The organism is Microcystis sp. CS-574 (genome assembly GCF_028329095.1).
In the GTDB taxonomy this organism is placed as follows: domain Bacteria; phylum Cyanobacteriota; class Cyanobacteriia; order Cyanobacteriales; family Microcystaceae; genus Microcystis; species Microcystis ichthyoblabe_A.
In genome coordinates this window covers 1-57671 of record NZ_JAQMSY010000064.1, presented here as the reverse complement: position 1 = coordinate 57671, position 57671 = coordinate 1, and the positions used below count along the sequence as shown (strand labels likewise).

Annotated in this window: 13 protein-coding genes (1 of these 13 running past the window's edge); 10 read left to right on the top strand and 3 right to left on the bottom strand. The window is 39.3% G+C overall.

Annotation, left to right across the window (positions count from 1 at the left end; all coding sequences use genetic code 11):
- The 3 genes from PN470_RS04245 to PN470_RS04235 form a co-directional block, all read left to right on the top strand.
- Positions 1-23 carry part of the coding region annotated (locus tag PN470_RS04245) for a Uma2 family endonuclease (protein ID WP_272103797.1) on the top strand (this coding region is incomplete at its 5' end). Its footprint begins 118 nt before the window's first position, so 23 of the 141 annotated nt are shown.
- 27 nt (positions 24-50) lie between these two features.
- The gene (locus PN470_RS04240; protein ID WP_272103795.1) at positions 51-269 is read left to right on the top strand and encodes a hypothetical protein; all 219 of its coding nucleotides are present in this window, start codon (positions 51-53) and stop codon (positions 267-269) included.
- The gene (locus PN470_RS04235; protein WP_272103794.1) at positions 269-2320 is read left to right on the top strand and encodes an FAD-dependent oxidoreductase; all 2052 of its coding nucleotides are present in this window, start codon (positions 269-271) and stop codon (positions 2318-2320) included. The genes PN470_RS04240 and PN470_RS04235 overlap by 1 nt, the downstream gene beginning before the upstream one ends.
- A gap of 92 nt (positions 2321-2412) precedes the next feature.
- Here the strand turns inward: PN470_RS04235 and PN470_RS04230 are convergent, their stop codons facing one another.
- The 3 genes from PN470_RS04230 to PN470_RS04220 are packed head-to-tail and all read right to left on the bottom strand — an operon-like array spanning position 2413 to position 21041.
- Complete coding sequence (locus PN470_RS04230) at positions 2413-6285, bottom strand: non-ribosomal peptide synthetase (protein ID WP_272103791.1); 3873 nt, start codon at positions 6283-6285, stop codon at positions 2413-2415.
- Entirely contained in the window at positions 6282-12662 is a 6381-nt protein-coding gene (locus PN470_RS04225) for a non-ribosomal peptide synthetase (RefSeq protein WP_272103789.1), read from the bottom strand. Before PN470_RS04225 ends, PN470_RS04230 begins: the two co-directional genes overlap by 4 nt.
- A 15-nt stretch (positions 12663-12677) precedes the next feature.
- The gene (locus PN470_RS04220) at positions 12678-21041 is read right to left on the bottom strand and encodes a non-ribosomal peptide synthetase (protein WP_272103786.1); all 8364 of its coding nucleotides are present in this window, start codon (positions 21039-21041) and stop codon (positions 12678-12680) included.
- 920 nt (positions 21042-21961) lie between these two features.
- On the opposite strand from PN470_RS04220, the gene PN470_RS04215 reads away from it, so the two are divergent.
- The 7 genes from PN470_RS04215 (at position 21962) to PN470_RS04185 (ending at position 57036) form a co-directional block, all read left to right on the top strand.
- Positions 21962-33682, top strand: a complete 11721-nt coding sequence (locus tag PN470_RS04215; RefSeq protein WP_272103783.1) for a type I polyketide synthase — start codon at positions 21962-21964, stop codon at positions 33680-33682.
- Positions 33683-33848: 166 nt separating this feature from the next.
- Positions 33849-44312, top strand: coding sequence for a non-ribosomal peptide synthetase/type I polyketide synthase (locus PN470_RS04210; RefSeq protein WP_271938430.1), 10464 nt, complete (start codon positions 33849-33851; stop codon positions 44310-44312).
- A gap of 31 nt (positions 44313-44343) precedes the next feature.
- The gene (locus PN470_RS04205) at positions 44344-45099 is read left to right on the top strand and encodes an aspartate/glutamate racemase family protein (protein WP_271938434.1); all 756 of its coding nucleotides are present in this window, start codon (positions 44344-44346) and stop codon (positions 45097-45099) included.
- 131 nt (positions 45100-45230) lie between these two features.
- A complete protein-coding gene (locus PN470_RS04200; protein WP_272103780.1) occupies positions 45231-53129 on the top strand; it encodes a type I polyketide synthase in 7899 nt (2632 codons plus the stop codon).
- An 82-nt stretch (positions 53130-53211) separates the two neighbouring features.
- Positions 53212-54972, top strand: coding sequence for an ABC transporter ATP-binding protein/permease (locus PN470_RS04195; protein WP_103111558.1), 1761 nt, complete (start codon positions 53212-53214; stop codon positions 54970-54972).
- 38 nt (positions 54973-55010) lie between these two features.
- Positions 55011-56024 (top strand): hydroxyacid dehydrogenase, encoded by a 1014-nt coding sequence (locus tag PN470_RS04190; RefSeq protein WP_272103778.1) that lies wholly within the window; start codon positions 55011-55013, stop codon positions 56022-56024.
- A gap of 76 nt (positions 56025-56100) precedes the next feature.
- Positions 56101-57036, top strand: coding sequence for a methyltransferase domain-containing protein (locus PN470_RS04185; RefSeq protein WP_272103776.1), 936 nt, complete (start codon positions 56101-56103; stop codon positions 57034-57036).
- The last annotated feature ends 635 nt before the right edge of the window (positions 57037-57671 follow it).

Here is a 57671-nt window from a genome sequence, read left to right as displayed (position 1 = left end):
GGTTTGTTTTGAATTTAACTTAGCAAGGATGACAGGGAATAACAAAGGGAATGACACCGAATCAGGATATCTTTGTCAAAACATTTCCAGAAAAGCGATCGATTGTCAGATTGAAGGTGTATAATCTCTTAAAGGCCAGCATCAAGCTACAAAGTTCTCAATATATCCATATCCCAAAAAAAACAATCAGGATTTCAGGAACAGATGCTCTGGCTACTTCTTCAAAGAAAGAGGAAACTCTCAGCCACAACATTGATATTTGTCAATAATGTCCCCTAAAATTTTCAATCATCACTTTACTCCTCTTAAATCCCTCTCTCTGGGATTATTTCTCCTGCAAGCTTTCACTCCCCTCACCCTAGCAGCCCCCCCGCGAGAACCGGATCAAACCGTCGGCTGTGATATTCTGGTGGTGGGTGGTGGTTTAGCCGGTGCCGGTGCGGCCTACGAAGCGTTATTATTAGGAAAAACCGTCTGTTTAACCGAGATTACCGACTGGGTGGGGGGACAGATATCTTCTCAGGGAACCTCCGCATTAGATGAAAGACGGACACAAAGAGAAAAATTATTTTTCCCGAAAGGTTATCTAGAATTTAGGGAAAGAATTAGAAAGTATTACGGGAAACGCAACCCCGGAGAATGTTGGGTAAGCGGGTCTTGTTTTTTGCCTTTTGATGGACATAAATTATTATTTCAACAGTTAGAAGACGCTGCCAAAAAAGGTAAGGGAACCCTGAAATGGTTTCCCTCCACGGTAGTCAAAGAATTAAATATTGAAACTTTACCCAATCGCGGCACCGGTCAACAGATTACCAGTGTAATTGCCATTCAACATAGTCCCGCAAAAGGTACTCCTCCCCTAAATACCGAGTTTTTATCGCAAAAAATGGCGGATATCTATCGCTACGAAAATTCTCCCCGTTTTGATAAGAAAATCCTCCGTTTTGTCCCCAAATCCTCCCAACCGAATCAATTAGCAGATTGGTATGTGATTGAAGCGACCGAAACCGGGGAAATAATCGGATTATCAGATATTCCCTACCGTTTAGGTGTCGATAAGCGCAGTTATCTCGAACCTTCTTCCTCTAGCGTCACTGGCGACCCCTACTGTACCCAAGGCTTTACCTATACCTTCGCCATGGAGGAAACAGAAAAACCACAAACCCACGAGAAACCCGTTTATTATGAACGCTATGCCCCCTATTTTAGCTATGAATTGCCGCGATTAGCCGATTTTGACCTAGTTTTCACCTATCGTCGTATCTGGAGTCCACAACTGGGTAAAGAGAAAACCTTTGGGGGAATTACTTTTACCGAACCCGTCCCGGGGGATATTTCCATGCAGAATTGGACCTGGGGAAATGATTATCGTCCGGGGACTGCTAAGGATAACTTTATCTACACCCGTGAACAGTTGCAAGAGTTAGGACAGTTATCTCCGGGGGGATGGATGGGAGGATTACGCACCGAAACCCTCGCGAGGGGCGAAGAACACGCCATTTCCTACTATTATTGGTTAGTAGAAGGAACCACCGATTCCCAGTTAGGAGACGGGGTAAAAGTTCCCCATTTGAATAACCGTTATCTGTCCGGTTTTGATTCTCCCATGGGAACTGCCCACGGTTTGTCAAAATATCCCTATATTCGGGAAGCAAGACGGATTATCGGTCGTCCTTCCCTGACTTTCCCCGCTGGTTTTACCGTCACAGAAATCGATATTTCCCGACAAAATTTTCAAAGCGATTTCTATCGTCAAAATCTTTCCCCAGCAGAATATCGGCGCTTAATTGCCACCTTGGCAGGATTAGAGGGATTTTCCGTACTTGATGGCACATTATCCCCCGATCAGGCCGTTAAACGCAAGCGCTCTACCATTTACCCCGATTCCGTCGGTATCGGTCACTATGCGATTGATTTTCATCCCTGCATGACGGAACATCCCCCCGAAAAACCGGGTAATACAGAAAAAGCAGGAGAAAGACGGGGACAGGGTCAAGCTTACCCCTTCGAGATACCTTTAAGGGCTATAATTCCCCAAAAAATCGATAATTTATTGATAGCGGGTAAAAGTATCGCCCTTAGTCATATTGCCGCGGCCGCCTATCGTGTCCATTCCTTCGAGTGGTCCTCTGGGGTAGCTGCTGGCATCACGGCAGTGTATGCTTTAGATAATAATGTACTGCCCTATCAATTAGTAGAAAGTGATTTTCTCATCGGGAATAAACAACTGCGAGAATTACGGCAAAAAATCGACGCTAGTGGTAATCCAACTATGTTCCCCGATGCCTCAATTTTCCAGTCGATGGATAATTGGTATTAATTAGGGTTTGCTGAAAAAACTTTTTCAGCAGACCCTAGGTACTGCTCATCTATGTCTCTCAGATTGCCAGATTTCGTCCGCCACCTAAACGGTTACGACTGTTTTGGGTTGAGAATACTATTGATAATCAGAGCGTTTTTGGGAAGATAAGGAGGATCAATCATTTCACGATGAATACCAGTGGCATAATGATTGATTCTTTCCCCTTTTGTTGCTTGTGTCCAATCATCTTGAGCTTCATAGTTTCCCTCAGCACGAATCAAATGAATAGTCCCTTGAATTTGTACATTTTTTAAGTCAGAATTCCAAAGAAAATTAAAGTATTCCCACACTTGATGATAAGTGCGATCGCGGAGTTTTTGATTTTCTAAAAAGTAACCTCTTAATTCCTGACGTTTGGGATTTAATAAGAAAGCATCAACCCCTTCTTGAATCTCTGACATATCAGCTTTTTTAGCCTCACGTCCTCCTCTGTAAGTATCCAGTAAAATCACATCAGAAACAACTCTCCCTCGACTTTCTAATTGTTGCGCCATTAACATCGCTAAAAATCCGCCGGCGGAATGTCCCATTAATTTTATATCTTGATTCTGAGCCAAATCCTCAATTAATTCAGCGTATTTTTCTAACATTAATTCATCGCTAATATACCGGAAAGTATAAATAGCATAATTCGTTAGATACTCTGCTAAATTGGCATAAGCAGCAGCGAAACCAAGGGCGGGGGGAAATAAAAAGACGGCCTTTTCTTGCTCCTTATTAAACACCACATAAGGACGTTCTTTCGGTTGAATATTCATCTCTTGAGCATAGATAATATAATCGCTTAATTCGGCTACTGTTGGCTTTTCATAAATCATTGATAAAGGAATTTCTATGGCGATTTTTTCATAAATTAAAGCCATAAGATTCATAGCTTGTAAGGAATGACCCCCCAACTCAAAGAAGTTATCATTAACCCCTATCTTGCCAGCTTGTAGAAGCTGTTGCCAAAGGCTTACTAAGATAGTTTCCGTTTGATTGCGGGGTGCTAAATAGGGTGATTCAACTAAAGAAGTCTCATCCGGTATAGGCAATTTATGAAAGTCTATTTTACCATTAGGATTTAAGGGAAAATCCGACAACATCACAAAGGCAGAAGGGATCATATAAACGGGTAATTTCTGCTGCAAGAAACGGCGCAGATCCTGAGAAGTTAATAAGGGTTCTTTTCTCATTACATAAGCAACTAACCGTTGATTATATAAGGTATCTTCCCGCATAATCACAACAGTTTGTTCAACGTTGGGATGAGTTTCTAAAACTGTCTGAATTTCTCCTAATTCAATGCGGAAACCTCTCAGCTTAACTTGATTATCAATCCGCCCTAAATATTCAATATTTCCATCAGGAAGATAGCGAGCTAAATCCCCCGTTTTATATAATTTCCCCTGAGCAAAAGGATGAGGAATAAATTTTTCAGCCGTTAATTCAGGTTGGTTGAGGTATCCACGCGCTAAACCCATTCCACCAATATGTAATTCTCCAGCAACACCAATAGGAACCGGTTGGAGATAACTGTCGAGGATATAAACTTGGGCATTAGCAATGGGAGTTCCAATAGAAATTTGGGAATTTGGCTGACAGCACCAGATAGTAGTCTCAACCGCTACTTCTGTTGGTCCATAAGCGTTATATAATTCACAGTTTAACTGCTGAAAAAATCGTTGATTGAGTTCATAAGATAAGGCTTCTCCCCCGACAATTACTCGTTTTAAACAGTGGCAATCTTTGCTCTTGGAATGTTGCAGAAAAACTCGCAATATTGAGGGAACACAAGTGAAACAAGTTACTTGTTCTTGCACAATTAAATCTATTAAATAATCTATATCTTTATACCCGTCAGGTTTAGCCACGACTAGGGTAGCACCAGATGTTAAAGACAAGAAAATTTCCCAAACTGAAACATCAAAACTAAAGGGAGTAATTTGGAGAATGCGATCTTCAGAGTTAAGATTATAATTGTCAATATTGTATTTTAGAGTATTGCAAATTCCTTGATGAATATTCATCACACCTTTAGGTTTTCCCGTTGAACCCGAAGTGTATATAACATAAGCTAAATTTTCTGGTTTAACTGGAGAGGTCAAATTCTCTTGACTATAATTAGCTATCTTTAACCAATCTGTATCTAAACACAGTATTTCGGCTTGATTTTCTGGCAGAAATTGGACTAAAGATTGTTGAGTTAACAACAGAGAGATAGCTGAATCAGATATCATATAATCCAAGCGCTCAGGGGGATAATTAGGATCCAAAGGAACATAAGCTCCCCCGGCTTTAATAATTCCCAATATTCCGATGATCATCTCAAAAGAACGCTCAATAAAAATCCCCACTAAAACTTCTGAAGTTACGCCTTTTTCTTGTAAATAGTGGCCGACTTGATTAGCTCGACTATTTAACTCTCGATAGGTCAATTTTTCGCCGTCAAAAATAAGAGCTATTGCCTCGGGATTATCTCTAACTTTTTCTTCAAATAACTGGTGCAAACACTGTTGAGAATAAGCGACTTCGGTTTGATTCCACTCTATTAGTAATTGATGCTGTTCTTCAGGGGTTAATAAATTAATCTCAGATAATTTACAATCGGGATTCTGAATTACACTTTTAATAATTTGTAAAAAGTGACCGTTCATTCTGGCGATAGTTTCAGGCAAAAATAAATCTGGCTCATATTCGATCACTAATGTAAGATTATGACTATCTTCAAAGAAGCTCCAAGTCATATCAAATTGAGCCATGCGTGGTTTTAAGGGATAAGGTTGATGTTCCAAACCAGGAATTTTTAAGACAGTTTTGCTTTCTTTACCCAGTAGAGAAAACATGACATCAAATAAGGGATTTCTGGACAAATCACGTTCTAAATTGAGAGCAGATACTAATTTATCAAAAGGATAATCACGATATTCATAAGCATCAAGACAGGTGTTAGTTACTTCCCCTAAGACTTGCTTAAAAGTTACTCCCTCTGGTAATAAAGATCTCAAAGCCAAGGTGTTAACATAAAACCCGATCTGGTTTTCTAAATCAGGATGATTTCGTGCTGAAATAGGGATACCAACTACTAAATCCCGTTGGCCGGTGTGACGGTAGAGTAATATTTTAAAGAACGTCAGTAGGGTAATAAATAGAGTCGTATTATTTTGAGTGGCAAAGGTTTGTAATTGTTGGCTAAGACTCTGACTAAATTGATAAGTGTGGGAAGCTGCTTGAGAAGATTTTACTTGAGGTCGAGGGAAGTCTATCGGTAAGTTTAAGATAGGGGGATGTTCGGCAAAAACCTCGCACCAATACTCATGTTGTTCTCTAACTTCTTCACTTTCTAACCACTGATTTTGCCATGCCGCATAATCTTTATACTGTAGGGTAAGAGGGGGTAATTCAGCTTTTTTTTGTTGAGTATAAGCAGAGTATAATGTAAAGAACTCTTGAAAGATAATATCAAGTGATTGTGCATCTCCAATAATATGATGGACAGTCAAACCAAAGATAAATTCTTCTGACTTAATCTGCACCAATAAGACCCGAATAAGGGGCAACTTTTCTAAACTAAAAGGTAAATTTGCCGACTCTTGAATTAAATCATCTGCCAAGAGTTCAGCATCTTTTTCTGCTCTTAAATCTTTAAAAATGATTAACTGTTCTGTGGGGATTTGCTCATGAATAACTTGCTTAATATTGCCCCCAACACTGGTAAAAGTGGTTCTGAGAATTTCATGACGGTTCACCAGTTCTTGAAAGGCTGCTGTTAATATAGAAACATCTAACTTGCCATTAATTCTCATGGCAAGCCTAATATTATAAGCACTAGAAGATTCGCTGATATGCTGCAAAATCCAAAGCCTTCTTTGACCGTGAGAGACTTCGTAATATTTTTGTTTTTCCAGTGGGTTAATTGAGTCAGATTGTGGTAAGTTGATCATCGTTTTTGTCGGGATTGAATTAATACAGCTTGTTCTTTTAAAGTATTATGGGTAAAAATTTCCCGTAATCGGAGAGAAACTCCAAATTGATTACGGATTTGTGACACTAAGCGCATCGCCTTCAGACTGTTTCCTCCTAGTTCAAAAAATGACTGATTACTGTTACTAACTTCTGCTTCTAATAACTCACCCCAAAGGGAAGCTAATAAAGCTTCTTGTGGATTAAAATCTGGGACTTGGTTAGTTAAGTTAGTAATATTTTCTTCGGGTTTTGGCAAAGCTAGACGATGAATTTTTCCATTAGGTAACAAGGGAAAAGCTTCTAACCGCATTAAAAAGCTAGGCTGCATATAAATCGGTAAGAGTTGCTTTAATTTACCTCGAATATATTCCTGATGAACTGTATCCTCTGCTTGATAATAAGCAATTACGGTTACTAATTCCTCCTTTTTATTAGCCATAACTAAGGCTTTTTCTACTCCCTCAATCCCACTGAGGACATCTTCAATCTCTCCTAATTCAATCCGTACCCCATTTAATTTAATTTGGTTGTCACTGCGTCCTATTACTTCTAAAGTTAGATCAGGAAGCAGTCTGCCTAAGTCTCCAGTACGATAAACTATATCCCTCCCCCCATTCAAAGGATTAGGCACAAAAACTGAATGAGTTAAGCTTTCATCTTGATAATAACCTTTGGTTAAATAGGGGGATTTAACGAACACTTCTCCTACTTCTCCTATTGCCCTGGCGCGATTTCCATCAACCACTGCATAAGCGGCATCTGGCAAAGTTTGACCACCCGGAACCCGTTCATAGGGAATATTATTAGGGTTAGGAATTCGATAAAAATGCTTAACAAATGTAGTTTCACTTGCCCCATAAATATTCACAAATTCTGTCTGAGAGCCAAAAATTTGATGCCATTCAGCCAGTTCTTTCACAAATAAAGGCTCTCCTCCTAAGACAAAAATTCGCAAACTTTTCAGGAGATTATGTGCATTAACTAAACCACGCCCTATCTTTAAAAACAGACGCATTACCGAGGGGACAGTGTGTAGTAAATTGATTTCCCATTCTCCTATTCGCAGTAATAAAAGCTCTAAGTCTTCTCGCTCTGTACTCTCTGGAATATACAGAGTTCCCCCTGAGCATAAAGTCACACAGGTTTCCCTCAAATAAGCATCAAAATTAATTTGAGCAATTTGTAAACAGCGCCAACTTTCATTAATGCCAAATTCCCGTTTTTCCCAATCAATGAAATGACGTAAGCTGCCGTGACTGCCTAAAATTGCTTTAGGTTCACCGGTTGAGCCAGAAGTAAACATAATATAATTAGAATCATCAGCATCCGGCATAGCTAGAAGGGGTTGCAGTTTGCTTAATTGGCAAGGAAACTCTTGATAATCCATGCCATTCCACTGATGATATTGCTGAATTTTATGAGCCTTAACCACTAAGATATGAGGCGGTTTTTCTAATGCGGATAGTTGGGGTTTAATCCCCTCTAAATTCTCAGCCGCAACTAAGATAATTTCGGGGCTAGTTTTAATCATCATGCGTTGCCGGCGCTCCTCTGGTTCATCTAAACGTAGAGGTAAATAGATTCCTCCGGCTTTAAATACTGCCAGCATGGCGATTAACTGACGATAATCTCCTTCTAGGAGAACACCACAAACCTTATCTTTTTCCACGCCTAATTCTTTTAAGGCATAAGCCCAAAAGTTAGTTAGTTCATGTAATTCTTGATAGCTAAATTTACCCCCTGGATAAATAATCGATGTTTTCTCTGGTTTGGCTGCAACTTGGTCAATAAAATCGTGGATAATAGTACGGGTTTCTAAGCGAGGAATAGGATTGATAAAATTGGCAATGAAAGCGGTTTCTGCCTCCGATAACAAAGAAATGTCTTTGACGGGTTGGGCGGGGTTAGATAGCATTTCATTCAAGAGTTTATCGAAGTGAATGAGACATTTTTTCATCCTCTCCTCTTGGAATAAGTCGGTGTTATAAATTAGCTCTAATCTGAGTTTTTCCTGATCTTCACTAAACACAAAAGATAGATCAAACTTACTGGTCGGGGTCAGGGAATCTAGAGATTTTATTTGTATATTTTCCAAGCCTACAGGTTGATCAAAATTTTGCAGAAGGACTAATATATCAAACAAGGGAGTGCGGTTAATTTCTCTAGAAACAGCTAATTTTTCTACTAAAATATCAAAGGGATAATCGGAATGTTCTAAGGCTTCGGTAACGGTTTGACGAACCTTTGCGAGTAGATTTTTGTAGCCTTTTTCGGGTTCAATTTGGTCACGAATAACTAAGGTATTGAGAAATAAACCGATTAGAGATTGCAGTTGAGGATGGCTTCTGGTGGCGATTTCTGTACCAATAGTAATATCATGTTGACCACTGTAGCGATACAGTAATATTTTGACAGCCGCTACCAATGCCATGAATAGGGTGATTTCGTTTTCTTGACAAATTTTTCTTAATTTAGAAATCGTTTCTCGGTCAAATGTCCAGCTTAAATGAGAACCCTTAAACGTCTTTATTTGGGGACGTTTAAAGTCTGTCGGTAAGTGAACTCTGGTCAGTTGTCCATTGTCCAGTTTTTGCCGCCAGTAATCTAGGTTTTGGGGATTATCTTCGCTTCTTAAAAGATTATTTTGCCATCCTGCATAATCTTTATATTGTATCGGCAATGGCTCTATAATAGGCTGTAATCCTTTGGCTAAATCAGAGTAGTATTGTAAGCATTCTTTAGCTAACAAACTCATTGACCAACCATCACAGATAATATGATGAATTTCTAGCTCTAAAATATATTCATTCGGAGATAGTTTATAAATCTTAGAGCGCCCCAGGGGACTTTTCTCTAAGTCAAACGGTTTTCTCTCTTTTGCAATCGTTTCTAGGATTTCTTCATCAGGTTTATTTGTCCAGTCTTTAAATTCCCAATCAAAAGGACGATTTTGCAGGATTTTCTGTTGTGGTTCACCGTTAATTAAAATGAAAGATGTCCGCAGGGATTCATGACGGGAAATCAATAATTGTATGGCTTTTTCAAAGACATCTGGGCTAAAATCTCCTGCTATTTTGAGGGTGGAAACAATATGATAAGCTACATTATTGAGATCCATCTGTTGCAAGACATAGAAACGTCTCTGAGCATGGGATGTTTCGTAGGTTTCTTGTGCAGATACAAGGGGAATAGTGGCTACCGTCAGAGGGGTAACAGTGCTTAATAATGCTGCTTGTTCAGCAATGGTAGGATGAGCAAATACTTGTTTAATGGGCAAAGATTGCCCTAACTTTTCCTGAATTTTACTCACTAGAGAAATAGCTTTTAAGCTATGTCCTCCCAACTCAAAGAAGTTGTCACTAACCCCTATTTTGGATACCTGAAGAACATCTTGCCAAATCTGAGCTAAGAGGCTTTCTTTTTCATTTCTTGGGGCTATATAAGCAGATTCAATAATTGATGTCTCATCGGGGACGGGTAATTTTTTCCTGTCTATCTTGCCATTGTTATTTAAGGGAAAATCCGACAAGATGACAAAGGCAGAAGGCACCATATAAGCGGGCAGTTGCTGCTGTAAGAAACGGCGCAATTCTCCGATACCTAATGAGGGGTATTTCCTGACTATATAAGCGACTAACCGTTGATTGTCTGAGGTATCTTCTCGCAAAATAACTACGGCTTTTTCCACTTCAGAATGTGTCTCTAAAACTGCTTCTATTTCTCCTAATTCAATCCGTAATCCTCTCAGCTTCACCTGATTATCAATGCGCCCTAAAAATTCAATATTGCCCTCTGGAAGATAGCGAACTAAATCCCCCGTTTTATATAAAATACCCGAATTAAAAGGGTTAGAAATAAATTTTTCTTGAGTTAATTCCAGACGATTGAGATAACCCCGCGCTAACCCGACACTGCTAATATGTAACTCTCCAGGAACCCCAATCGGAAGCGGTTGTAAATTCTGATCTAAAATATAAATTTTTGTGTTAGAAATTGGCTTACCAATAGACGGGGATGAGGAGTTTCCTTCCTCATAATCGGGAACTAATCCTGAAGTGGTTACTACTGTATTCTCTGTTGGACCATAATTATTAATCAGCTTAAAAGGCATTGATACTGAAGGGTAATGATGGAGTTTATCCCCACCCGTTAATATAATTCTGAGGGCTATATTTTCATCCCATTTTAAAGATAAAATCTTCTCAACTAGGGGAGTTGGTAAAAAGCTGACGGTGATTTCTTGGGCAATTAACCAGTCTCGCAAGTCCGGGGGAGATTGCATGATTTCAGGTTTAACTAAGACAAGACTCGCACCTGCTGTTAAACAGGGCCATAACTCCCAAACCGCAGCGTCAAAAGCACTTCTTGCTAGTTGAGTAATTTTGTCTAAAGGCGTAATTTCAAAAGCGTCTTGATGCCAACAAATTAAATTCATTAACCCCCGATGGCTAATTAATACTCCTTTGGGTTTTCCCGTTGAACCTGATGTATAAATAACATAGGCTAAATTCTCAGGAGTCGTTAGATTGAAGGGATTTTCTGGACTATAGGTAGCTATCTTTTCCCAATCCCTATCTAAACACAGTAACTCGGCCCCAGTTTGGGGAAGAAAATCCCCTAAAGATTCCTGAGTTAACACCAAAGAAACCCCCGAATCTGAGAGGATATCCCCCAAGCGCTCGGTAGGATAATCCGGATCTAAAGGTACATAAGCTCCCCCGGCTTTTAATATCCCTAATAAACCGATGACCATCTCTAGGGAACGCTCCATAAAAATCCCGACCAAACTTTCTGGACCTACACCCTTATCTCGTAAACAGTGAGCTAACTGATTGCCCCGGTTATTTAACTGTTGATAGGTTAATTTTTGTCCTTCAAAAATAACCGCTATTCCCTGCGGATTCTGTGCAACTTGTTCCTCAAATAATTGATGTAAAGACTTATCTAAAGGATAATCTGCCTCGGTATTGTTCCACTCTACTAATAACTGATGTTGCTCTTGTGTTGTCAATATAGGTAATTGTGTTACCCGTTGCCGAGTATCAGTAACAATCCCTGTTAAAATAGTCTGTAAATGTGCTGCCATCCGTTCAATCGTATCCTGAGTAAAACGGCTAGTATCATAGACTAACTGAATCAGTAACTCCTGTTTAGGAATAGCAACCACCGTCAAAGGATAATTAGTTTCCTCAAAATTCTCCACATCCTTAACCCTTAAGGATTGACGAGAATCTCTCGATAACGCTTCTCTAGGATAATTCTCAAAAACGACCAAACTCTCAAACAGGGGAACCCCCGGTGGAATATCACTTAATCTCTGTATTTCAGCCAGAGAAACATAAGCATAATCCTGAATTTCTGCTTGCTTTTGCTGTAATTCCTGTAACCAAGATAGCAATAAATCTGATTCTCTGATGGAGACTCGCAGCGGCAATGTATTAATAAATAATCCTACCCTATGTTCTACCCCTGATAAATCATGAGGGCGACCAGAAACCGTAACCCCAAATAAAACTTCTGACTCCCCACTATAGCGACTGAGAAGAATCGCCCAAGCGGCCTGTACTAGAGTAGATAAGGTCAGATTATGCTTTTGCGCCAAAGATTGCAGGTCTTTGGAGTGAGAAGCCGATAAATGACAGTTATACTCTTTATAAGTTGGCTTACCTTCAGATTTCATTAACTGGAGTCTGTCCACCCTCAGGGGGGTGGGAGTCATAAACCCTTCAAGAGTTCGCTGCCAAAAACTCTCAGCAATAGATGGGTTTTGCTCCTGTAACCAAACAATATAATCTTGATAGGGACGCGGTGAAGGAAGATGATAACTTTTCCCTTGAATACCTGCCTCATAAAACCCTAAAACTTCTTGATAAATAATAGGCATACTCCAACCATCCAGAATAATATGATGATGATTGCAGAGGAATTTATAAGTTTGGTCCGATAGTTGAATCATCAAGCAGCGCATCAAAGGAGCAACTTTGAATTCAAACCCTTGTTGACGCTCTGTTTGTAACAATAAATCTAAACGCTGTTGTTGTTCTGTGGGGGAAAGATTGCGCCAATCCTGATAATCCCAAGGCAAATCAACCTTTTTTCGCACAATTTGCAGAGGTTTTTCCCGTTTTTCCCAAAGAAATAGAGTCCTTAATACCGAGTGACGCTCTACAACTTTTTCCCACGCTTGCCTAAAAACTGCAAGGTTAATTTCTCCCTCCAGAGTAATTAGAGTTTGACTACAATAAATCCCTGAATCAGGAGTATAAAGACTATGAAAGAGCATCCCTTCCTGCATGGGGGAAAGAGGATAAATAGACTCCACATTTTTGGCGGGTTGATTTTTTGTGTCTGCCATGAAAGATTCTCCTTATTAGTCAATTTCTGCCAGAATATCGTCTAATTCCTGTTGATTCAAGTGCGCTACTGGAAAATCTGAGGGAGTGTAACCCCCAGCATCAGGAGATAAACAATGCTCAATCAATTTCAGCAAAGCTTCTTTATAGCTGCGCCCTAAATATTCTACCGTCGAACGTTCATAGATGAGATCGCTATAAGTCCAGTTTACTTGTAACTGTCCCTCGATAACTCTGGCCGTAATCTCTAATAAATGACTACGATGTCCCTTAAGACTGTGATTAGGCCCCTTAGACTCATCCGCTAATTTCCAATCCCCTTTTTGCAATTGTCCTTGCTCAAATTGACCTAAATAATTAAACAAAACTTCTCTGGCAGGAATTTCAGCTAATTGAGACTTAATATCAGCATCATCACTCAAATATCGCGAAATTCCATAGCCAATTCCCCTGTGAGGAATAGCTCGTAACTGTTCTTTAATAGATTTGAGCCGCTCACCGGGGTGATTTTCGGGGGGGAGTCGCAAAATAACCGGAAAAAGACTGGTAAACCAACCTACCGTCCTCGATAAGTCAACCTCACTGAACAAATCTTCTCGTCCGTGTCCTTCTAAATCAAGAGATATGGTCAAATTTTCTGTCCATTCTGTCAAAGTTTCTGCTAAAGCGGTTAACAAAACCTCATTAATTTGAGTGTTATAGGCAGCGGGGACTTTTTGCAAGAGGGTGCGGGTTTGTTCTTCATCTAGAGTCACCGTGACATCATTTGCCGTTGCTACTGTATTGTATTGTTTTCCAGCCTCGTTATCTACAGGTAAATTTCTCGCCTCTAACCAAGGTTGAGTTAACCAATAGTCTAATGGCTCTTTCGCTTTTTCCCCTTGTCCATAATCCCTCAAGAGAAGCGCCCAATCCTGAAAGGCTATGGTTTTTGGTGGAAGTTCTACATTCTCCCCCCTTTCTAGCTGTTGATAAGTCATCAATAAATCTTCTAACAAAATTCGCCAAGATACACCATCAACCCCCAAGTGATGAATAATAATCAGTAACCGACTGGGTTGATAGGGCGCCAATTCAAATAGTACCGCCTTGATTAATAGTCCAGTAGAGAGGTTTAAACTTGCCTGTTGAGTTGTTGCCATTGCTAAGAGAGTTTCCCTTTGCTGAGATTGAGGAATAGAAGACAAATCAATCACTTCAAAAGGTACTTCCTCCGGCATTCCTTCATTGACTTGTTGCCATTGTCCTTCCTTCACAGTAAACCGTAACCGCAAAGCGTCATGATGTTCAATTAATTTTCTCAGAGATTGAGCTAACAAATCAGCTTTCAGGTGACGGGGAACTTCTAAGAGGACAGACTGATTAAAGTGGTGCATTTCAGCGCGATTTTGCTCAAAAAACCACAGTTGAATGGGAGTGAGAGGCACAATACCCGTCACTAAACCCTGTTTAGCTAATTCGGCTGTGGAATAATCGGCAACTGTAGCTAGTTCAGCAAGAGTAGGATATTCAAATATCTGTTTAGGGGTAATCTTCAACCCGGCTTGACGAGCGCGAGCGACAACCTGAATACTGAGAATAGAATCGCCCCCAACTTCAAAAAAGCGGTCATAACGACTTACTTGTTTAATGCTGAGAACATCTTGCCAAATACTAGCCAAAATCTTTTCTTTCTGAGTATGCGGAGGGACAAAATCCTGCTCAGATGTCCAAGGTATCTCAGGGAGGGGTAAACTGGAACGGTCAATTTTTCCATTGGGAGTCAGAGGGAGAGTTTCTAAGGAGACAAAAAGAGCCGGAATCATATACTCTGGCAATTTCTGTCCCAAGAAACGACGCAAATCCTCAGTATTTATCGGGCTATTTTCTCCTACTAGATAAGCGACTAACCTCTTATTCCGATAGGAGTCTTCCCAAACCTTCACCACCTTTTGCTTAACTTGGGGATAAGTCCCTAGAGTTGCCTCAATTTCTCCTAATTCAATGCGGAAACCCCGCAATTTTACCTGATTATCACCCCGCCCCAAAAAATCAATATTTCCATCGGGTAAATATCGGGCTAAATCTCCTGTTTTATAGAGTTTGGCATTAGGTTCATTACTAAACGGATTGGAGATAAATTTCTCGGCGGTTAATTCAGGTTGATTCAGATAACATCGAGCTAACCCTTTACCCCCGATATATAAATCACCAATAGTTCCTAGAGGAACCGGTTGCTTAAAAGAGTCCAGAATATAAACTTGAGTATTGGCAATAGGCCGGCCGATACTCGGTTGTCCATGGTGTCCTTTAGGCACTAAGCTAAAAGTGGAATAAGTGGTATCTTCTGAAGGACCGTAGAGATTATAAACATTCTTAATGTTTTCCTGCTGGTAAAGCTTCTGTACCAATTGATTAGACAAAGCTTCTCCGGCGAGGTTTACCGTTTGCACAGTCTCAGGTATTGCCTCAATTTCCAGCAGTTGAGCGATCGCTGTAGGTACGGTATTAATTAATGTTACCTCTTTGGCTGCACTTAAACTAGGCAAATCTAGAACATTCTGGGCCAGAATAATCTTACCCCCCACAGCCAAGGGCAAAAATAGTTCAAATACTGACAAATCAAAACAAATAGAAGTAGCTCCCAAAACCCCCGCTAATTCCTCACTGCTAAAGACTTCCTTGGACCAATTCAGTAAGGTTGTGGTGCTGTGATGCTCAATGACAACCCCTTTTGGTTTCCCCGTTGAACCGGAGGTATAAATCACATAAGCGGTATTACTGGAACTTACGGGTAAAGAGAGGTTTTCGGGACTTTCTAGGGCTATATTTCTGGCTTCTGCCTCTAATATCACCAGATTCCCTGGATAATTCCCTAATTTCTCTACTAATTTTGCTTGTGTTAGCAACAAGGAAACTTGAGCATCTTCTAAGATAACATTGAGGCGTTCAGTTGGATAAGCTGGATCTAAAGGTACATAAGCTCCCCCTGCTTTGAGAATGGCTAATAACCCTATAACCATCTCAGGGGTCCGTTCTAGGCAAATTCCCACCAAAGACTCCGGTTTTAACCCTTTTTTGCCTAAATAATGCCCTAATTGATTCGCTTTTTCGTTTAATTGACGGTAGGTTAATTGTTCATTTTCTGTAATAATAGCGATCGCATCAGGACTGCGCTTAACTTGCTCCTCAAACAATTGATGAATACACCCATCCGGATAGTGAACCTCAGTATCATTCCATTCTTTCAATAATTGATGTTGTTCTTGCTCAGAAAGTAAACAACAAGTTTCATAACGTTCTAACCCTTCCGTTGCCATAGCGATGAGAGTTTTCTCGTAGTATCCTCCGATTAACTCCATCTGCTTTTCCCCTAGATAATTCCCATCATATTTAAGGGTAAGTTCTATTTGAGATGAAAGGGGATGAAGACTAAAATTAGCTAACAATGTAAAATTAGTTTGATTAAAAAACTTCCCTCCTAAGACCTCTAAATCTTTCACCCCGATGATACCTTGATAAACATGGAAATGAATAAAATTAAAAGCCGTATCAAACAAAGGTTGACCTGATTTTTGTAACTCAGCGAGGGGATATCTTCGCCAAGATAAGCATTCTCTTTCAACATCAAAAGCTTGCTTAACTAAATCGCTCCAAGAACCTCCAGATAACTCTAAACGTAGGGGCAAAGTATTCAAAAATAAACCTAATATCTTTTCCCCATCGGCTGCTTCTAACCGTCCATTAGAGACTAAACCCGTAACAATATCCCTCTGATTATTCAGTAAACTTAATACCCGAAAATGAGCCGCCAATAAAACACTTTTTAGGGGTACTCCCACTTGTTTACCGAGTTGTTTTAATCCCTGAGATACCTGACTAGATATAGAAACTAACCAATCCCAATCTTGATTAACTTGATTAGATTTCGACCACTGAGGAAGTTTAGTCAGCGTCACATCTCTGAGTTTTTCTTGCCAATAATTCTGGCATTCTGGCGATTGGACAGTTTTCTTTTCTAAGGCAACAAAATCCCTAAAACTGAGAGCGGGAGTTAGAGAGAGAGGGAGAACTTTTTTGTCGAGAAGATAGAGATACTGTTGTAACAATTCTGTGAGCAACGAAGCCACACTCCAACCATCTAAAATAGAGTGATGAAAACTGAAAGTTAGGTTAAAGTTATCCTGACTGCGGCGATGGAGATGAAAGCGAAATAAAGGAGGACTATTCCAGTCAAAAGTGCGGATTTTTTCCCGCTCAATCCAATCATCAATAGCCGTATCTTGTTCAGAAGGAGATAAATGGGTTAGGTCATCTAATCCTAAAGGAACATCGATTTGTCGATGAACTAATTGTAGGGGTTCCTGATATTCAAAGAGTGCGAAACTGGTTCGTAATACTGGATGCCGCTGGACAATCTCCTGAATAGCACTATGTAAAGCTGGAAAACTAAAATCAGCACGAATATGATAGGTAAACACATCATGGTACACCGATAGATTCCCCTGATATTCACTATGAAATATCATCCCCAATTGTAGAGCAGTTAGAGGATAAGCATCCTCCACTTCCTCCAGTAAATTGAGGCGAACTTCTTGAGAAATTAAACTAAAAACTTCCGTTTTTTCAGTCCCTAAAGTATCAATTTCATAGCTAACGCAATTGGCCAATTCTTGAATGGTTTGATGTTGCAATAATTGGGGTAAGGAAAAATGAAAACCCATTTGTCGCGCCTTAGCGATCACTTGTATTCCCCGAATCGAATCCCCCCCAAGTTCAAAAAAATTATCGTGAATACCAACCTCTTCGATGCCCAAAACTTCAGCCCAAATCAGTGCTAAAATTTCCTCAAGAGGGGTACAAGGTGCGACAAAATTCTCCGAATTCCTTAAACTGTTATAGCTTGGAGAGGGTAGGGCGCGACGGTCAATTTTTCCACTATTTGTCAGAGGAATAGCATCCAATTGCACAAAGGCATGAGGTATCATGTATTCTGGGAGTTGCTTTTGCAGATAACTCCGCAGTTGGGGAATCAGTTTACTGTTTAACTTAGACCTTAAAGGGTGATTTGCATAAAGTTGCCATTCAGGTTTTGCGGTGTGGGTGGGGGTAAAAGCGATGTAATTTCTCTGGGAATTTTCCAGCGGGGCAAAAATCACATCGTAACGGTCCGGAGTATCCGACCAAGTTACCCAAACCGAAAGGGATAAATCCTCAGCTAAAGCCGAAAAATCTTCGGGTTCTACGGCATTTTCTGGGATAATTTCCGATTTAATAGCTTGAAATTCCTCGGTCGTCCCCAAGTCTTGAGAATTTCTGAACAATTCCACACTTTTTAAAGGTCGAAACAAGCGAGAATTAGGGACACCTATCACCCTTAACCCCTCAGATGTCCCCAGTTGATTTCTTACCTCAGATAAAGTCAGCTGCTGTTCAGTCCAGTTTAATTCTGGAAAGTCGGTGCTAAAATCCAGAATCGTTTCAATCCGCAGAACAACATTATAACGGAATTGAGTTAATTCGTTGTGGTGTTGACCTTTCTCTAGATGAATCTCGACTTCAGTAATCTGAGGAAAATAGGACTGAATTGCTCTAAAAAAATCTGGGTCAATAAATAACTCATTTTCTTGCTCAATTTTTCTCTGTACACGCTGTTTAAAATCCTTAATCGCATCCTCAGGGTTAGCCTTATAAAGTTCTACATCAGCGTGAAAAGCTTCCATGAGTTGCAAGTTTCGCACATCTCCAAGGAAAATACACCCCCCCGGAGTTAGTACCTTGATAGCTCCCTCTAAAACCCGCAATAAGTAATCTATATGGGGGAAATACTGCACAACCGAGTTAAGGATAATTGTATCGAATCCTTCTGACTCCAAACCCTCAAAATTATCGGCTGTGCTATGCAATAGCCTGACTTGCTCTAGCTGAGGCCCTTCTTGATTAATTCGCTGAATATGGTCTAAGGCTACTGATGAAATATTGGTTCCCCAATAACACTGGCAATGGGGAGCAACTTGGAATAATATTAACCCGGTTCCACAACCTATTTCCAGAACTTTTTTAGGTTGTTGAGCCAGAATAACCTTAACTTTATCATCTAGCCATTCTCGCATCTGAGCAACCGGGATAGGTTCCCCCGTGTAACTACTATTCCAGCCAACAATATTAAATATCCCTTGAGAATCTGCCGATGTTTGGCTGTAAATTTGGTTATAGAGGCTTTGCCATTGCTCGATTTGCTCATCGAATAATTGCCCTTTTTCTGAAGTCGCCAAGAGTTCCCCCTCTTGAGACTGACCCACAACATAAGCAATTAGTGTTTTACTCCCTGTTTCTGTCTCCGATGCAATGACTACCGCTTGCTCAACTGCTGGATGTTCACTGAGTATAGTTTCAATTTCCCCAAGCTCAATCCGGAAACCTCGAATCTTAACTTGATGGTCAATACGCCCCAAAAATTCAATATTTCCATCGGGTAAATACCGGGCTAAATCTCCCGTTTTATATAATTTTGCCCTAATTTCTCCCCCTATTTCTCCTTCGACCTTAGCAAAAGGATTAGGGATAAATTTCTCGGCCGTCAATTCGGGACGATTGAGGTATCCACGAGCTAAACCTATGCCACCAATATGTAATTCTCCCACAATCCCTATAGGAACTGGTTGTAAATCCGGATTAAGAATATAAATCTGAGTATTGGCAATTGGTTGACCAATACTCACTATGGCTTTTTGATTCTCCGGCAAACAGGGCCAGTAAGTCACATCAATCGCCGCCTCAGTCGGACCGTAGAGGTTGTGAAGTTCACAGTCAAAATGCTCAAAAAAGCGTTGTGTTAAGTCTAATGACAAAGCTTCCCCACTACAGAAAACCCGCTTGAGAGAACTACATTCTTTTAGCTCTGGTTCTTGCAGAAACACTCGCAACATTGAGGGGACAAAATGAAGGGTAGTGATTTGCTGCTTTTGGATCAATTGTATTAAATAGGTACTATCTTTATGACCTTCTGGTTTAGCTACCACTAGGGTTGCACCGGCTAATAAGGGCCAAAAGAATTCCCAGACTGAAACATCAAAACTAAAAGGGGTTTTTTGTAAAATGCCATCACTCTTAGTTAACTGATAAGTATCCTGCATCCACAACAAACGATTCCTAATCCCCTTATGATTATTCATCACGCCTTTAGGCTTACCTGTGGATCCCGAAGTATAAATAACATAGGCTAAATTTTCCCCCGTTACACCACTGTCACAATTGTTCTGACTTTCTTGAGAAATTGCTGACCAATCTGTATCCAAAGCAACAACAATTCCTCGGTATTCATCCAACAATCCCCGCAGCGATTCCGCAGTAATGATCACTTTTACCCCAGTATCTTCTAATAGATAACTTAGGCGTTCTTGAGGATAATTAGGGTCTAAGGGAACGTAAGCTCCTCCAGCCTTCAAAACAGCTAATAATCCTACTACCATTTCTAAAGAACGCTCTAGATAAATTCCTACTAATTCCTCTGGTTTTACTCCTAATTTTTGTAGGTAATGACCAAGTTGATTGGCTTTTTCATTTAATTCTTGATAAGTTAATTCTTGATTTTCAAAAATGACCGCCCCTCTCTCAGGGTAAAGTTTGGCTTGTTCTTCAAATAGCTGATGAATCCATTGCTTTTCAGGATATTCAATGGCCGTATCATTCCAATCTCTCAGTAATTGTTCTCGTTCTTTTGTCGTTAATATATCAATTTCTGACAAATCTATATCGGGATTACTCGTCACTGTTTCTAAGATTTTCTGGTAATGTCCTAGCATTCTCTTGACAAAATCTCTGGGAAATTTATCTTGAATAAAAGTGACAGAAATACCACTATCATCCGCTGCTATGGCAAAAACTAATTGAAACCGATTTAACGAAGAAATGTCCACACACAGTCCTTCTTTAATCACAGCAACGTCAAAAATGTTCTCTAGATTTCCTCCTCTTGCTGCCAAGGTTTTGACCAAACTATCCAGAGTATAGTTTTGATGGCGATATCCTTCTTGTAAATCTTTACGAATGATTCTTAGTAAGTCTTTAAATGAACTAAAATTCTGTTGATTGAATCGGCAGAATATCAGGCTATCTAATTTTTCTGTATTCAAAGCTGCTGTAGCCGTGGCAAACTCGACTTGAGCAGTATATTTAAACATTAAAACCTGGACAACAGCCAGATGAAATGCTAATTTATTAACGGAATTATTTGCCGTTAAACTGTTGATTTTTTCCTGTAAATCTGTAGAGATAACTTCAATAACGCTATCTTGCTCCCCGGTTTTATTCTGACTTACATTACCAAATAGAGTAGTTACTGGATCTATTTCTTGAAGTTGCCGAATTTGGTAATCTATTGAAACCAGATGTGCTTCCATTGCTGTTCTAACTTTTTCCCTAAATAGTGGTTGATGGCGGTATTCAGAGTCATGGGGTACAATGCTTTTTTCCCAGTTCCCTTAAAGCGATAATTCCTGTCTCTGACGAGTGGGATTATTGCTATTTGAACTACAGGAAACCCGACTACGGCTAAGGTCAGGGTTTCTGTCGCTTCTCCAAAATTGTTCTGAGCCTCGACATTGTAGCATACTAACCGACATTCTGCACATCTCCATATACTTTTACAAATTTTTACATTCCCTGGGATGTTTTGACAAAAAATCTTCACTGTAGAAACCACTGAACCCAATAAATTAGGGTTCTTCGTTACTTGGTATGGTTCGATAGGGGAGCATAAATCGACTAAATCCTTATCTGGCAAAAGACTTAATTGATTAGTTCGCTCTAGAGCAAAAACAATTGACAAAAATCGCTAAATGCCTTTCTATATAAGGGTTACATCCCTTATAACCCCCGTCCATTGCATAACACAAACCGAAGAGCCTAAATTAGTAAAAATTATTAATTGAATATTAAGAAGTGCAGAAAGTGTGACATTTAAAGATATGATTGCGCGAAACCAGCAGAGCAGAGCTTAGGATGCCACACCCCATAAACGTTTATTGCAGATGTCTATTGACAATTACTACCTTGATCAGGTACGATTAGCTGTCTGGTCGTAATAGCTGAAGGGGTGACAACGAGGTTGAAGTTTGAGTGAGGTGGGGGAAAAATTTCCTCACTGTGAGCCATCAAATTAATCGACTTACTCGGCAAAAACCAAATTCCCTCGTTATCTTTTGGCGAAAGTCTCAAGCTTTTTCCCTAAACCCGACACTCTACACCCTGTTTCACTTTCCATCTGCTTGTCACCCCGTCAGTCGCAATAATTATTCTTTTCCAAGTCGATTCTAACACTATGGACTTTCAAGATAAAAAGAACTTATCCGAAAACGACCAATCAATCCAAACTAGAGTTTTTAAAGCTCTTAGTGAAGCTAAAGAAAAATTAAAAGCTTTCGAGTCTCAACAAAGGGAACCCTTAGCTATCGTGGGTTTAGGTTGTCGTTTCGGTCATAATATTGCGACACCTGAGTCTTTCTGGTCTTTCCTGAAAGCGGGTAAAAATCACCTCAGAGAAATACCTAAGGAGCGCTGGAACCAGCAGGATTTTTATGATTCAGATCGGAATAAAGTGGGTAAAATCTATGTTTCTCAGGGGGGGTTTCTCGATGATGTCTCCCAGTTTGATGCCCATTTTTTCGGAATTGCTCCCAAGGAAGCCGTCGCTATGGATCCTCAGCAAAGATTGCTTTTAGAGGTAGCCTATGAAGCTTTGGAAAATGCAGGAATGGCAACAACGACGGCTAGAAGGGGAAAAACAGGGGTTTTTATCGGGATTACTAACAATGACTATGCCCGTATTCTTACCTCAAATGAGGACTATAATGCCATCGGAGCCTATCATATTTCGGGCAATCATACTAACGCGGCAGCTGGGCGTATTTCTTACCTTTTAAATCTTAATGGTCCGAGTTTGGCAGTAGATACCGCTTGCTCTTCCTCCTTAGTCGCTGTTCATCTCGCTTGCCGTTCCTTACGTTCCCAAGAATGCAGACAAGCTTTAGTCGGAGGAGTGAACTTAGTTTTAACTCCAGAAGTGGTCATCGCCTTGTGCCGCAATCAGATGTTGGCCCCAGATGGCCAATGCAAAACCTTTGACGAAAGTGCCGATGGGTTTGGAATCGGGGAAGGTTGCGGAGTCATCGTCTTAAAAAGACTCAGTGACGCTCTTGAAGATGGTGATCACATTTGGTCCGTGATTCGAGGGACTGCAGTCAACAACGATGGAGCTAGTGGCGGCTTTACCGTTCCTAATGGGCCCGTACAGAGAGAATTAATCAGAGAAGCTCTAGCTGACGCTCGTTTAGATGCCGAGGCTATCGATTATGTTGAAGCTCACGGTACAGGAACATCTTTGGGAGATCCCATCGAAATTAAAGCCATAGCCGAGGCATTATGCGTCAATCGTCGCAAATCTAACCCTTTATTAGTCGGTTCTCTCAAAACTAATTTAGGTCATCTGGCGGCGGCGGCGGGAATTTCAGGATTAATTAAAACCGCACTATCGCTGCACTACCGTGAAATTCCGGCTCATCTAAACCTTAAAAAACCCAATCCTCATATTAATTGGGATGCCTTGCCGATTAGTATCGTTACGCAAAATTGTCCTTGGAATGTTAATAATGGTAAGCTCAAAGCGGCTGGAGTCAGTTCTTTTGGAGCATCAGGAACCAACGCTCATGTTATTTTAAGCGAACCACCTCAACCGCAACCCCAAAACCCAAAAATATCACCCATTCTCGTTACTTTCTCGGCTAAAGAACCCGAACGTTTACGTCTTTTTACGACTCAATTTGTCGATGAGCTTGAGCAGAAAACAGATCTCAACGTCAAGGACATTGCTCTATCTTTAAATACTGGTCGTTTTCCCCATAAACATCGTCTCGCTCTTTTAGTTTCTAATCAAGAGAATCTGCGTCAAGGAATTCAGGCTTTTCTCAATAGCAATGGGGATGAAAAGCAATTTCAAAATATTCAAAATAATAGCTTCGACATCATTTATGGAGAAGCGCAAAGCCATCCTAAAGTTGCTTTTCTCTGCAATTACGAGGAAGAAATTAGTCCAGGAATCATTGAAAACCTGCTTAATAATGAGCCAGTATTTCATGAGGCTTTTAGGCAGTGCGAGCATCTGTTTAAAAAATATTTAGAATTTTCTCTTCAGGAATTATTGTCATCTAAAAAAGCCTTAGAGCCTCAGATTTCTTTGTCTGTACAACCGCTATTATTTGCCTATCAGTATGCTCTTTGTGAACTCTGGAAATCGTGGGGAATTTCTCCTTCTGCAATTTTAGGTTCTGGATTAGGGGAATATCTCGCCGCTCAACAAGCGGGCGTCTTTTCCCTTGAAGATACCGTCAAGCTGGTGGCGAAACGCACCAGAATTAGCCCACAAAACCCCAACTCAGAAGACTTTTTATCCTTGCTCAAAAGCACCCCAGAAGTCGATTCTAACTCCCCCGATATTACCCTAATTTATCAGGGTGAAGTTGTGAAAAAATCTCTCAGAAATTTGGTGAATAGAGGGGAAAAGATTAGGCAGAAATCCGACGAAATCGCCCAAGGAATTTCTACTCTGCATCAAATGGGATATCAAATCTTCCTAGAAATGGGAATCGGTGCCAATCTCATTAATATAGGTCGTCAAAAGTTAAGGGTAAATTCAATTCTATGGTTATCTAGTTTAGGGAAAGATTGTCACAGTGACCAGCATGAGCAAAGGGTTCTAGGTCAACTCTATGTGAGAGGATTTAATATTAACTGGGAAGCCTTCCATCGCTCACATCCAGGGCAAAAAATTAGTTTACCTAATTCGCCTTTTATCCGCAAACGCTACTGGATAAATTCTGGCAATAAATCAGAGTCTTCTAGCTATAAAAACCCTAATTATTACTCTGGACATCCCTTACTAGGCGATCATTTTCCTTCTCCCTTAGCTCTCCGTCAATATCGAGGGAGCATTAGTCAACATAAACCTGCATTTTTAGGAGAACATCAGGTTTTTGATCAGGCCATATTGCCAGCATCTGCCTTGATAGAAATGGCTTTAGCTGCCGGGGAGAATCAAAGAGTTATTTTAGAAAATGTTGAATTTAAGAAGGCATTAATTTTAAAAGATATGGAAGACGCATTACAGTTAATCATTGAGCAAAAAAGCTTTAAAATTTACCATGAACTTGAGCCAAATTGGGAAATATTAGTTACTGGAAAAATTGAGGAATTGAAATCAACTAATTTAACCCATTGTCATCTAGAAGAAATCGCCAAAAATTGTCCTGAAGAAGTCGATATCAACTCCTTTTATGAAACTTATCAAAAATCAGGGATAAATTACGGGAGTAACTTTCGGCTCATTCATCAACTGAAGCGCGGAGAAAATACAGCTTTTGCTCAAATCAAATTAACCGATAGATTAGAGCGGGAAAAATATCATTTTCATCCTGCTATGTTGGATGCTTGTTTTCAAGGTATTGCTGCCATTTTATTTAAAGAAGAATCCTCAGTAACTTATGTTCCTGTTCGTCTTGGTAAATTGGCATTTTTCTACCCTCCTGATGAGCAGGTAATCAGCGCGGTTCGACTGAAAAACTCCTCCCCTAACCCTAACATTATCATCGCTGATATTGATATCTATTCCCCCCAAGGTCAACCCTTAGCATCCCTCACCAACTTAGAACTAAAAGCCGTTCAATCCCAAGAGATTATCCCCCAAGAAATCCCCCCTCAAATCTATCTAGAAGAATGGATACCTTGCGAGGAATTATTAGGGAATGGCAGAGACACTTTAGTAGCTCCCCAGGTGATTAAAAATCAAATTCACCCCGCACAGTTAGAACAACAACTAGGGGAAAAATTGGCGCAATATGAGCGCTTAATGGAAGCTTTGGAAAAGTTAAGCGTTGTCTATATCTGGGAAGCCTTAACAAAACTTAATGGACAGCCAAAATTAGATCAAACTTATTCCGAAGCACAGATAGCAAATCAAGGTCAAATTGTCGATTTTTACCGACCTTTATTATCTCGATGTTTAAGCATTTTAGCTGAAGAAAAAATCGTTAATCAGACAAAAGATGGCTGGTTATTCCTCAAAAAATTAGAAGCACCTTCATCCCAATCACAAATTAAAATTCTCCGCCAAGAATTTGCCGATTATCCAGCAGAAATTAGTCTAATGGAGCGTTGTGGCTCTGCTTTAGCCGAAGTCATGAGTCGTCAAGTTGATCCATTAGAATTACTCTTTCCTCAAGGGGATTTAGAAGCGATCGCGTCAATTTATTCGGAAGCAGCCGGAGCTAAATTGATGAATCAGTTAGTCGCCACCACAATCAGCCGTGCTATTGAGAATTTACCCCCCCATTATACCCTAAGAATTCTCGAAATTGGAGGAGGCACAGGAGCCGCTACTACTGGCCTTTTACCTCACTTACCCAAAGAACATATCGAATATGTATTTACCGATATTTCCTCTAGTTTCTTAACAAGAGCCAAGGAAAATTTTAGAAACTATCCCTTTATTAAATATCAAACTCTAGACATTGAAAAAAATCCCTTTACTCAAGATTTTCTCCCTGGCAGTTTTGACATAATCATTGCCGCTAATGTTCTTCATGCCACAGCCAACCTTCAAAAAACCCTTGAAAATGTGCGCTCTCTCATCGCTCCCAAAGGACTACTAATCCTCTTAGAAAGTACAGGGGCAAGACGTTGGGTAGATTTAACCTTTGGCTTGACAGAAGGATGGTGGTTATGTAGTCAAGATCTGCGGCGGAATGGTTATCCGTTAATCAGCACAAAAGATTGGCAAAATTTACTGATTGAGAATCAATTTGAAGACATTAATATTATCGAACCAAGCCAAGTAAAAACCCGAAATTTATTAAACCAAAGTGTCATTATTGGTAGAAGCAGTGAGCAATTACCTTCTCTGCCAGCAAAATCCTACTCTCATCAAATAATCTGGGCAGATAGTCAAGGAATTGCTAACGGTTTAATCCCTCTATTCCAACAGAGAGGAATAAGTTGTTCTTGCGTCTTTACCCAAGATATTAACCCAGAGATTGCTGAAGATTACCTATCAATATTGAGAAACCCGATAACTTCAGAAACTCGTCAAATACTGTACTTCTGGGGCTTAGAAAAAATCCCTGGAGAAATTGATCAACAAGTCGAGATTCATTGTCAACGATTTCTCTTTTTCTTACAAGCATTATTGCAGCAAGAAAATCCACCGACTCTGATTTTAGTGACTCAAGGAGCAGTACCAGCAAAAGCCATTAAAACCCTGATCTCTCCCTCTCAAGCATCCTTATTAGGAATAGCCTTCAGCCTAGCTTTAGAACATCCTGAACTTAATTTTAGGGCGATTGACCTAGATCCAGATGAAGTAAACGCAGCCGATAAACTGCTGCAAGAAATCTACAGTAATCCCCAAGAAAACCGGATTGCTTTGCGGGGGGAACAGCGTTTTTATCCTCGTTTGGTGCAGAGAAAACTTGAAGATGGAAAGATCAATTTTAGTCCTGATGCCTATTATTTAATCACAGGAGGCACAGGGGGGTTAGGATTAGCAACAACCCGATGGATGATTGAAAAAGGGGCGCGGAATCTAGTTTTGTGTAGCCGTCGAGGGGCAGAAGGAATTAGCCCTGAAATATTAGCCAATTTCTCCTCTAGTGGGGCAAAAGTTACCCTCAAAAAACTTGATATTACCGATGCTGAAAAACTGCACGCCGTCCTAGACGAATGCCGTTCTAAATATCCTATACAGGGTATTTTTCACATTGCCGGAACCTTAGACGATACAACCTTATTAAGACTAACACCAGAGAGATTTAACTATGTTTTAGCTCCTAAAGTTAAAGGAACTTGGTTGCTTCATCAACTCACCCTAAATGACCCATTAGAATTCTTTATCTGTTATGCTTCTGCTGTATCTTTAATTGGCTCGGCAGGACAAGCTAATGCTGCGGCAGCTAATGCCTTTGAAGACGCTTTTATCTATTATCGTCAGGCGCATCATTTACCCGGAACGGTCATAAATTGGGGTCCTTGGAGTGAAATAGGTGCAGCAGTAGATCGCAATGTTTTGGAGAGATTAGCCGCTAAAGGATATGGGGCTATGAAACCCGATTTAGCCCTTAATGCTCTGGAAAAAATTCTTCTAAATCAGATTATCCGCGCTGGTGTAATTAAGATTGACTGGCAACAATTTCCTTATATTCATCAAAGCTTTTATAAAAACTTTCTGCCTCAAGGAAAAACCCAAGCTGCCCCCTCATCTGAGTTTTTAAAACAATGGCAAAATTTAACCTTAAAAGAGCGTCCTAATTGGCTAACTAATCATATTATCATGCGTGTTTCTACTGTTTTAGGACGCTCAAATGATGAAACTTTTTCCCCTCAACAGGGCTTTTTTGATTTGGGGATGGACTCTCTCACTTCTACAGAGTTACGAAATCTGTTACAAACTGACTTTAATTGTTCTCTCCCTTCGACAATTACTTTTCGTTTTCCGAATGTTGAAGCCTTAGCTAATTATTTACAGCAAGAAGTTCTAGATAATTGTCAACCAGTATTGACCCCTCAAATAAAAGCAGAAATTTCTCAAAAACAGCCAGAAAAATCCTCTGTAGAAAAATCACAACTCGATGATGATCCTATTGTTATTGTCGGCATGGCTTGTCGATTTCCAGGCGGTGCTAAGAATTTACAATCTTTCTGGGAACTTTTGGAACAGGGAAAAGATGCCATAACAGAAATTCCTCAAGATCGCTGGGATCAGGAAACATGGTATGATCCTAATCCCGATGTCCCCGGCAAAATATACGCTCCTTACGGTGCATTTCTAGAACAAATTGAGGAATTTGATGGAGAATTTTTTGGCATTATTCCTAGAGAATCTGTCGCTATGGATCCTCAGCAGCGTTTACTCTTGGAAACCACCTGGCAAGCTTTAGAATCTGCTGGACAAAATCCCCAAAAATTACGCAACAGTCAGACGGGAGTTTTTATCGGTTGCATGACTCAAGATTATGCCCAATTAAGTTATTCTCCTCAAGCCATTAATGCTTATACTGGTTCAGGAACTTCTGTTAGTATGGCGGCGGGTCGTCTTTCTTATGTCCTGGGTTTACAGGGTCCATCAATGACTATTGACACCGCTTGTTCCTCCTCATTAGTAGCGATTCATTTAGCTTATAATGCCTTACTTAATGGTGAGTGCGATCTGGCTTTAGCTGGAGGGGTTAATATTATTTTAACTCCCATTATTTCTTTAATCGAAAGTCGCGCCCATATGCTTGCCCCTGATGGACATTGCAAAACCTTTGATGAGAGCGCAAATGGCATGGTGCGAGGAGAAGGCTGTGGAATAGTTGTTCTGAAAAGATTGAGCCAAGCAGTTAAGAATGGAGACCAAATTTTGGCGAAAATTTATGGCACAGCCGTCAATCATGATGGTCCAAGTAGTGGGCTAACTGTTCCTAATGGTCAAGCTCAAGAAAAATTATTACATCAAGCCCTTAAACGCGCTAATCTCAAGCCTGAACAAATCGATTATATCGAAGCTCACGGCACTGGAACAGCCCTTGGTGATCCGATTGAATTAGAAAGTATGTCCGCCGTTTTTGGTCAACGCTCCCCTAATCGGCCCTTAATTATTGGTTCAGTAAAAACGAATTTAGGCCATTTAGAAGGTGCTGCTGGAATTGCCGGATTAATTAAAACCGTTCTAGCGTTACAACACCATAAAATACCTCCTCATCTTCACTTTAAAAATCCTAATCCCCGCTTTGATTGGAGTTCTCATATTTTTGAAGTTCCTGTACAAGGAAAACCTTGGAATATCAGCGAACGTCCAAGGATTGCTGGAGTAAGTTCTTTTGGATTTAGTGGAACGAATGCTCATATCATTGTTGGGGAAATTGATGCTGATTTGCCTCAAGCTTCGGAGAATAATTTTTATCTATTACCCCTTTCGGCTCGTTCTGAACAATCCCTGCAAGAGTTAGCGAGAAGCTATCAAGATATTTTGACTGAGTCTATCAATTTAGCTGATGTTTGTTTTACCACCAGTACAGGGCGGGGGATTTTTCCGCAACGAATCTGTATTTTAGCAGACTCAATAACGACGGCACAACGAGCATTAATTGATTACCAAGATGGTGAAGATTCTGACTCATTAATCCGACCGATTTTATCAGAGACTCCGCCAAAGATAGCTTTCCTCTTTTCTGGACAAGGCTCTCAATATTCTGGCATGGGAGAAACTCTTTATAACCGAGAAGTTGTTTTTAAGGAAACATTAGATCTTTGTGATCAAATTTTAGAACCCCTTTTAGAAAAATCTCTCCTAGATTTAATCTTTCAAGAGCAAAATAGCCAGTTATTAGAGGAAACCCAAATCACTCAGCCGGTGATTTTTTCCCTTGAATATGCACTCGCCAAATTATGGCAATCTTGGGGAATACAACCTTCAGCCCTTTTAGGACATAGTATCGGGGAATATGTGGCGGCTTGTTGGGCAGGAGTCTTTTCTTTAGAAGATGCCTTAAAATTAGTGACTCAACGGGGTAAATTAATGGGAAAATTGCCCCACAATGGCAGTATGTCCGCTATTTATGCTGATTATGAGACGGTAGCAAACGCTCTAACTTCTTATGAAAATCAAGTTAATATTGCTTCAGCCAATGGCTCAATTACTGTCATTTCTGGATTTAAAGAGATTGTTGAGCAACTGGAAAAAGACTTTATTGATCAAGGGTATAAAACTAAACGTTTAGCGGTATCTCATGCTTTTCATTCTCCCTTAATGCAGCCTATTCTTGATGACTTTTCCCAGGTCTTAAAAACAATTTCTTTTCATGAACCTAACTTAACCATTATTAGTAATCTGACGGGGAAAGCTGTAGGTTCAGAAATTACAACTCCGGATTATTGGGTAGCTCATCTGCGTAATACTGTACAGTTTAGTCAAGGATTTAAGTCTTTAATTGATCAGGGTTATCGTTGTTTTCTAGAAGTCGGTTCTAAGCCTGTATTACTGAGTATGGCTCGCCTTATTTCCGCTAACCAAGATCTATTATGGTTGCCTAGTATTGTACCCGGGCAGGATGAACAGGCACAAATGTATAGAAGTTTAGCGACACTTTTTGTTAATGGTTATTCTGTAGAGTGGACTAAAGTATTTAAACAAGGTAAGCGAATTAGTTTACCGACTTATCCCTTTCAAAGAGAACGGTATTGGCTATCTAATTCGGAATTTTCTCTAGGGCAAATCAAGACTCAGTTACATCCTTTCATTAGAGATTTTAAAAAGTTAGCAACGGGAGACATGATCTTTGAAGGTGAGGTGAGTTCTCTTAACCCTAGTTATTTAGAAGAACATAAGGTATTTGAAAACATTGTATTTCCAGCTACCGGTTTTATTGAAGCCATTTTAGCCGCAAGTCAGAAAATATTTAATGGGCATTTTGTCACCCTTGAAAATGTCTCTATTCATCAGGGATTACTCTTATCTCCAACTCCCTCAATAATCCAAATAATTTTTAGACCTAAAAAATCATCTCAACTGATTTATACTTTTGAGATATTTAGCAGTGATTCTGCACAAGAACAATGGCTTCTTCATGTTACAGGTGAAGTCAAACCTAAGGATATACAAAGCTTGGCTGCCTCAGAATTAAACCCAACTAAATTAGAAAGAGAAAACCCTAAAGAATCGATTTCTATTCGTGAATTCTATGAGCTTTATCAGCAAATGGGTATCAGGTATGGGGAGCAGTTTAAAGCGATTCAAGAGTTATATTCTTTCAAAAAAGGCTCTCAAGCTAAAATTAGTATTAACCCTAGTTTAGCGGATCGGCGTTATTATTTTCATCCAGTTCTTTTGGATGCTTGCTTACAGAGTATTGGGGCAGCTTTCCCCGAAATTCATGGTCAAGAATTGCATCTACCTTATGGATTCTCTTCCTTGGAAATATTCCTAAATCCAACTTCGCAAGTTTGGACGGAAGTTCAGGTCATCTCAGATACTAATGGTGAAATGAGAGTAAATGTTAATATTTATGATGAACAAGGACAGCTTTGCGCTCGCTTTACTGACTTAACAGCACGGCGCATAAATCCAGCTATTTTACAGAGTTTATGGCAAGAAAAGTCAAATAATTGCTTTTATAAAGTGGAATGGAAAAAACTTTCTTCCATGCCAACTGTTGCCGTTGATCCTCAAAATTCTTGGTTAGTCTTGGTTCGTCCAGAAACAGACTTAAATTCCCTAATTAATTTATACAAAAAGGCAGGAGAAAAAGTAATTACTGTAGAAATGGGGCAGAATTATCAATGTCATTCTCAAGATTATTTTGTCATCAATGCCGCTCAGAAATCTGATTTTCAGCGTCTCTATCAAGAAGCTTATCCATCTGGAGAATTTCCGACTGGTGTTGTTTTTTATTGGGAATCTTCAGAAGCTGAAGATGTTCTAGATACAGTAGATCAGAGTTCTCATGCCGTCTTAAATTTAGTGCAAACCCTCACTAATAACTGGGAGAAATTACCCCATTTATGGCTGATTACTCGCGGGGCTAATAAGATTATCAATGATACGGCTTTATCTCCTCAACAGTCTCATTTATGGGGATTAGGAGCAGTCATTAATCAAGAGTATCCTAAAATGGGTTGTGTTTGTTTAGATTTACCAATCTATAAAGAAGCTAATGAAGCTGAACTTTTATTCAATGAATTAAAGTGTTTCCCCCATGAATTCCGTTTAGCTTTACGTCAAGGAAACCGCTACGCAGCCAGGTTAGTTTCTGCATCTCTTCCTATCTCAGAAAAACGACAGTTTATTAATCAGTCAGGGGCTTATTTAATCACCGGAGGGGGAGGAAAACTGGGCGGATTAGTGGCTCAATGGTTATCAGAAATGGGAGCAAGTCACTTAGTTTTGTGTAGTCGCCATGTTAAATCTTCAACAGAATTGATAGCTTCATTAGTGGAAAAAGGAACAAAAGTAACCTTGATTGAAGCTGATATTACTTCCCCCACAGATATGAAAAATTTATTCTCTCGTTTTGGGGCAGACTTGCCCGTCTTACGAGGAATAATTCACGCAGCAGCGGTCTTAGAAGATGGGCTTATCAGTAATCAAAGTTGGCAAAAATATCAAAAGGTAATCAGTCCAAAAGTAGCAGGAACTTTATTATTAGATCGTTATACTCGCTCTCTATCTTTGGACTTTTTCGTAAGCTTTTCTTCTGCGGCTGTTATCCTTGGTTCGCCTGGTCAAAGTAATTATGCCGCAGCTAATGCTTTCATGGATGCTCTAATGCAGCAACGGCAAAGTTTAGGATTACCTGGTATTAGTATTAATTGGGGAGCTTGGGAGACGGGCAACCAAATTGATCAACAACGTTTCGCTAATTGGGGTTTGCAGATGATGCCCTCTGAGCAAGCGTTTCAATATCTCAGTCAGGTAATTTTAGGTGATATTACTCAAGGGATGGTTCTCGATATTGATTGGTCGATTTTTAATCAAACTTTCAACATTAGTCAACCCTTCTTTAGCGAGGTATTAACCCTAAACAATCAAAAACAAATAAGTCCAGCAAAACTATTAGAACAATTAAAATCTGTCTCTATAGATGAACGAATAACCGCTTTAGTAGAAGGACTGGAGAAAATATTAAGAGAAGTGACAGGGTTAAATGATAATAAGGTTATTCCTCAACAAACATCATTCTTAGACTTAGGTTTAAACTCTCTAATGGTTATAGAATTTAAAAATCGCTTAGAAAGAGATTTAGGGTGTAAATTGCCATCCTCGATCATTTTCGATTATCCTAATCTTCTCAGCTTAAGTAACTATTTAAGGGAAGAAATTCTAGCCAATCATCTCGATTTTGAGATTAAAATCAATCCAATTCCTGACAATCATAATCCCTACGACAGCCTCAGTGAAGACGAACTAGCAAGATTACTTAATCAAAAATTAACGGAGCTTGATCAATATGGAGGTTAAACTTTAAAAATAATGTTTCAAAAGCCATGAGATGTGGTAGGATAGGTAGATGAACATGAGTAAGCTTAACTCTCTGGGGTTAAATTTGGGTTTATATTTACTGATAGCACAGCATCCTAATTTATGTTTAACGGCGTATAAATTTAGAAATTATAGAGAATAGGGCATGGTTGAGAGTATAGATTACAAAAAATTAATGGCAACGACCTTAAGCAAAATGGAGGTCATGCAGGCTCGTATCAATGAATTAGAAACGAGACAAAGTGAATCTATTGCGGTGGTTGGGATGGCTTGTCGTTTTCCTGGAGGTATTAATTCCCCAGAAAAATATTGGAGTTTTTGTCAAGCCGGGCTTGATGCTATAGTGGAAGTCCCTAAAAGCCGTTGGGATATCTCAAAACTGTATTCTCAAGAACCAACTTTAGGAAAAATGAACACCGCTTATGGGGGATTTCTTCAAGAGAATATCACAGAATTTGATGCTCGTTTCTTTTCGATTTCAGCAAAAGAAGCAGCCTCCATGGATCCTCAACAAAGGTTACTCTTAGAAGTTGCTTGGGAAGCGTTAGAAAACGCCAATTTACCTCTGAAAAATTTAGCAGATAATAAAGTAGGGGTATTTGTGGGGATTACTAGCATTGATCATGCCCTGAAGGTTTACGGCACAAACTATGATCAAATTGACTCTTTTTTTGGCAGTGGCAATGCTCTAAGCGCCGCCGCCGGAAGGCTCTCTTATTTTCTCAATCTTCACGGTCCTTGTCTCTCGATTGATGCAGCCTGTGCATCCTCATTAGTAGCCGTCCATCAGGGGATTCGTAGCTTGAGAAATCGTGAATGTGAACTCGCTTTAGTGGGTGGGGTAAACCTCATTTTAGAACCCGCAATTACGATTAGTCTTTCTCAGTCGGGAATGATGTCCCCCGATGGGCGTTGCAAAACCTTCGATGCCTCTGCTAACGGATATGTGCGAGGGGAAGGCTGTGGGGTTTTAATCTTAAAAACTTTATCAGAAGCCCAGAAAAACGGGGATCACATTCTTGCCCTGTTGCGAGGTTCGGCGGTGAATCATAATGGGGCTGCTGCCGGTTTAACCGTACCCAGTGGACCCGCCCAGCAAGAATTGCTCCGTCAAGCTTTAGTTGATGCCAGAATAGTCCCTGAAGATGTCAGCTACATAGAAGCTCATGGCACAGGCACTTCTTTAGGAGATCCCATCGAATTGAATGCCATTGCCTCAGTTTATGGAAAGCGCTCCGACCCTCTTTATGTCGCCTCAGTCAAAACCAATATCGGTCATCTTGAAGCCGCGGCTGGCATGGCCGGAATAATCAAAACAATTCTGATTCTTCAACAGGGTGAAATCCCCTCCCATCTTCACTTCCAAACCCCTAATCCTCTGATTAATTGGGAAGACCATCCTATTAAAATTCCTACTCAAAATATACCTTGGCCGAATAACAATAAAGTCCCCATAGCTGGGGTAAGTTCTTTTGGATTTTCTGGCACAAATGCCCATGTTATTGTTCAACAAGCACCCGTCAGCAAAATCTCAGAAATTCAACAACAACTTCCCAGTCATCTCTTAACCCTTTCAGCCCACAACAAAACCGCTTTAAAAGAATTAGCCAAACGCTTCCATACCCTCCTAGAATCTCGTCCTGAAATTGGAGATATTTGTTATAGTGCAGCCGTCGGGAGGATAGATTTACCTGAACGTTTAGCCATTGTTGGCGATACTTGTCGAGAATTACAACAAAGATTAGCCGCTTTTGCTGAAGAAAAACCACTTGATGATTTGACTTTTTATCAACGTTTTACATCGGAAAAATCCCCTAAAATTGTTTTTCTTTTTACAGGGCAAGGGGCTTGTTATCCTGGCATGGGGCATCAACTATATCAAACTCAGCCGACATTTCGTCAATATATTGATCAATGTGCCGAAATATTGTCGAAGTATTTAGACCATCCTTTAACTGAAATATTATTTGGTGAACAGACCGATTTACTCAATCAAACTGCTTACGCTCAACCGGCTATATTCGCCCTAGAATATTCCCTAACAATGCTATGGAAATCTTGGGGAATTACCCCCAGTTTACTGATTGGCCATAGTGTGGGAGAATATGTAGCAGCTTGTATCGCAGGAGTATTTAGCTTAGAAGCTGGACTCGCCTTAGTTGTCAAGCGGGGGCAATTAATGCAAACCACAACCTCTGGGAAAATGGCTTCAATTTTTGCTGATGAAGAGACAGTAAGTTCCCTAATTAAAAATTATACTCAAACAGTTTCAATAGCTGCAATTAATCACCCTCAACAGATTGTTATTGCTGGAGAAAGTGCCAGCATTGAGGAAGTTATTAGTACCTGCAAAAAGCAAAAAATTCCCGCTCAATATCTTCCCGTTACTCAGGCTTTTCATTCCCCTTTAATGGAGCCAATTTTAAAAGAATTTGAAAAAGAGGCTCGTCAAATTTATTATCAACGCCCCCAAATTCTGCTACTTTCAGGACTTGATGGAGAGCTTTTAGAAAATGCACCAGATGCCGCTTACTGGAGTAAACAATGCCGAGAACCAGTAAGATTTTTGTCGAGTTTAATAACCGCTTTCAACAAGGGATATAACCTATTTTTAGAAGTGGGACCAAGACCAATACTAGCAGAACAAGGTCGTCGTTATAAAGATGAGGTCATCTGGTTAAGTTCTCTCAATCGTGGCTTAGATAACTGGCATACAATTCTTTCAGCCTTGGCACAACTCTACCTAAATGGTGCACCTTTCAATCCAGAACAATTCAATCGAAATTATGGCTATAAAAAAGTCAGATTGCCGAACTATCCCTTTCAAAGGAAACCTTTCCAATTTCAGCCTAATCCTCGAACGGAAAATCAGAGCATTGACAAAATATTCCTAGACGCACAAACCTCTAACCTTACCGATACCGAAACCACAGTTTTCAATATGCAAAAACATCAACAGGAAATCCGTAATCAATTAAAATCAATTTTGGCTTTACTTCTGAAAGAAGATGAGAACGATCTGCCAGAGGATGAGACATTACTAAACTTAGGAGCAGACTCAATTATCTTGACTGACTTTTCTCGCAAAGTCGAAGAAAAATTTCAAGTCAAAGTGAAAATAGATCAACTCTTTACCGATTTACAAACTCTTGCTGATATTGCCGAATACCTCTGCCAATTTGTCAACGAAAAACCCTTAGAAAATGCTTCAGAAATAACAACTAAAGTTATCAATGATGAGACAGAATTAAGCAATTATTTGCAAGTCATTGAGCAATTGCAACCCATCGCTACAGCCTATATCATCAGGGCCTTAGAGTCCTTAGGGAAAAAACTTAATCAAGGGGAACAATGGACAATAGAAACCCTAAGACAAACCTTACCCGTTGCTCGTAAATATCACATTTTGCTCAATCGTTATTTGCAGGATTTAGAGCAAGCTAATGTTCTTCACAATCAAGGGAATATTTGGACTGTCAAAAACTTGCCTGAGTCTTTTTCCTTACCCCAAGCCCTACAAAAGCTAGAAAAAACTTGTCCATCTGCAAAACCTGAATTAGAAATGTTGCAACGCTGCGGCGAAAATTTAGCGGAAGTTCTCAAGGGAAATATAGACCCCTTGACATTAATTTTCCCAGAAGGTTCCGTTGCTCATGCAGAAAGTATTTATGGAAATTCTCCCGTATCTCGATTGATGAATCAACGAGTCGCCCAAGCTATTAACCAGATTTTAACCAACTTTTCTAATAGTGATCGCCCCTATCAAATTCTCGAAATAGGAGGAGGAACTGGTGCTACTTCAGAAGCAATTCTTCACCACTTAAACCTCGATCATGTCACTTATTCTTTTAGCGAAGTTTCTCCCTTCTTACTGCATCAAGCTAGGCAAAAATTTCAGAAAAAATATAACCTAAACTTTCATCAACTAGACATTGAAAAGTCCCCCATTTCTCAGGGGATACCTGCTCGTAATTATCATATTGTTGTGGCCGCTAACGTCCTTCATGCGACTCGAAATATTACAGAAACTCTAACCCATATTCGGGAACTGCTGCGCCCCGGTGGTTACTTAGTTCTCCTCGAAACCGTAGAAAATAACTCATGGCTGAATTTAACCTTTGGATTAACCCCCGGATGGTGGCGCTTTCAGGATCAACAATTACGCTCAGATACACCCTTATTAAGGGGTGAAAATTGGTGTTCCGTTTTAAAAAGTTGTGGGTTTGCTACGGCGAATAGTTTCTCTAAACAAAACAATATTCCCATTAACAATGGCCAAGAATTAATTCTTGCTTGTGTGCCAGATGAACCCCTCTCAATTCCTGCAATTCCTAAGTTCACTGTCTCTGGTGAAAGCTCCGGTAAAGAAGCCTTAATGATGGCTCAATTACAATCTTTAAAAGACCTAAAAGACCTCCATGAGAAAACCATTATCAAGCAATTAGAAGTTCTTCAAACTGCCCCTGTCTCCCCCAGTATAGCCCCCGAAATATTAACGAATCAGACTCAAATCATTCCTACCCAAAGCTCTAAGATAGAAACTTACCTTCCGGTTTCTCAAGAGAAGCCCAAATCTCCTGAGAAACCTAGTTCTCCCAATTTAAACCCCTTAGCTTTAAAGCTGACTGAGAACAAATCCTTAACCGAACAACAACAAGCCTTTATTCAAAATTTACAGAGTATTTATAACCAGAAAACCGCCAAATCAAAAGCCTATTCACAAAATAGCCGTAAGACAATGGTGGATGTTAAACCGACCATTGACTTCCGCATGGCCTTAAAAGAATTTCAATATCCCATTGTTTCAGAATCTGCTCAAGGGGCTTATTTTAAGGACATTGATGGCAATAATTATATTGACTTAGCTATGGGGTTTGGGGTTAACTTTTTTGGGCATAGTCCGGATTTTGTCATTGAAGCGGTTCAAGAACAAATGAACCGAGGAATAAGTTTAGGAATGCAGTCAAATCTGGCTGCCGAAACCGCCGTTTTAATTAGTGAAATGGGTCGAGTCGAAAGAGTCGCTTTTAGTAATACGGGAACCGAGGCGATTATGGCCGCTGTTCGCATTGCTCGCTCTCGTACAAAACGTCAAAAAATCGTTATGTTCGCTGGCTCCTACCATGGAACTTTTGACGGCATCTTAGCACGAGTAGGAGAAGATAAAACCACGACTCAACCCTTAAGTTTAGGCACTCCTTTAGGAATGGTTGAAGACATAATAGTCTTGAGTTATGGAGTTGAAGAAAGCCTCGATATTATTGCTACTCATGCTGATGATTTAGCTGCCGTATTAGTCGAACCAGTTCAAAGTCGCAAACCCGATTTACAGCCTCAAGAATTTCTGCAAAAACTACGACAAATAACCCATAAAAAAGGGATCACACTCATTTTTGATGAAATTATTACCGGCTTTCGGATTGCTCCGGGAGGAGCGCAAGAATGGTTCAATGTTGAAGCTGATATAGTCATTTATGGTAAGGCCATTGGAGGAGGTTTACCAATTAGTATGATCTGCGGTAAAGCAGATTTCTTAGATACCGTTGACGGCGGTTTCTGGCAATACGGAGATGACTCTCATCCCCAAACCGAGTTAACCGCTTTTGGGGGAACTTTTTGTCGTCATCCTTTAGCCCTTGCTGCTTGTCGTGCTGTGCTTTTACATCTTCGGGAAAACAGTCCAACGATTCAAGAAAAAGTGAATCAATTAACTCATCGATTAGCCACCGAAGTTAATCAGTTTTTTCAAGAAATAGGCATTCCGATTCGGGTTGTTAATTTTGGCTCTTTATTCCGCTTTGAACCTTTTGGAGCTTATAGTATCTTCTTACAACCCATCGAATTACCCCTCTTTTATTACCTATTAAATCTTAAAGGAATCTACACATGGGAAAAACGAGTTTGTTTTCTCTCCACCTGCCATACTAATGAAGATATAGACAAAGTTATAGTAGCCGTCAAAGAAGCGATTACGGAATTACAGCAAGCTGGTTTTTTTGCTAATGCTAAACGCCCTCAAGTCAAGAAAGAAGAAAAAAAGCCCCTCTCTGAAGATGAAGATGGTAGGGGACATTTACCATCTTTAAATCAGTCCTTTCCCACCAGTGAAGCTCAACGTCAACTTTGGTTATTAGCTGAATTAGACCGTAATGCTTCAGCATCCTATAACGTCACAACATCTCTAGAATTACTAGGTTCTTTAGATGTTTACATTTTAGAAAAAACGATTAATCAAGTTATTAATCGCCATGAAGCTTTGCGAACCAAAATTATAGAACAAGGAGAATTACAGGAAGTTGTCAATGAAGTTAACATTAAATTAAACCTCATTGATTTTAAGGATGAAGATAATCCCGAAGCGACGGCCTTAGCGTTACGATCTCAGTTTTCCCAAAAACCCTTTGACCTGTCGATTGCTCCTTTATTTGCTGTGATTTTAATGCGCTTAAAACCTGACCATTATCTGCTCTCTTTAAAAACTCATCATATTGTGGCAGATGGTTGGTCACTAGGATTAATTTTGCAGGAAATTGGTCAACTTTATTCATCCCAAAATAACACAACTAAAGAGGTTCTCACACCACCGATGCAGTTTCGGCAATATTTAACCTTGCGAGCGCAAGAGACGCAAAGTCCACAAATGTTAGAGCATCGGGATTTTTGGTTGAAAACCTATCAGGAAGATCTCCCAACCTTTGAGCTTCCCACCGACTTTCCCCGTCCCGCCGTTAAAACCTACACTGGCGGACAAGAAAGTCAAGTCATTCCCTCTGAAGTTGGGCAAAATTTGCAGAAAGTAGGACGCAAAAATAAAGCTACATTATTTATGACGATGTTCGCCGCTTATACTGCTTTTTTGCGTCGAATTTCTGGTCATAAGGATTTAGTCATTGGTATTCCTATTTCTGGGCGACAAATAGAAGGTAGTGACAACTTAGTAGGCTTTTGTTCTCAATTTTTACCCCTGCGGATACAAGTCGATGCTACCACCTCTTTTATTGAACATTTACAACACACTAAACAAACCCTGATCGACGCTTTTCGCCATCAGAGTTATACTTTAGAGGATTTATTAGCAGCTTTACAATTACCTAGAGATTTTTCTCGTTCTCCTCTCATTTCGGTATCTTTTAACATGGATCCTAGTTTAACTCTGCCTGAATTTAAAGACTTAAAAGTATCCTTGCCACCGTCACCGATTGGTTATACACCTTTTGATCTAGGATTTAACTTAATTGAACTTAATGATAACCTCATTATTTACTGCAATTACAATACAGAACTCTTTAAAAAAGAGACAATTAAACAATTTATTGAAAGCTTTGAAATTTTGCTGAGGGGAATCATTGACGATGCTAATCATCTTCTTTATCAGTTACCTTTATTAACCCCAGTCCAACAAGAGAAGTTACTCAGACAATTAACCGGAAAAACTCGCAAACTCCCTGAGAAAGCCACCATCATTGATGACTTTGTAGCTCAAGTTAAATTAACCCCTAATGCTCCCGCCTTAATTGCAGGAAAAATTAACCTTAGCTATCAAGAATTAAATGAAAAAGTCAATCGTCTTACCCATTATTTACAGCAGGAATATCAGCTAGGTGTAGGAAAAGTGATTGGGGTCATGCTCCAGCGTGATCACAACTTAATCATCGGGATTCTGGCTACCTTTAAAACTGGAGCGACTTACGTTCCTATAGACTCTCAATATCCTCACAGTCGCATTGAGTTTATTTTAAAAGATAGTGGCTGTCATGTTTGCCTAACGGAGAGTAATTTTATCTCTAAGTTACCTGAAAAAATGCAGAAAATTTGCTTAGATAAAATTGATCCTATTGTTGAAAAATATGACAAAGATGAGCCTAAAATATTTCGCAATTCTAGCCAAACCGCCTATATTTTCTACACTTCAGGTTCAACTGGTAATCCTAAAGGAGTCATGGGCCGTCACATCTCAATTTTGAATGTTATTCAAAGCTTACGACTTACTTTTGATTTAGATAAACATCCTGAATGGCGCTATATTTTCACAGCTGCCGTTACACATGATCCATCTATTCGTAATATTTTTCTCCCCTTAACCATAGGTGCATCCCTATATATGTACGAAATAAAATATATAGGACATTTGGTTTCTTTCCTACAAGAAAATCAAATTAATGCCCTACATACCACCCCCTCTATCTATCGAGAAATCTTAGGGCTACTTGAACCGGGAGAAACCATTTCCAGCTTAAAATATATCTCGGTAGGAGGGGAAAAATTAGATCGGGAAACTGCCTTAGCTTTACGGAAACGTTTTCTGGCAGAAATTGTTAGCAATGTTTACGGATCTACAGAAACTTGTGTAGGAGTATCCCAGTATGAAATCAAGGAAAACTTAGACAGCGAAATCCCCCTCGGTCAAGTTTTCCATAACAATCGCTTAGGGGTTCTTGATGAATTTAATAATCCCGTTCCCCTCCATGTAATCGGCGAAATTTGTGTAGAAGGTGCCGCCCTAGCATCGGGTTATCATAACCAACCCGAAATGACTCAAGAAAAATTTAAACCTAGCTTTCTTGATGAGACAAAAACTCTCTTTAGAACCGGCGATTTAGGCAAACAAACTGCTCCAGGTATCATTGAGTTTATGGGACGAAAAGATAATCAAGTTAAGGTCAATGGTTATCGAATTGACCCCGGAGAAATTGAATATCAATTGACTCGTTATGCTCCCATTGAAAGAGCGATTGTTTTACCCGTTCAAGTTAATAATCAAACTCAATTATCTGCTTACTGTCAAACAGACAAAACTCTAGAAATTGCTGAGATTCGAGAATTACTTGCCAAATTTTTACCAGTTTATATGATTCCGAGTTACTTTATTTTTTTAAAGCAATTCCCCTTAACTCGACATGGAAAACTTGACCTGCACTCCCTGAGAGAACTCAGAGAAACTGGTAAATCTCTGGTGAATTCTAATTACGTTGCACCCCGGAATTATTTAGAATCCAATCTCGTTAGTATCTGGGAAAAAATTCTCTCTAAACATCCTATCGGTATTTTTGATAACTTCTTTGAAATTGGCGGTCATTCTCTACTCTTATCAAGGGTTGTAACCCGGGTTCATAAAGAACTAAATGTATCCGTAAAATTAGCTGACTTCTTTAAAGTTCCAACCGTTGCTGGATTGGCGACTTTAATCTCCCAGACTCAATACAATTATCAAGAACCCATTTCGGCAATTCCCCCCCAAAAATCTTATCCGATGTCTCATGGTCAGCGTCGTCTTTGGGCTTTAGAATTCCTAGATCAAAATCATAATGCCTACGGAATGCCCAGTGCTTATCAATTCAAGGGCAATCTCAATATTGATGCTTTTGAAAATGCCTTTCAACAGTTAATTCAACGCCATGAAATTTTGCGGACAACCTTTACTTTAATCAATAATCAACCCCGTCAAGTTGTCCATAATCAAATGAACTTTGTCATTAAACAAATAGACCTGACAGCTTATGTTAGCACAGAACAAGAAAACCTGATCGAAGAAGCAATCAGCTATAATGCCAAAACGACTTTTGATTTAGAAGTGGGACCGTTACTTAAAGTTAACTTACTTAAACTAAGTCAAGAAAATTACATCGTCTTGTTTAATATGCACCATATCATTTTTGATGGTTGGTCAGCAGGGGTTTTAATTAAAGATTTCCTCACCCATTATCACGCCTATGGACAAGAAAATTCCCAATTAATGCCCCCTCTTAGAATTCATTATAAAGACTATACTTCTTGGCAAGAAAGTCAATTAGAGACCTCGAAACTTCAAGATCAACGGGATTACTGGTTAGCTAAATTAACTCCAGTTCCTGTTCGTCTTAACTTACCTGTTGATTATCCGCGCCCACCTGTTAAAAGTTTTCAGGGAAATACAATTACATGGCAACCTGAACCCGAATTGATCGATACTTTTGAGAAGTTAGTTAAAGCACAAGAAGCCAGTTTATTTATGGGTTTAGTTAGTTTGGTTAAGAGTTTTCTATTCCGTTATACTGAGCAAAATGAAATTACAATAGGCTCTGCTATCGCTGGCAGAAATCATCCTGATTTAGAAGATCAAATCGGATTTTATGTTAACACTCTCGTCCTGCGGGATCAGATAACAGATCACGACAGTTTTACGGATGTCCTTAGCAAAGTAAAAACAACCACTTTAGAGGCTTATGATCATCAAGACTATCCCTTTGATCAGATCGTATCTGATTTGAATTTACAACGAGATCCTAGCCGTAATGCTCTCTTTGATGTTGCAATCGTCCTGCAAAATAATCAAAATGTAGATCTGGCCTTGGACGGAATTACAGTTAACTCCATTGACCCAAAAATGATTACCGCTAAATTTGATTTAGAATTTATCTTTGTTGAGGAAGAAGAACTTTATCTCAAGCTAATCTACAACACAGATATATTTATCCATGAGCGAATTTTATTGATCATAGATCTGTTCAAAAACTGGCTAGAGCAAGTTTTAAAATTTGCCCATGAACCTTTGATAAACTTATCCTTAGCTTCCTCAGAAAATCTTACTCAAGAGGGGCAGGAACTGTTCACAGAAGACTTTAATTTTTAGTCAATAGCCATTACACTAGCAGGAGATTTTAATGAAGACAAAACTACCGATTCTTGGCGTTTTAGGTGGTATGGGACCATTGGTTACCGCCGAATTTCTGAAATCGATTTATGAATATAATCCTTTTATTGATAAGGAACAAGAAGCCCCTAATGTTATCGTTTTTTCCCTTCCCTCTGCACCTGATCGCACAGGTTCTATTGGTAGTGGAAAAGAAAGAGAATTTATTGATTTTATTCAAGTCAATCTGGAACATCTCAATAAACTGGCTGATTGCATAGTCATTGGCTGTTGTACGGCTCATTATGCTCTGCCTCAGATTCCCGAAAATCTGAAGGGTAAACTTATTTCCTTAATTAAAATAGCAGACCAAGAACTCCAAGAATATAATAAACCTACCCTTTTACTTGCTAGTACAGGGACTTACCAGAAAAAATTATTTCATGAAGGCTGCACCACCGCAGATCTGATTATTTCTCTCTCAGAAAGTGATCAAAAGTTGATTCATGAAATGATCTATAAAGTGCTAAAAAGAGGACAGGATCCGTTAAGTATTCTTAGGGATATAGAAGCATTATTAGAGAAATATAACAGTCGCTCCTATATTTCTGGGTGTACCGAATTTCATCTCTTAACAAAATCTCTCAAACTTAAAGGAATTGACTCCATTAAAGCGATCGATCCGTTAAGTACTATCGCTCAAAACTTTTCTCAGTTAATCATCAAACAAGCTCAGGTAGATCTAGTGACCGACTGCCATCAGCCTTCAAACCCAAAAAGCCCTTGACCATCGCACCTCTATCAGGTACAATTCAAACTTGAGTTGATCACTTCTGACTTTTAACTTGTGGGTAGCGATATACTGGTTCATCAGGTTTTCAAGATTATTCCTATTTTTGATAAAGAGGTGTAAAAAAAATGTCTAAGCATTCCATCAGTTTTGGAGGACAATTGGAAGATAATTGGCGGACTCTGTCAGAAGTATTAGAAACTGCCACTAAGCATAATAATCATGGAATTACTTATATCAGAAATGACGCAACTGAATATTTTCAGAGTTATCAAGACTTATATCAAGATGCTTTGGTTATTTTAAATGGACTGGAACAAAAAGGAATAAAATTAGGGCATAAAGTCATTCTACAAATTGCCAAAAATCAAGACTTTATTCCCGCACTATGGGCTTGTTTTTTAGGGGGAATTATTCCAGTTCCTTTGACCGTTGCTCCTAGCTATGATCTGGAAAATTCTGCCGTCAAAAAACTAGAGAATGTTTGGAAAATTTTAGACAATCCCTTGATATTATCCGACAGTGAGCTAATTACTGAAATTGAAAAATTAGGAACTTACTCTCATTTAGAAGGGTGGCAAGTTATCTCAGTTAATGAACTCAGAAAAGCACCCTCTAAAATCGAACAATTGCCGATTCTTGACCCACAAGATGCAGCCTTATTACTCTTTACTTCGGGTAGTACTGGTATGCCCAAGGGAGTAATATTAACTCATCATAATATTCTGTCCATGACTGCTGGTACAGTGGCGATGAACCACTTTACCCAACAAGAAGTTACCCTTAATTGGATGCCCTTGGATCATGTAGGAGCTATCGTATTTTTAGGAATTATGGCGGTAGATTTGGCTTGTGATCAAATTCATGTTCCCATGGAATTAGTCCTACGCCAACCTCTGCAATGGTTAGAACTCATTCAAAAGCATCAAGTAAGCATTTCTTGGTCTCCTAACTTTGCATTTTCCTTAATTAATCAACAGGCCGAAGAACTTAAGCACGTCTCTTATAACCTCTCCTCAATGAAATTTTTAGTGAATGCTGGCGAGCAAGTTTCAGTAAAAACGATTCGCCTATTCTTAGAAATTCTTGCAAAACATCAACTACAGGAGAGAGCGATTAAACCGGCCTTTGGCATGACTGAATCCTGTTCTGGGATTACTTGGTCAGCCGGTTTAAGTAAAAATGAACTCACCGAAGAAAATAGTTTTGTCTCTCTAGGAAAGCCGATTCCGGGAGCAACTATCCGGATAGTCGATCAGGAAAATAATCCTTTACCTGAAAGAGAAATTGGAAAGCTTCAAATTCAAGGTAATTCTGTTACTAAAGGATATTATAATAATAATGAACTCAACCAGGAAGTTTTTCAAGAAGGGTGGTTTACTACTGGAGATTTGGGGTATTTATCTAAGGGCGAACTCTTTATTACTGGGAGAGAAAAACAAGAAATTATAATTAATGGTGTTAATTACTTTGCCCATGAACTTGAAACAACAATCGAAGAATTAGAAGGAGTTAAAGTCTCTTATACAGCCGCCTTTGCCGTCTTTGATCAAAGTCGAGAAACTGATTTATTAGTTATTACTTTTAGCCCAGAATCTGAGCAATTTGAACAGGGAATAAAAGTTGTTAGAAAAATTCGCAGTCATGTAACACAAAAATTCGGGATTGCTCCAGCTTATGTCATTCCCTTAGAAAGAAATTTAGTTCCTAAAACCTCTATTGGCAAAGTTCAAAAATCTAAATTAAAAAAGGATTTTGAACAGGGATTATTTAGCAGCCGTATCCAAGAAATAGATCAATATTTAGCAAAAGAGCGTCAGAAAAATCAAACCTTACCTCAATCAGAAAATGAACGGCAAATAGCGGCGGTTTGGAGTGAAGTTTTACAGTTAACCTCAGTTGGTTTAGAAGATAACTTCTTTGAACTAGGGGGACATTCTATACACTTAATCCGAGTTCAAAATGAACTTGAAAAACTTTTTAACCGTCAGCTATCCCTTGCTGAAATGTTTAAAAATCCTACCGTTGCCACCCTAGCCCGTTTCTTAAGCGAAGAATCAAATACTAATCAAGTTATAGCACAAAAAAGCCGTCAACGTGCCGAAAATCGGAGCCGTCGCCATAATGAAACCCATGACATTGCAATTATTGGTATGGCGGGGCAATTCCCGGGGGCTAAAAATTTAACAACCTTCTGGGAAAATTTAAAAAATGGAATCGAAACTATCTCTTTCTTTTCTGAAGAAGAATTACAAGAATCGGGAGTGTCTTCGGAACTATTTAATCAGCCTAATTATGTTAGAGCTAGACCAATTCTCGAGCAAGTTGAATACTTTGACAGCGAATTTTTTGGCTATACAGATAGAGAGGCAGAATTACTAGATCCTCAGCAACGTTTACTGCTTGAATGTAGTTGGGAATGTTTAGAAAACGCTGGTTATAATCCTAATACTTATCAAGGATCAATTGGTATATTTGCGGGCGCAAGTATGAACACATATCTGATAAATAATTGTTATCCTAATCGGGGTAAATTAGATAGTAATGACGAGTTACAACCCTTCACACTAGATTCAATGGGAGGGTTTCAAACAATGGTAGCTAATGACAAAGACTATTTAACAACGCGAATTTCTTATAAACTCAACTTACATGGTCCGAGCGTTAATGTTCAAACTGCTTGCTCTACTGGATTAGTTGTAGTTCATCTCGCTTGTCAGAGTCTAATCAGTGGAGAAAGTGATATGGCTTTAGCTGGAGCTGCTTCAATTAATTCTCCTCAAAAAATTGGTTATTTATATCAAGAAGGACTGATTATGTCTCCTGATGGCCATTGTCGCGCCTTTGATGCTGAAGCAAAAGGGACTATTTTTGGCAGTGGAGTAGGAGTAATTATGCTCAAAAGATTGTCAGATGCTTTAGCCGATCATGACCATATTTATGCAGTTATTAAAGGCTCTGCTATTAATAATGATGGTGGTCAAAAGTTAGGATTTACTGCCCCCGGTGGAGAGGGTCAAATTGCTGCCGCTACGGAAGCCCTAGCCTTTGCCGGTGTTGATGCTAATACAATTAGTTTTGTGGAAGCTCATGGCACAGGAACCCCCCTTGGAGATCCCATTGAAGTTGATGCTTTAGCTAAAGTTTATCAGGGTGCAAATGAGGGAGAATGTGCTTTAGGTTCAGTAAAAACCAATATCGGACATATGCAGATTGCTTCCGGTATTGCTGGTTTAATTAAAGCGACTTTAGCCCTCAAATATAAGATTATTCCACCTACATTACATTTCCAAAATCCTAACCCTCAAATTAATTTTTCCCAGACTCCTTTTTACATTAATAATGAGGCTATTTATTGGACTACTAAGCAAGACAAGTCCGAAAAATTACCCCGACGGGCAGGGGTAAACTCTTTAGGTATTGGCGGGGTTAATGCCCATGTTATTCTAGAAGAAGCTCCTCCCATTATTCCTCAAGACAATCAGAGCCAACGTCCCTATCATTTGCTCACCCTTTCCGCTCGAACCGAACTAGCTTTAACAGAGTTAGTAAGTCGCTACATAGACTTTTTAGAAAGTCAACCTGAAAAGGATCTGTCTGATGTAGTATTTACGGCAAATACAGGCCGAGTTCATTTCTCAAATCGTTTAGCCTTAACTGGCTATAAAAATAGTGATTTTATTGAACAATTACGGCAGTTTAAGCAGCTCGATTATGAGTCAACTATTTATGGTATAGTTGATGAAAAAAGACCGTCTAAGATTGCCTTTTTATTTACAGGGCAAGGTTCTCAATATGTAGGGATGGCTCATCAACTTTATCAGACTCAACCCACCTTTAGAAAAACTTTAGACGCAGGGGAAAAATACTATCAAAAACTAACGGGTAAATCCCTACTAAACGTCGCATTTGCCGATACAGATGACTCCTTAAACCAAACCGCTTATACCCAACCGGCACTATTTCTGATTGAAGTTGCTCTCGCTCAATTATGGCATTCTTGGGGAATTCAACCAGCCGCTATTTTAGGCCATAGTTTAGGGGAATATTCGGCTGCTTGTTTTGCTGGTGTTTTTGATCTTGAAAGTGGCTTAAAACTGGTCAGCCATCGAGGCAACTTGATGGGGCAATTACCCCAAAATCAAGGGGAAATGGCGGCTATTTTTCTCGATAAGAACTCAGTTGTTGAGCATTGCCAAAGTCAGGGAATAAAAATCGCTATTGCTGCCATTAACGCGGAACAGCATACCGTTATTTCTGGAGAAAAAAACGTAATTCAAAAACTCTGTAACCATTTTACTAATACTGGGGTTAAAGTTCGTAAACTTAAAGTTTCTCATGCTTTTCACTCCCCTTTAGTAGAACCAATGGTTGCAGAATTTAAAACGATTCTTCAAGAGATTTCTTTCAGTCAACCTCAAATTTCTCTGGTCTCTAACCTAACGGGAGAAATTGCTGATGACAGCATTATGACTCCTGAGTATTGGCTTCAACATTTACTAAATACGGTACAATTTCATCAAGGAGCTTTATTCCTACAATCTCTTGGATGTGATACCTTTATTGAAATTGGACCTCAACCTATTCTCTCAGGAATTATTCAATCATCTCTATCTTCATCTGAACCTCTAACTCTACCCAGTTTACGCTCGGGATTTTCTGATTGGCAAGTTTTACTAGAAAGTCTGGGTAAACTCTATGTTCGCGGTGCAAAGATAGACTGGTTTAGTTTTGATCAAGACTATCATCCTAGACGATGTGCTTTACCTACTTATCCCTTTCAAAAACGTCAACACTGGATTTCTTTAAAAACCCCATCTGCAACTGTTCCACGGGAATCTAATCTGGTCAAAATGTTATCCGAAAAGGACAAAACTACTTTGATGCAAACCCTCTTAGAAACAGGTCATTATTCTGAAGATGAAAAACCAACAATATCTGCCATTGTTCAACAGTTGATTAAACTGTATTATCAAGAAAAGGAGGACTTTGATTTTGCCAAATTACTTTATCAAGTAGCTTGGCTTCCCTGTGATTTAGCTAACGGTAAGCTAGAAAATCTGACCAGCCTTAAAACGGATTTAGAGGTTTACTTAGAACCCCAATTACAATCCTCAGAATTGATGGGAGTTTCTCTCGCTTTTTCTGAAATGGAAAAACTGGCGGCTGACTTTGTTGTTAAAGCTCTGAAAGATTTAGAACTCTTTCAAATGAATACCTTTCTTGATCCCGATCAAAGTTTTATTCAAGCTGGACTCAAACAAGAATATAAATATTTCTGGAATTATGTTATAGAAATATTAGCGAAAGTAGGCATTTTAGAAAAGCAAAATACCCTATGGAAAATTGTTAAAGAACCTGAACAATCTAATCCTGATTTAGCGGTAGAAGATTTAATCAATCATTATCCTAATGCTCAAATAGAACTCCATCTATTTCGACAAGTTGCCACAAATTTAGCGGCCATTATTACGGGAAAAATATCTCCTTTATCTATCCTATTTTCTCAAGATGGACAAGGAGGAGCCAGCGAATTTTATAAAAATACATCTTCGGCAAAAATTCTCAATCTGGGTATCTCTAAAACCGTTGAACTTCTACTCTCAAGTTATCCTCCCTCAGCCTCCCTCCGCATTCTCGAAATTGGTGCGGGAACTGGAGCTACAACCCAACAGGTTCTTAAAGCTTGTAACTCTCGTCAAATTACCTACACATTTACTGATGTTTCCCCCTTCTTTCTAGAGAAAGCTAGAGATAATTTGGCTGAATTTTCTGGACTAGAATACAAAGTTCTCGATATTGAAAAAGACCCGAAATTACAAGGGTTTTGCTGTCATTCTTATGACTTGATTATCGCAGCTAATGTCTTACACTCTACCGCCAATTTACAAGAGGAAACCTTGCCTCATATTCAAAGTTTACTACGTCCAGGCGGTCATTTATTACTGTTAGAATTAACTCAGCAATCTTCCTGGATTGATTTAATCTTTGGTGTCACTCAAGGGTGGTGGCGTTTTAGCGATTATCATTTGCGCCCAAATCATCCTATAATTACAGCATCTACTTGGGAATCTATGCTGCTTAAATCGGGTTTTTCTCAGGTGGAATTTGTTTCTCCTGATCAAAAAATAGGTACTGCTTTATTTCAGCAAAGTATTATTCTGGCTCAAAGTTTAGAAATCTCCCCTAACACCGCTAAAAACTGGCTAATTTTTACTGATATTGAACCCCAACAAAATACTTTTGCCTTAGGGATTCAAGAGCAACTACTTAAAAAGTGTGATTCCTGTCGGATAATTTATCAAGGGGAGAAAAATACACAAATATCATCTTCTGAGTCTTGTTTGAATGCTAATCAACTACAACAATTAGAGGAATGGTTTGCGTCAAATCCATCTCCAGATCGGATTATTTATCTTTTGAATAGTGATGGCAAAGATCAACCAGAATCCATTTTATTGAATCGCTGTAACTATCTTTTAAATCTTCTCAAAGCTATTCAAAAAATCCCTAATCCCCCTCAATTATTCCTTGTTACTCAGGGGGCCCAACCCTTTGAATTAGAACAGCCTTCTTTGGGGTTTCAGTCTCCTCTTTGGGCAATGGGGCGTGTTATTGCCCTAGAAAATCCGCAATTATGGGGAGGTATGCTCGATCTTGATCCCGACGTTGACATTAATCAAAATATTACCGCATTACTATTAGGATTAACTCATGCTCACGATGAGGATCATTTGGTCTTCCGCAAAGGTCAAGGCTATGTTGCTCGTCTGCTTCCTCTGAAGTCTCTAGAGACAAAAACTGTTAAGATTCAACCTGAGGCTACCTACCTAATTACGGGAGGAATAGGACATCTAGGCTTAGAATTGGCGGAACATTTAGTCAATTTAGGAGCAAAACATCTCATTTTAACGACACGCCGCTCATTACCAGTCCGCTTCCTGTGGGATTCAGCAGCCGAATTAGCTCAAATATCACAAAAAATTAGAAAATTAGAGGAAAAAGGAGCATCAATCGCAGTTATTTCGGCAGATGTTGGCAATTTTGAGGCTATGCAGGCCATATTTACCCAAATTGAAAAAACCGCTTATCCCCTGCGTGGCATTTTCCATCTTGCCGGAATCTCAGGCCGACAAGCTCAATTAAAAGACTGTACTCTGCAGGATCTGGAAGCAGTTTTTCAGGCAAAAGTTAAGGGTTCTTGGAATTTACATCAACTATCTTTGGGTAGTCAATTAGACTATTTTGTGCTGTTTTCTTCGGCGGGTGCAATTTGGGGGGCAAAGGAACAAGGCTTATATGATACTGTTAGTCATTGGCTGGATGCTTTGGCTCATTTCCGTCATCTTCAAGGGCTGCCTGCAACGACTTTAAATTGGGCATTATTGGCGGGTCATGGTATAGTATCTCAAGACTATGAGGACTGGCTCAAACAGATTGGGATCAGGGAAATTGCTCCAGATATGGCCTTGAGAGTGATGGATGCTATTATGGCTTCTAATCAAACACAGGTTTTAATCGCCGATGTGGATTGGGTTCGTTTCAAAAATATCTATGAATTTAAAGGTGAGAAACCACTCCTAAAAAATTTAGGACTCTCAGAAGTTGCCATTAAGTCTGTTCAAGAATCAGACTCTGTACTGCATCTTTTAGAGGAGATGCCTTTCGGAGAACGTCGGGAATATTTGTTAGAATATGTTAGCAAACAAGTCAGAATTATTTTAGGGATTAAATCTATGCCAGATACAGAACAAGGATTGATAGAAATGGGGATTGACTCCCTATCCTCTATTGAATTGAAAAATCGTTTAGAGAAAAGATTAGAAGTTCTCTTACCCACTTCTTTAGTCTTTGATTTCCCTAATATTAGACGCTTAGTTGATTATCTGCTTGACCGCATTTTCGGTGAAAAAGTTCAAAAAACAGCCGAGAAAAAGATGATTAACTTCACTGAAGTTCAGCAGGAGATTAGTGAGGATTTAATCTTACAAGAACTTACTGATTTAGAGGCTTTTTTAGGAGATTAAATAATCCTAATCCTTGAAGTTAGAAAGCTTGAAATTAAAAAAAATTCAAGGCATTTCCTAAAAGTTAACCTATATTAAAACTATGCAAACTACATTTTTTCAACAAGAAACCGTAAAAAGCTCTCATCAATTTTTTGACAATCTGAAATTGATTGCCGGTCCTTACTGGTATCCAACTGATCCTAAAGAAGGAAGAAAATTTTCCGAGGTAATAAGTTCATGGGGAATGCTGTTTCTCCTCCTTTTAGTAATTGTTGGACTGGTTGCCTCTAATGCAGTTAATAGCTTCGTTAATCGCTATTTAGTTGATGTTATTATTCAAGATAAAAATGCCTCTAAGTTTCTGACAATTCTATTATTTTATGGCTTAGGATTACTTTTAATTACCCTGTTTACTGCATTTTCTAAATTTGTTAAAAAAAGAATTATTCTGGATTGGTATGAATGGCTAAATCAGCAGGTTATTACCCAATATTTGAGCGATCGCGCCTATTATAAAATTAATTTTAGATCCGATGTGGATAATCCAGATCAAAGGATAGCTCAAGAAATAGAACCCATTGCTAGAAATGCTGTTAATTTTGGCTCTGTTTTATTAGAAAAAGTCTTAGAAATGACGACTTTTTTAGTAATTCTTTTTTCGATTTCCCGACTAGCCGCCTTGATTTTAGTGGCTTATACAATTGTCGGCAACCTAATTGCTGTTTATTTAAGTCGAGAATTAGATAAGATTAGTCAAGAAGAATTGGAATCCAAAGCTAATTACACCTACACTTTAACTCATGTTCGGAATCATGCTGAATCTATTGCCTTTTTTCAAGGCGAAAATCAAGAGTTGAAAATCATTCAACGTCGATTTAATAATCTCGTCAGAAATTCTCTCAGTAAGATTGATTGGGAGAAAAATCAAGACATTTTTAGTCGAGGTTATCGCTCAGTTATTCAAATATTTCCCTTTGTTGTCTTCGCTCCAGCCTATATTCGGGGGGAAATTGATTTCGGACAAGTTAATCAGGCTATTATTGCTTGCAGTATGTTTGCTAATGGTTTTTCTGAGTTAATCCTTGAATTTGGTTCTTTGGGCAGATTTTCCAGTTATGTTGAGCGTCTATCTGAATTTTCGTCGGCCTTAGAAGAAATCGGCCAACAAACCAAGGATGCTAGTACCATTAAAACCCTTGAACAAAATCAGATCAAGTTTGAGGATGTTACTTTACAAACACCGGATTATGAAAAGGTAATTGTTCAACATTTATCCCTATCTATCGAACCAGGCGAAGGTTTATTAATTGTCGGACCGAGTGGACGAGGTAAAAGTTCTCTATTAAGAGCTATTGCTGGCTTATGGAATGCAGGAACTGGTTGTTTAAAACGACCTCCCTTAGAACAATTTCTCTTTTTACCTCAACGTCCTTATATTATTTTAGGAACTCTCAGAGAACAGTTACTTTATCCTAAAACAACCCGTGAAATGACCGATGGAGAACTTGAATCGGTTTTACAACAAGTTAATCTTCAAAATATAGCCACAAAAGTTCATGGCTTTGATGCGGAAGTTCCTTGGGAAAATATACTATCTTTAGGAGAACAACAACGCCTTGCTTTTGCCCGATTGTTAGTAACCCATCCCCGCTATGTAATCTTAGATGAAGCCACAAGTGCCTTAGATTTGAACAACGAACAAACCTTATATCAGCAGTTACAAAAAGCACAGACAACTTTTATTAGCGTAGGACATAGAGAAAGTTTATTTAAGTATCATCAATGGGTCTTAGAACTTTTAGAGGATTCTAGTTGGCGACTTCTTTCCATAGATGATTATCGAGCCTCAAAAGCTCTGTAACTGTTTCATTGCTAAACCTCAATTTAGGAAAAATTACGATGACTACTACTTCACCAAAAACTCTGACTATGGATATTCAAAAACCCAGGGTTCTTTTAATCGGAAAAATGTATGATGAAGCGGGGCAAAAACTTCTTGAAGAATCTACTAATATAGAAATTTTGTCCAACCCTACACTGGAGGAAATTAATGAGGCCATTCAAGAAGTATCTGGCGTATTTGTGCGTTATCCTAATAAGTTAGAGGCTTCATCAATCCGATTAGCAAAACAATTAAAAGTAATTAGTACCTCTGGATTTGGCACAGATTCTATTGATATTATGGCAGCAACAGAACAGGGGGTTATCGTTGTTAATAATCCCGGAATGTCAACTACAGCTGTAGCAGAACACACCTTATCTATGATTTTAGCCCTTGCCAAAAAGCTCCCTTTTTTAGATCATTGTGTGAAAAAGGGTAACTATTTAATTCGCAATCAGATGCAACCGATTCAACTCGAAAACAAGACCCTTGGTATTGTAGGTTTAGGAAGAATTGGTACTCTGGTGGCTCACAAATGTAACCTAGCACTGGGGATGAGAGTATTAGCTTATGATCCCTATGTTCCAGCCAGCAAAGCGGAGACAGTAGGAGCAACTTGGGTCAAAGATTTAGATGTTCTTCTGGCTGAATCGGACTTTGTTTCTTTGCATACTGAACTAACAAGTGAAACGCGGGAAATGTTTAATATATCAGTTTTTAAAAAGATGAAACCAACAGCTTTTTTAATTAATACCTCCCGGGGAAAAGTCGTTTGTGAAAAGGATTTAGGGATCGTCCTTAATCAAAAATTGATAGCTGGATGCGCCCTCGATGTCTTTGAACCAGAACCGCCGGCTTTAGATAATCCTTTATATAATTTTGAGAATGTCATTCTCTCACCTCATTTAGCCGGAGTAACCCCTGAAGCGAGTCTAGCGGCTGCTGTTTCGGCGGCGAATCAAATATTACAAGTGCTTCAGGGAGAGAAGCCTCCTTATATGATTAATCCGGAGGCGTGGAATCTTTTTTAAAGCATCTAGAGAATCTCAGGGATTCGGTTAGTTAAAAATGGCAATATTTCTGAAAAATCCTTAGGAGGATAATAATTTGGAAAACATCGGCAAAATTCCCCTCAAAGATGAATGGCGTAATCGCTGGGCAATCATCAAACAATTTATCCTTAATCCAGCTCGAGAAATGGCGTTTTTGCAAGATCAGTTTCAAGTTTCTGAACTATATACTAATATAGCGAAACGCGATCCTCATCTTCAGGATCCTAATTTTCCCCAATGGCTTAATTTTGGTTATTGGAAAGAAGAAACAACTTATAACGGAGCTTGTGCCGCTTTAGCGCGTAAATTAGCCGAAGTAGCCGAACTTAAAGCCGGAGATCACCTTTTAGATGTGGGTTTCGGTTTTGCTGAACAGGATTTACTCTGGGTAAGAGAAAACAATGTTAGCTCAATTATTGGTCTAAATACAACTGAGTTACAAGTAGAAATTGCTCAAGAAAGAGTAGCTAAAGCAGGGTTATCGGACAGGATAAAACTTCAAGTCGGCTCGGCTACTCAAATCCCCTTTTCTGAGAATTCTTTTGATAAGTTGACCGCTTTAGAATGTGCTTTTCATTTTGACACTCGTGAGGATTTTTTTGCAGAAGCTTTTCGAGTTTTGCAGCCCGGTGGAAGGTTGGCTATAGCGGATTGTTTGCCTAGAGTGGGTCGAGAAATTAACTTCTGGCTGCGGGTTAATAGTAAGAAAATGTGTATTCCCTTTGCTAATCAATACGACCGACATACTTATGTAGAAAAACTCAAAAAGCATGGATTTGTTAATATCCAAGCTTTATCTATTAGTGAATATGTTTGGCCGGCAATGGTTCATTATTTTGCCCAGATTAGCCAAGGAATTAGTAAGCATGATTTAGTTATCGATCTCCAGAAAGATAACCCAGGACTCGAAGCTTGGTCAAGAAATCGGGGTTGGTTTATGGCGTTTGATGATTATCTTTTGTTTTCGGCAGAAAAGCCTAAATTAAACTGAGTTCGGTTTAAGCAGATTGAGGTAAAACCCAGTCCATAGATAGGGGGGACTTCTTGTTAGCGATTGCCTATTAATCAAGGAGTTGAGAATCTAGAATTGGCCAAGGTTTTCTAACAGTCCCTTCTATAGCGTTATCCCGAACGCAGGTTAAGCTAGAAATCGCTAGTCACCCCCCAGATGTAGGGCTGATTCATTCTCTCTTATGTCATTCTCTCAACTCCTTATCTGGTAACGTTTTTAGTCGATTTCTCGGAAATACATAGCTGAAAATTTGTCAAAACGTCGTGCTTTGTAGGTTGATTCATGAATCAACCTACTATGAGAGCAAAAACCGGTACTCCCCTGCTCCCTAACTTACCTCGTAAGCGATTAAAGGTAGCAAAAAAAAGAAGTAGATTCGGAGAATGAATTAGCCCTAGTATTAAGGAGGGATCGACACCCCCCTTATCAAGGGGGGATTAAGGGGGGATCGAACCCAAAATCTATATTCAATTTAATAGAACTCTTGCAAATTAATTATATGTTATAATGATCGGTTAACTAATTTTCCCCAAAAAATTAGTTAATCAGTACATTCGTCCTGAATGAAAACTTGAAGTTTAACTTTTAACTCAAAACTCTTTAGAGCTGCTTTA

What these genes read in the sequence shown, in the direction of transcription:
- PN470_RS04240 (WP_272103795.1), top strand. Translation starts at nt 51, where the DNA reads ATGACACCGAATCAGGATATCTTTGTCAAAACATTTCCAGAAAAGCGA.
- PN470_RS04235 (WP_272103794.1), top strand. Translation starts at nt 269, where the DNA reads ATGTCCCCTAAAATTTTCAATCATCACTTTACTCCTCTTAAATCCCTC.
- PN470_RS04230 (WP_272103791.1), bottom strand. Translation starts at nt 6,285, where the DNA reads ATGATCAACTTACCACAATCTGACTCAATTAACCCACTGGAAAAACAA.
- PN470_RS04225 (WP_272103789.1), bottom strand. Translation starts at nt 12,662, where the DNA reads ATGGCAGACACAAAAAATCAACCCGCCAAAAATGTGGAGTCTATTTAT.
- PN470_RS04220 (WP_272103786.1), bottom strand. Translation starts at nt 21,041, where the DNA reads ATGGAAGCACATCTGGTTTCAATAGATTACCAAATTCGGCAACTTCAA.
- PN470_RS04215 (WP_272103783.1), top strand. Translation starts at nt 21,962, where the DNA reads ATGGACTTTCAAGATAAAAAGAACTTATCCGAAAACGACCAATCAATC.
- PN470_RS04210 (WP_271938430.1), top strand. Translation starts at nt 33,849, where the DNA reads ATGGTTGAGAGTATAGATTACAAAAAATTAATGGCAACGACCTTAAGC.
- PN470_RS04205 (WP_271938434.1), top strand. Translation starts at nt 44,344, where the DNA reads ATGAAGACAAAACTACCGATTCTTGGCGTTTTAGGTGGTATGGGACCA.
- PN470_RS04200 (WP_272103780.1), top strand. Translation starts at nt 45,231, where the DNA reads ATGTCTAAGCATTCCATCAGTTTTGGAGGACAATTGGAAGATAATTGG.
- PN470_RS04195 (WP_103111558.1), top strand. Translation starts at nt 53,212, where the DNA reads ATGCAAACTACATTTTTTCAACAAGAAACCGTAAAAAGCTCTCATCAA.
- PN470_RS04190 (WP_272103778.1), top strand. Translation starts at nt 55,011, where the DNA reads ATGACTACTACTTCACCAAAAACTCTGACTATGGATATTCAAAAACCC.